The 56,394-nt window shown below is 64.2% G+C and carries 54 protein-coding genes and 1 other RNA gene (2 of these 55 cut by a window edge); 30 read left to right on the top strand and 25 right to left on the bottom strand.

The features are described from left to right. The 6 genes from M1D44_RS12250 to M1D44_RS12225 all read left to right on the top strand — a co-directional run. Positions 1-397, top strand: the 3' portion of a protein-coding gene (locus M1D44_RS12250; RefSeq protein ID WP_021196492.1) for a TetR/AcrR family transcriptional regulator. Its footprint begins 194 nt before the window's first position; only the last 397 of its 591 coding nucleotides appear in the window; the start codon falls outside the window, past its left edge; the stop codon is at positions 395-397. A gap of 51 nt (positions 398-448) precedes the next feature. Further along, a complete protein-coding gene (locus tag M1D44_RS12245; RefSeq protein WP_024976653.1) occupies positions 449-2,236 on the top strand; it encodes an acyl-CoA dehydrogenase C-terminal domain-containing protein in 1,788 nt (595 codons plus the stop codon). Positions 2,237-2,310: 74 nt separating this feature from the next. After that, positions 2,311-4,791, top strand: a complete 2,481-nt coding sequence (locus tag M1D44_RS12240; protein ID WP_316852757.1) for a 3-hydroxyacyl-CoA dehydrogenase/enoyl-CoA hydratase family protein — start codon at positions 2,311-2,313, stop codon at positions 4,789-4,791. 32 nt (positions 4,792-4,823) lie between these two features. Then, the gene (locus M1D44_RS12235) at positions 4,824-6,023 is read left to right on the top strand and encodes an acetyl-CoA C-acyltransferase (RefSeq protein ID WP_012761166.1); all 1,200 of its coding nucleotides are present in this window, start codon (positions 4,824-4,826) and stop codon (positions 6,021-6,023) included. Positions 6,024-6,249: 226 nt separating this feature from the next. Continuing rightward, positions 6,250-7,215: a DegV family protein gene (locus M1D44_RS12230; RefSeq protein ID WP_024976651.1), complete on the top strand. Its 966-nt coding sequence runs from the start codon at positions 6,250-6,252 to the stop codon at positions 7,213-7,215. A gap of 26 nt (positions 7,216-7,241) precedes the next feature. Then, on the top strand, positions 7,242-8,006 hold the full coding sequence (locus M1D44_RS12225; RefSeq protein WP_112185869.1) for an enoyl-CoA hydratase: 765 nt from the start codon (positions 7,242-7,244) through the stop codon (positions 8,004-8,006). Between the two features lie 65 nt (positions 8,007-8,071). Here the strand turns inward: M1D44_RS12225 and M1D44_RS12220 are convergent, their stop codons facing one another. Next, positions 8,072-8,509 carry an acyl-CoA thioesterase gene (locus M1D44_RS12220; protein ID WP_024976649.1) on the bottom strand — a complete coding sequence of 146 codons (438 nt, stop codon included), beginning with the start codon at positions 8,507-8,509 and terminating at the stop codon, positions 8,072-8,074. 90 nt (positions 8,510-8,599) lie between these two features. Between M1D44_RS12220 and M1D44_RS12215 the strand changes: the two genes are divergently transcribed. From M1D44_RS12215 to M1D44_RS12185, 7 genes are all read left to right on the top strand, one after another. After that, on the top strand, positions 8,600-10,438 hold the full coding sequence (locus M1D44_RS12215) for an ABCB family ABC transporter ATP-binding protein/permease (protein ID WP_024976648.1): 1,839 nt from the start codon (positions 8,600-8,602) through the stop codon (positions 10,436-10,438). 15 nt (positions 10,439-10,453) lie between these two features. Further along, positions 10,454-11,398 (top strand): LysR substrate-binding domain-containing protein, encoded by a 945-nt coding sequence (locus tag M1D44_RS12210; protein ID WP_004633215.1) that lies wholly within the window; start codon positions 10,454-10,456, stop codon positions 11,396-11,398. Between the two features lie 151 nt (positions 11,399-11,549). Continuing rightward, a complete protein-coding gene (locus M1D44_RS12205; RefSeq protein WP_024976647.1) occupies positions 11,550-12,851 on the top strand; it encodes a Glu/Leu/Phe/Val family dehydrogenase in 1,302 nt (433 codons plus the stop codon). A 521-nt stretch (positions 12,852-13,372) separates the two neighbouring features. Beyond that, positions 13,373-14,281 carry a glutamate/aspartate ABC transporter substrate-binding protein gene (locus M1D44_RS12200; RefSeq protein WP_024976646.1) on the top strand — a complete coding sequence of 303 codons (909 nt, stop codon included), beginning with the start codon at positions 13,373-13,375 and terminating at the stop codon, positions 14,279-14,281. A 99-nt stretch (positions 14,282-14,380) separates the two neighbouring features. Next, complete coding sequence (locus M1D44_RS12195; RefSeq protein ID WP_024976645.1) at positions 14,381-15,109, top strand: amino acid ABC transporter permease; 729 nt, start codon at positions 14,381-14,383, stop codon at positions 15,107-15,109. Positions 15,110-15,126: 17 nt separating this feature from the next. Beyond that, the gene (gene gltK / locus M1D44_RS12190) at positions 15,127-15,810 is read left to right on the top strand and encodes a glutamate/aspartate ABC transporter permease GltK (RefSeq protein WP_024976644.1); all 684 of its coding nucleotides are present in this window, start codon (positions 15,127-15,129) and stop codon (positions 15,808-15,810) included. After that, complete coding sequence (locus tag M1D44_RS12185; protein ID WP_004633206.1) at positions 15,807-16,541, top strand: amino acid ABC transporter ATP-binding protein; 735 nt, start codon at positions 15,807-15,809, stop codon at positions 16,539-16,541. The genes gltK and M1D44_RS12185 overlap by 4 nt, the downstream gene beginning before the upstream one ends. A gap of 65 nt (positions 16,542-16,606) precedes the next feature. Here M1D44_RS12185 and M1D44_RS12180 read toward each other — a convergent pair whose 3' ends face one another. Next, positions 16,607-17,437, bottom strand: coding sequence for a class II glutamine amidotransferase (locus tag M1D44_RS12180; protein ID WP_024976643.1), 831 nt, complete (start codon positions 17,435-17,437; stop codon positions 16,607-16,609). Between the two features lie 160 nt (positions 17,438-17,597). Between M1D44_RS12180 and M1D44_RS12175 the strand changes: the two genes are divergently transcribed. The 4 genes from M1D44_RS12175 (at position 17,598) to rnpB (ending at position 21,124) form a co-directional block, all read left to right on the top strand. Continuing rightward, on the top strand, positions 17,598-18,896 hold the full coding sequence (locus M1D44_RS12175; protein WP_316852756.1) for a glycerate kinase type-2 family protein: 1,299 nt from the start codon (positions 17,598-17,600) through the stop codon (positions 18,894-18,896). 33 nt (positions 18,897-18,929) lie between these two features. After that, the gene (gene pyrC, locus M1D44_RS12170; RefSeq protein ID WP_024976641.1) at positions 18,930-19,964 is read left to right on the top strand and encodes a dihydroorotase; all 1,035 of its coding nucleotides are present in this window, start codon (positions 18,930-18,932) and stop codon (positions 19,962-19,964) included. Between the two features lie 7 nt (positions 19,965-19,971). Further along, on the top strand, positions 19,972-20,769 hold the full coding sequence (locus M1D44_RS12165; RefSeq protein ID WP_428984644.1) for a DUF3025 domain-containing protein: 798 nt from the start codon (positions 19,972-19,974) through the stop codon (positions 20,767-20,769). Between the two features lie 13 nt (positions 20,770-20,782). Beyond that, positions 20,783-21,124, top strand: an RNA gene (rnpB, locus tag M1D44_RS12160) — RNase P RNA component class A. Position 21,125: 1 nt separating this feature from the next. On the opposite strand, the gene M1D44_RS12155 is transcribed toward rnpB, so the two are convergent. After that, positions 21,126-21,572: an OsmC family protein gene (locus M1D44_RS12155; RefSeq protein WP_024976639.1), complete on the bottom strand. Its 447-nt coding sequence runs from the start codon at positions 21,570-21,572 to the stop codon at positions 21,126-21,128. A 702-nt stretch (positions 21,573-22,274) separates the two neighbouring features. Here M1D44_RS12155 and rplM point away from each other — a divergent pair. The 5 genes from rplM to erpA all read left to right on the top strand — a co-directional run bounded on the left by rplM (position 22,275) and on the right by erpA (position 25,044). Continuing rightward, complete coding sequence (gene rplM / locus M1D44_RS12150) at positions 22,275-22,703, top strand: 50S ribosomal protein L13 (protein WP_009239122.1); 429 nt, start codon at positions 22,275-22,277, stop codon at positions 22,701-22,703. Positions 22,704-22,715: 12 nt separating this feature from the next. Continuing rightward, on the top strand, positions 22,716-23,108 hold the full coding sequence (rpsI, locus tag M1D44_RS12145; RefSeq protein ID WP_004633190.1) for a 30S ribosomal protein S9: 393 nt from the start codon (positions 22,716-22,718) through the stop codon (positions 23,106-23,108). 231 nt (positions 23,109-23,339) lie between these two features. Next, entirely contained in the window at positions 23,340-24,095 is a 756-nt protein-coding gene (locus tag M1D44_RS12140) for a DUF6776 family protein (RefSeq protein WP_316852754.1), read from the top strand. A gap of 43 nt (positions 24,096-24,138) precedes the next feature. Then, entirely contained in the window at positions 24,139-24,543 is a 405-nt protein-coding gene (locus tag M1D44_RS12135; RefSeq protein ID WP_024976637.1) for a bactofilin family protein, read from the top strand. 126 nt (positions 24,544-24,669) lie between these two features. Then, on the top strand, positions 24,670-25,044 hold the full coding sequence (gene erpA, locus M1D44_RS12130) for an iron-sulfur cluster insertion protein ErpA (RefSeq protein ID WP_004633183.1): 375 nt from the start codon (positions 24,670-24,672) through the stop codon (positions 25,042-25,044). Positions 25,045-25,110: 66 nt separating this feature from the next. Here erpA and M1D44_RS12125 read toward each other — a convergent pair whose 3' ends face one another. Beyond that, entirely contained in the window at positions 25,111-26,265 is a 1,155-nt protein-coding gene (locus M1D44_RS12125; protein ID WP_316852753.1) for an anhydro-N-acetylmuramic acid kinase, read from the bottom strand. Positions 26,266-26,440: 175 nt separating this feature from the next. Here M1D44_RS12125 and tyrS point away from each other — a divergent pair, with 175 nt between their 5' ends. Genes tyrS through M1D44_RS12110 form a run of 3 tightly spaced genes read left to right on the top strand, consistent with a single transcriptional unit; the run spans position 26,441 to position 28,915 of the window. Then, positions 26,441-27,706, top strand: a complete 1,266-nt coding sequence (tyrS, locus tag M1D44_RS12120; RefSeq protein WP_316852752.1) for a tyrosine--tRNA ligase — start codon at positions 26,441-26,443, stop codon at positions 27,704-27,706. Continuing rightward, a complete protein-coding gene (gene dtd, locus M1D44_RS12115; protein WP_024976634.1) occupies positions 27,703-28,215 on the top strand; it encodes a D-aminoacyl-tRNA deacylase in 513 nt (170 codons plus the stop codon). Before tyrS ends, dtd begins: the two co-directional genes overlap by 4 nt. A gap of 19 nt (positions 28,216-28,234) precedes the next feature. Beyond that, positions 28,235-28,915: a histidine phosphatase family protein gene (locus tag M1D44_RS12110; RefSeq protein WP_024976633.1), complete on the top strand. Its 681-nt coding sequence runs from the start codon at positions 28,235-28,237 to the stop codon at positions 28,913-28,915. Here M1D44_RS12110 and M1D44_RS12105 read toward each other — a convergent pair. The 11 genes from M1D44_RS12105 to M1D44_RS12055 form a co-directional block, all read right to left on the bottom strand. Beyond that, on the bottom strand, positions 28,912-29,628 hold the full coding sequence (locus M1D44_RS12105; RefSeq protein ID WP_024976632.1) for a queuosine precursor transporter: 717 nt from the start codon (positions 29,626-29,628) through the stop codon (positions 28,912-28,914). The two genes, M1D44_RS12110 and M1D44_RS12105, sit on opposite strands and share 4 nt — an antisense overlap. A 23-nt stretch (positions 29,629-29,651) precedes the next feature. Beyond that, positions 29,652-30,725: a Holliday junction branch migration DNA helicase RuvB gene (gene ruvB, locus M1D44_RS12100; protein ID WP_112185858.1), complete on the bottom strand. Its 1,074-nt coding sequence runs from the start codon at positions 30,723-30,725 to the stop codon at positions 29,652-29,654. 63 nt (positions 30,726-30,788) lie between these two features. Beyond that, a complete protein-coding gene (gene ruvA / locus M1D44_RS12095; protein WP_012761185.1) occupies positions 30,789-31,370 on the bottom strand; it encodes a Holliday junction branch migration protein RuvA in 582 nt (193 codons plus the stop codon). A gap of 100 nt (positions 31,371-31,470) precedes the next feature. After that, a complete protein-coding gene (locus M1D44_RS12090) occupies positions 31,471-32,613 on the bottom strand; it encodes a glycerophosphodiester phosphodiesterase (RefSeq protein ID WP_439004505.1) in 1,143 nt (380 codons plus the stop codon). 79 nt (positions 32,614-32,692) lie between these two features. Beyond that, complete coding sequence (ruvC, locus tag M1D44_RS12085; RefSeq protein ID WP_024976629.1) at positions 32,693-33,238, bottom strand: crossover junction endodeoxyribonuclease RuvC; 546 nt, start codon at positions 33,236-33,238, stop codon at positions 32,693-32,695. A gap of 93 nt (positions 33,239-33,331) precedes the next feature. Continuing rightward, positions 33,332-34,906 (bottom strand): bifunctional phosphoribosylaminoimidazolecarboxamide formyltransferase/IMP cyclohydrolase, encoded by a 1,575-nt coding sequence (gene purH / locus M1D44_RS12080; protein WP_024976628.1) that lies wholly within the window; start codon positions 34,904-34,906, stop codon positions 33,332-33,334. 96 nt (positions 34,907-35,002) lie between these two features. Beyond that, positions 35,003-35,236, bottom strand: coding sequence for a Fis family transcriptional regulator (locus M1D44_RS12075; protein ID WP_024976627.1), 234 nt, complete (start codon positions 35,234-35,236; stop codon positions 35,003-35,005). Further along, on the bottom strand, positions 35,233-36,300 hold the full coding sequence (dusB, locus tag M1D44_RS12070; protein WP_024976626.1) for a tRNA dihydrouridine synthase DusB: 1,068 nt from the start codon (positions 36,298-36,300) through the stop codon (positions 35,233-35,235). Before dusB ends, M1D44_RS12075 begins: the two co-directional genes overlap by 4 nt. A gap of 194 nt (positions 36,301-36,494) precedes the next feature. Then, positions 36,495-37,778 (bottom strand): NAD(P)/FAD-dependent oxidoreductase, encoded by a 1,284-nt coding sequence (locus M1D44_RS12065; protein ID WP_316852750.1) that lies wholly within the window; start codon positions 37,776-37,778, stop codon positions 36,495-36,497. 3 nt (positions 37,779-37,781) lie between these two features. Then, positions 37,782-39,017: a UbiH/UbiF/VisC/COQ6 family ubiquinone biosynthesis hydroxylase gene (locus M1D44_RS12060; protein WP_112185852.1), complete on the bottom strand. Its 1,236-nt coding sequence runs from the start codon at positions 39,015-39,017 to the stop codon at positions 37,782-37,784. Then, entirely contained in the window at positions 39,014-40,393 is a 1,380-nt protein-coding gene (locus M1D44_RS12055) for an aminopeptidase P N-terminal domain-containing protein (protein ID WP_024976623.1), read from the bottom strand. The genes M1D44_RS12060 and M1D44_RS12055 overlap by 4 nt, the downstream gene beginning before the upstream one ends. A gap of 227 nt (positions 40,394-40,620) precedes the next feature. On the opposite strand from M1D44_RS12055, the gene M1D44_RS12050 reads away from it, so the two are divergent. Next, entirely contained in the window at positions 40,621-42,678 is a 2,058-nt protein-coding gene (locus M1D44_RS12050; RefSeq protein ID WP_316852749.1) for a putative bifunctional diguanylate cyclase/phosphodiesterase, read from the top strand. A gap of 4 nt (positions 42,679-42,682) precedes the next feature. On the opposite strand, the gene murU is transcribed toward M1D44_RS12050, so the two are convergent. The 4 genes from murU to M1D44_RS12030 are packed head-to-tail and all read right to left on the bottom strand — an operon-like array spanning position 42,683 to position 45,505. Next, positions 42,683-43,375, bottom strand: coding sequence for an N-acetylmuramate alpha-1-phosphate uridylyltransferase MurU (gene murU, locus M1D44_RS12045; protein ID WP_316853023.1), 693 nt, complete (start codon positions 43,373-43,375; stop codon positions 42,683-42,685). 17 nt (positions 43,376-43,392) lie between these two features. Next, positions 43,393-43,719: an AzlD domain-containing protein gene (locus tag M1D44_RS12040; RefSeq protein ID WP_232041970.1), complete on the bottom strand. Its 327-nt coding sequence runs from the start codon at positions 43,717-43,719 to the stop codon at positions 43,393-43,395. Beyond that, positions 43,716-44,444, bottom strand: a complete 729-nt coding sequence (locus M1D44_RS12035) for an AzlC family ABC transporter permease (protein ID WP_316852748.1) — start codon at positions 44,442-44,444, stop codon at positions 43,716-43,718. The genes M1D44_RS12040 and M1D44_RS12035 overlap by 4 nt, the downstream gene beginning before the upstream one ends. Then, positions 44,444-45,505: an aminoglycoside phosphotransferase family protein gene (locus tag M1D44_RS12030; protein WP_024976618.1), complete on the bottom strand. Its 1,062-nt coding sequence runs from the start codon at positions 45,503-45,505 to the stop codon at positions 44,444-44,446. The genes M1D44_RS12035 and M1D44_RS12030 overlap by 1 nt, the downstream gene beginning before the upstream one ends. 176 nt (positions 45,506-45,681) lie before the next feature. Here M1D44_RS12030 and lptD point away from each other — a divergent pair, with 176 nt between their 5' ends. The 4 genes from lptD to rsmA all read left to right on the top strand — a co-directional run bounded on the left by lptD (position 45,682) and on the right by rsmA (position 51,587). Further along, a complete protein-coding gene (gene lptD, locus M1D44_RS12025) occupies positions 45,682-48,111 on the top strand; it encodes an LPS-assembly protein LptD (protein ID WP_024976617.1) in 2,430 nt (809 codons plus the stop codon). Between the two features lie 7 nt (positions 48,112-48,118). Next, positions 48,119-49,606 (top strand): peptidylprolyl isomerase, encoded by a 1,488-nt coding sequence (locus tag M1D44_RS12020; protein WP_316852747.1) that lies wholly within the window; start codon positions 48,119-48,121, stop codon positions 49,604-49,606. A gap of 87 nt (positions 49,607-49,693) precedes the next feature. Next, positions 49,694-50,710 carry a 4-hydroxythreonine-4-phosphate dehydrogenase PdxA gene (gene pdxA, locus M1D44_RS12015; RefSeq protein ID WP_112185839.1) on the top strand — a complete coding sequence of 339 codons (1,017 nt, stop codon included), beginning with the start codon at positions 49,694-49,696 and terminating at the stop codon, positions 50,708-50,710. Positions 50,711-50,741: 31 nt separating this feature from the next. Further along, complete coding sequence (rsmA, locus tag M1D44_RS12010; protein WP_024976614.1) at positions 50,742-51,587, top strand: 16S rRNA (adenine(1518)-N(6)/adenine(1519)-N(6))-dimethyltransferase RsmA; 846 nt, start codon at positions 50,742-50,744, stop codon at positions 51,585-51,587. Here rsmA and M1D44_RS12005 read toward each other — a convergent pair. The 6 genes from M1D44_RS12005 to glyS form a co-directional block, all read right to left on the bottom strand. Continuing rightward, positions 51,574-52,479: a DMT family transporter gene (locus tag M1D44_RS12005; protein ID WP_024976613.1), complete on the bottom strand. Its 906-nt coding sequence runs from the start codon at positions 52,477-52,479 to the stop codon at positions 51,574-51,576. The two genes, rsmA and M1D44_RS12005, sit on opposite strands and share 14 nt — an antisense overlap. Then, a complete protein-coding gene (gloA, locus tag M1D44_RS12000; protein WP_024976612.1) occupies positions 52,463-52,870 on the bottom strand; it encodes a lactoylglutathione lyase in 408 nt (135 codons plus the stop codon). Before gloA ends, M1D44_RS12005 begins: the two co-directional genes overlap by 17 nt. A 123-nt stretch (positions 52,871-52,993) precedes the next feature. Next, positions 52,994-53,872 (bottom strand): M48 family metallopeptidase, encoded by an 879-nt coding sequence (locus M1D44_RS11995; RefSeq protein WP_024976611.1) that lies wholly within the window; start codon positions 53,870-53,872, stop codon positions 52,994-52,996. After that, positions 53,869-54,621: a lysophospholipid acyltransferase family protein gene (locus tag M1D44_RS11990; protein WP_316852746.1), complete on the bottom strand. Its 753-nt coding sequence runs from the start codon at positions 54,619-54,621 to the stop codon at positions 53,869-53,871. The genes M1D44_RS11995 and M1D44_RS11990 overlap by 4 nt, the downstream gene beginning before the upstream one ends. A gap of 11 nt (positions 54,622-54,632) precedes the next feature. Next, positions 54,633-55,211: a D-glycero-beta-D-manno-heptose 1,7-bisphosphate 7-phosphatase gene (gene gmhB, locus M1D44_RS11985; protein WP_024976609.1), complete on the bottom strand. Its 579-nt coding sequence runs from the start codon at positions 55,209-55,211 to the stop codon at positions 54,633-54,635. A 31-nt stretch (positions 55,212-55,242) separates the two neighbouring features. Continuing rightward, positions 55,243-56,394, bottom strand: the 3' portion of a protein-coding gene (gene glyS, locus M1D44_RS11980; protein WP_316852745.1) for a glycine--tRNA ligase subunit beta. 942 nt of this gene lie beyond the right edge of the window; the window shows 1,152 of its 2,094 coding nt (coding positions 943-2,094); its start codon lies off the right edge, out of view; its stop codon occupies positions 55,243-55,245.

The raw sequence follows: 56,394 nt of genomic DNA, 5'->3' as shown, positions 1-56,394 counted from the left end.
CGAGCAGGAAGTCTTCTACCCGAGCTTGACGGAACCGCGCGGTCTGCCGCGCCTGTGGAGCATGGTGCGACGCTGGATGGAGCGTCGCATTCAGGAAGTGACCACAGGCTGCATCTACATCAGCGGCGCGGTGGAGTACGACGATCGTGCCGAAAGCCCGGTGCGCGACGAACTCGTCAAGAGCGTGACGATCTGGCGTGCAGCATTGGCTCGCGCCATTGCACAGGCAAAGGAAGAAGGCCACCTGCGTGCGGAAGCGGACCCGCAATTGATGCTCTTCGAGATGTACAGCCTGGAGCTGGGTCTGCATCACGATGCGCGTTTCCTGCGGTTGCCGAACAGTGCCGAGCTGGCCATGGTGGCGCTTAACAAACTCATTCAGTCTTACCGAACCTGACGCGGCATCGCACACCTAGCGGTCGCGCAGTACACACCAAGGAGTTGCAAGATGGGTCAATACACCGCACCGCTGCGTGACATGCAGTTTGTTCTCCACGAGCTTCTCGGCGTGGAGGACCACCTGAAGCAAATGCCGCAGCACGCGGAGATCGATGCAGACACCATCAATCAGGTGATCGAGGAAGCGGGCAAGTTCTGCTCCGAAGTCATCTTCCCGCTCAACCAGTCCGGCGATCGCGAAGGCTGCACCTACCACGGCGACGGCGTGGTGACGGCTCCCAAGGGTTTCAAGGAAGCGTATCAACAATACGTTGAGGCTGGCTGGCCCTCGCTGGGCTGCGATCCCGAGTACGGTGGCCAGGGTCTGCCCATCCTGATCAACAACGCGCTGTACGAGATGCTGAACTCGGCTAACCAGGCGTGGACAATGTATCCGGGGCTGTCGCACGGCGCGTACGAAGCCCTGCACGCGCACGGTACCGACGAACTCAAACAGCGCTACCTGCCCAAGCTGGTGTCGGGCGTGTGGACCGGCACGATGTGCCTGACTGAGCCGCATTGCGGCACCGACCTCGGCATTCTGCGCACCAAGGCCGAGCCGCTGGCCGATGGCTCGTATGCCATCACCGGCACGAAGATCTTCATCTCGGCGGGCGAGCACGACCTGGCCGAAAACATCATCCACCTGGTGCTGGCACGCCTGCCGGATGCGCCGGGCGGCACGAAGGGCATCTCGCTGTTCGTGGTGCCGAAGTTCATTCCCGATGCCAACGGCAACCCGGGCGAGCGCAACGGCGTGAAATGCGGCTCCATCGAACACAAGATGGGCATCCACGGCAACGCCACCTGTGTGATCAATCTGGACGGCGCACGCGGTTGGATGGTCGGCGAGCCGAACAAGGGCCTGAACGCCATGTTCGTGATGATGAACGCCGCCCGTCTGGGCGTCGGCATGCAGAGCCTGGGCCTGACCGAAGTTGCATATCAGAACTCGGCCGCTTACGCCAAGGAACGCCTGCAGATGCGCAGCCTGTCGGGCCCGAAGGCACCGGACAAGCCGGCCGACCCGATCATCGTGCACCCGGACGTGCGCCGCATGTTGCTGACGCAGCGTGCCTTCGCCGAAGGCGGCCGCGCATTCAGCTACTGGATCGCCCTGCAGATCGACCGCGAGTTGTCGCACGAAGACGAGTCCGTACGCAAGGATGCGGCTGATCTGGTCGCGCTGCTGACGCCGATCGCCAAGGCTTTCCTGAGCGACAACGCATTCATCTCCACCAACGAAGGCATGCAGGTCTTCGGCGGTCACGGTTACATCGCCGAGTGGGGCATGGAGCAGTACGTGCGCGATGCCCGCATCAACATGATCTACGAAGGCACGAACACCGTGCAGTCGCTGGACCTGCTTGGCCGCAAGATCCTGGGTGACATGGGCGCCAAGATGAAGAAGTTCGGCAAGCTGGTCCAGGACTTTGTGGAAGCCGAAGGCACCAACGAAGCCATGCAGGAGTTCATCAACCCGCTGGCCGACATTGGTGACAAGGTCCAGAAGCTGACCATGGAAATCGGCATGAAGGCCATGGCCAATCCGGACGAAGTCGGTGCTGCCGCTGTGCCGTACCTGCGTGTGGTCGGCCACTTGGTGTTCTCGTACTTCTGGGCCCGCATGGCCAAGATCGCTCTGGAAAAGCAAGACAGCGGCGACACCTTCTACAAGGTCAAGCTGGCAACGGCGCGCTTCTACTTCGCCAAGCTGCTGCCCGAAACGGCTTCGCAGATCCGCATGGCACGTGCCGGCGGCGCGACGCTGATGGCACTCGAAGCGGATCTGTTCTAAACAGCCGCATTCTCTTGGGGCGACGTGTGTAAGCGTCGCCCCCTCGTCTCTTCCTCTCTCCCCGCGAGGACATCATGACCCGCACTGAACTCTCCACCAGCGCGCAGCCGCAGGCCGGCCAGCGCTCCAACTTCCTCGTCCGCCGTGTTGCTGTGCTGGGCGCCGGCGTGATGGGCGCGCAGATTGCTGCGCACCTGGTCAACGCCAAGGTTCCTGTCACGCTGTTCGATCTTCCGGCCAAGGAAGGCCCGAAGAACGGCATCGTGCTCAAAGCCATTGAAAACCTGAAGAAGCTGTCGCCGGCGCCGCTGGGCATCAAGGACGACGCCAACCTGATTCAGGCTGCCAACTACGAAGACGATATCGAGAAGCTGCGCGACTGCGACCTCGTCATCGAGGCAATCGCCGAGCGCATGGACTGGAAGCACGATCTGTACAAGAAGGTCGCGCCGCACATTGCTCCGCATGCGATCTTTGCGTCGAACACCTCGGGACTGTCGATTACCGAACTGTCGGACGGCTTTGATGCCGAGCTGAAGTCGCGCTTCTGCGGCGTGCACTTCTTCAACCCGCCGCGCTACATGCATCTGGTCGAGTTGATCCCGACCGCACACACGCGCGGCGACATCCTCGATAAGCTGGAAACGTTCCTGACCTCCGCGCTCGGCAAGGGCGTGGTGCGTGCGAAGGACACGCCCAACTTCATCGCCAACCGCGTCGGCATCTTCTCGATCCTGGCGGTGTTTGCAGAATCGGCCAAGTACGGCATTCCGTTTGATGTGGTGGATGACCTGACGGGCTCGAAGCTGGGCCGCGCCAAGTCGGCAACGTTCCGCACGGCCGACGTGGTGGGTCTGGACACCATGGCGCACGTCATCAAGACGATGCAGGACAACCTGAAGGACGATCCGTTCGCTCCGGTCTACGCCACGCCGCCCGTGCTGGCCAAGCTGGTGGAAGCGGGTGCCCTCGGCCAGAAGGCAGGCGCCGGTTTCTACAAGAAGGAAGGCAAGGAAATCAAGGTGCTGGACCCGCAGAGCGGCCAGTACGGCCCGAGCGGCAAGAAGGCCGACGACATCGTCGTGCGCATCCTGAAGAAGGAGCCCGCCGAGCGTCTGAAGCTGCTGCGCGAATCGACCAACCCGCAGGCGCAGTTTCTGTGGGCGGTCTTCCGCGACGTGTTCCACTACATCGCCGTCTATCTGGAGCAAATTGCGGATTCGGCAGCGGAAGTCGATCTCGCCATCCGCTGGGGCTTCGGCTGGAACAGCGGCCCGTTTGAAGACTGGCAAGAGGCCGGCTGGAAGCAAGTCGCCGAGTGGGTGAAGGAAGACATCGAAGCCGGCAAGGCGCTGTCGAATGCAGCGCTGCCGCAATGGGTGTTCTCCGGCCCGGTGGCGGACAACGGCGGTGTGCATTCGGCAGAGGGCTCGTGGTCGGCCAACCAGAGCACGTTCCTGTCACGTAGCACGCTGCCGGTGTACGGCCGCCAGATGTTCCGTGCGCCGATCAAGGGTGCGACGACGGTCAACCCGCTCACGTATGGCAAGACCATCGAAGAGACCGACGCCGTACGCATCTGGGTGGACGACGCGGCAGGCCAGGACGACGTGCTGATCGTCTCGTTCAAGAGCAAGATGAACACGATCGGACCGAGCGTCATCGATGGTCTGACGCGTGCGGTTGATCTGGCCGAAGCTGGCTACAAGGGTCTGGTGGTGTGGCAACCGACGTCGCTCAAGCTGGGCGCGCCGGGTGGTCCGTTCTCCGCAGGTGCCAACCTGGAAGAAGCCATGCCGGCCTTCATGATGGGCGGCGCCAAGGGTATCGAGCCGTTCGTCAAGAAATTCCAGGACGGCATGATGCGCGTGAAGTACGCCGGCGTGCCGGTCGTGTCGGCTGCGTCGGGCATTGCGCTGGGCGGCGGCTGCGAGCTGCTGCTGCACTCGGCCAAGCGTGTGGCTGCGCTGGAAACGTATATCGGTCTGGTGGAAGTTGGTGTGGGCTTGGTTCCGGCGGGCGGTGGCCTGAAGGAAGCGGCGCTGGCCGCTGCCAAGGCTGCGCAAGCTGCGGGCAGCACCAACATCCTGCAGTTCCTGACGAACCGCTTCCAGGCGGCGGCGATGGCCAAGGTGTCGTCCTCCGCGCTGGACGCGCAGAAGATCGGCTACCTGCAGCCGACCGACACCATCGTCTTCAACGTGCACGAGTTGCTGCACGTGGCGCGCAACGAAGTGCGTGCGCTGTCCGACTCGGGCTACCGCGCACCGCTGCGTCCGGTGGGCATTCCGGTGGCGGGCCGTTCGGGTATCGCCACGATCAAGGCGTCGCTGGTGAACATGCGTGACGGTAGCTTCATCTCGCAGCACGATTTCACGATCGCCTCGCGCATCGCCGAAGCCGTGTGCGGCGGTGACGTCGAAGCCGGCGCGCTGGTGGACGAAGACTGGCTGCTGGCGCTGGAGCGCAAGGCCTTCGTGGATCTGCTCGGCAGCTCCAAGACCCAGGAACGCATCATGGGCATGTTGCAGACCGGCAAGCCCGTTCGTAACTGACCCGCGCGACGACAGAGAACAGGAGTTTCATCATGACCAAGCAACTGCAAGACGCCTACATCGTCGCCGCGACGCGTTCCCCGATCGGCAAGGCGCCCAAAGGCACGCTCAAGAACCTGCGCCCCGACGATCTGCTGGCGACCATCCTCAAGAGCGCCGTCGCCCAGGTGCCGAACCTGGACCCGGCGCTGATCGAAGACGCCATCGTTGGCTGCGCGATTCCCGAAGCGCAGCAGGGCCTGAACGTAGCGCGTATCGGCGCACTGCTGGCCGGCCTGCCGAACACGGTGGGCGGCGTGACCGTCAACCGTTTCTGCGCCTCGGGCCTGACCGCCGTGGCGATGGCGGCCGACCGCATCCGCGTGGGCGAATCCGACGTGATGATCGCCGCTGGCGTGGAATCGATGAGCATGGTGCCGATGATGGGCAACTCGCCGTCGATGTCGCCGGACATCTTCACGCGCGACGAGAATGTCGGTATCGCCTATGGCATGGGCCTGACCGCCGAAAAGGTCGCCCAACAATGGAAGATTTCGCGCGAGGCGCAGGATGCTTTCTCGCTGGCTTCGCACCAGAAGGCACTTGCCGCGCAGCAAGCCGGCGAGTTCAAGGACGAGATCACGCCGATCGAGATCATCGAGAAGTTCCCGAACCTGGGCACTGGCGCCATCGACATCAAGACGCGCACGATGTCGCTGGATGAGGGCCCGCGTGCCGATACGTCGGTTGAAGGCCTTGGCAAGCTGCGCGCCGTGTTCGCCAACAAGGGCAGCGTGACCGCCGGCAACAGCTCGCAGACCTCGGATGGTTCGGGCGCGCTGATCCTGGTGTCGGAGAAGATCCTGAAGCAGTTCAACCTGGTGCCGCTGGCGCGCTTCGTATCGTTTGCGGTGCGCGGCGTGCCGCCGGAAATCATGGGTATCGGCCCGAAGGAAGCCATTCCTGCCGCGCTGAAGGCTGGCGGTCTGACGCAGGATCAGATCGACTGGATCGAGCTGAACGAAGCGTTTGCCGCGCAGTCGCTGGCCGTGATTCAGGACCTGGGTCTGGACACCAGCAAAATCAACCCGCTGGGCGGCGCGATCGCGTTGGGCCACCCGTTGGGCGCGACCGGTGCCATCCGTGCGGCCACGGTTGTGCACGGCCTGCGTCGTCGCAACCAGAAGTACGGCATGGTGACGATGTGCGTCGGCACCGGCATGGGCGCTGCAGGCATTTTCGAACGCATGTGACCCCACGCAAGGGGGAAGGCTCAGGTAGCTTTTTAGGGCCTTCCCCTGCTTGCTAATCGCCCGTCTCACCACGCATAGTTGCGCAGGCGCGCAGTCGTTCCGAACAAGCGCGCCGAAGAATGCGGCCGGCACCCAGCCGGTATCGCACTAGAAGCGGAGCCACGATTCCGCAACAGAGGAGACACACCACCGGGTCACCGGCGGTGCACCAAGAGGAGGGCGCGCGATGGGCAACACTGTCGGCGACACAATCGTATTGACCGATGCGGCATGCGATATGCCGCGCTCGATGATCGATCAACTGGGGTTGGGCGTGGTGCCGTTCCGCATTCGTGCGGGCGAATTGTTTGTAGAAGACCGCCGCGACGAGGCGGCGCTGCCGCAGCTCTATCGCAAGTACCTCGTCGACAAGCAAGATCACTACGCCGAATCGATTCCGCTGCTTGAACGCGAGATCGAAGACTACCTGCTCAAGCACGTGGTCACGCAGCACGACCGGGCCTTGCTGCTGACGATTGCCAGCTCGCGCAGCCATTTCTACAGCCACGCAACCGGCGCGGTGGTGGGCACAACTGCCAAGAGCTTCAAGCCACGCAAGGACGCCGGCCGCTCGGGGCTGTTCGAGTTGACAGTGGTGGATACCGGCGCCATCGGCCCCGGTCAGGCGCTGATGGTGCACGAAGCCGCACGCATGCTGCGCGAAGGCGCGGAGGTGCGTGACGTCGTGCACGTGATCGAGAACCGCCTGCGTGACGCCTCGCACGTCTACCTTGTGCCCGATGAGCTGCTGTACATGTACACGCGCGCCAAGCAGAAGGGCGAGAAGAGCATCACCTGGAGCCGCTACATGATGGGCACGGCGTTCAACGTGCGTCCGCTCATCCATATGCACCGGGGCGAGACAGAAGCCATCGCCAAGGTGCGCGGTTCCGATGAAGGCATCCGCCGTCTGATGGCGCATACCGAAACCATGATCGCCGAGGAGCGTCTGGCCACGCCCGTGGTGGCGATCACGTATTCCGGTTCGCTCGACACCGTGCGCCGCATGGAGCCGGTGCAAGCGTTGATGCGAACCGCACAGGACCACGGCGTAGAAGTGCTGCTCGCGCCGATGAGCCTGACCGTGGCGTTGAACGTGGGGGCCAACGCGTTCTCCGTCGGTTATCTATCTGACTCTCCTGTGCCGATCTAGCGGCGCAGGTTTCACCTGGAGTTTTCATGTCGATTCGTACCGAGACCGTAGACGGCGTCCTGACGCTCACCTTTGACCGCCCGGACCGCAAGAACGCCATCACGGCTGCGATGTATCAAACGCTGGCCGACGCGCTGGTGGCCGCCGAAACCGATCCTGCCATCCGCGTGATCGTGCTGGCCGGCCACGAGAGCGTGTTCACGGCGGGCAACGATCTCGAAGACTTCATGAAGAATCCGCCCAAGGACGAGAGCGCCCCCGTGCACCAGTTCCTGAAGGCGATCAGCACGGCGACCAAGCCGCTGATCGCTTCGGTGAGTGGCGCGGCCGTCGGCGTGGGCACGACCATGCTGCTGCATTGCGACTTGGTCTACGCATCCGAGACGGCCAAGTTGTCGATGCCGTTCGCGCAACTGGGGCTCTGTCCGGAAGCCGCATCCAGCCTGCTGCTGCCGCAACTGGCCGGTTATCACCGCGCAGCGGACAAGCTGCTCTTCGGCGAGCCTTTTGACGCGAACGAAGCGCGTGAACTCGGCCTGGTCAACCGCGTGCTGCCGGCCGGGGAGCTGGATGCCTTCGTGCGCACGCAGGCGCGTAAGCTGACGCTGCTGCCGCCCGCATCGCTGCGCGCCACCAAGCGGCTGATGAAGGAAGGCGCCACGCCGCAGATCGCGGAGCGCATGTCGGTGGAAGGCAAGCAGTTTGGCGAGATGCTGCGCGCGCCGGAAGCGCGCGAGGCGTTCACGGCATTCTTCGAGAAACGCCGCCCAGATTTTTCCAAGTTCAACTGAGCGAGGCGTTCATACGCAAAAGAAAACCCGGCGCGACGCCGGGTTTTTTGTTGAGCGTTGCCGGTTCAGAGCGGCGGCAGCACGCGCGGCTTGCGAGTCTCGTCGGTGGCCACGTAGGTGAGGGTGGCTTCCGTGACCTTGACGGTGGCGTGGCGGCCGCTGGCGTGCATGCGCTGCGCATAGACCTCCACATCCACGGTGATCGACGTGCGCCCCGTTTTGACCACGTTGGCGTAGAAGCTCACCAGATCGCCCACGTACACGGGCTGCTTGAAGACGAACGAGTTGACCGCGATCGTGGCGACACGACCGTTGGCGCGCACCACTGCTGGGATCGACCCGGCGATGTCCACCTGCGACATGATCCAGCCCCCAAAAACATCGCCGTGGACGTTGGCGTCGGAGGGCATCGGCATCACGCGCACGGCGGGCTGCTTGTCGGCGGGCAGCGTGACGGTTTCAGTGGTGGCTTGGGTATCGGACATGATGATGCAGGGCAGCATTGAAGCGGAGGGAGGGCCCACCAGCGAGCCCAGGGCGCGCGCAGGTGATCGGTGGGAGAATACACAATCCGCCATTTTATTGCACCGCACATGCGCCGCTTTCCCGCTTCTTCCGAACCGCCTCCGCCGGGGGCTGCCCGCGGTGACTGGCGCACCATCAAGAGCCTGCTGCCTTATCTGCTGGCCTATAAATGGCGTGTGGCGCTGGCGCTGTCGTTCCTGATCGCGGCCAAGGTGGCAAACCTTGGTGTGCCGATGGTCATGAAGCGGCTGATTGATTCGATGAACGTGTCGCCGTCCGACCCCCGCGCGCTGCTGGTTGTGCCGGTGGGCGTCATCATCGGCTACGGGCTGCTGCGGTTGTCGACGTCGCTGTTCTCGGAGCTGCGCGAAATCCTGTTCGCGAAGGTGACGGAGAGTTCGGTGCGCACGCTCGCCCTGCAGGTGTTCCGGCATCTGCATGCGCTGTCACTGCGCTTTCACCTTGAGCGCCAAACTGGCGGCATGAGCCGCGACATCGAGCGCGGCACGCGCGGCATCCAGTCGCTCATTTCGTATTCGCTGTACAGCATCCTGCCGACGCTGGTGGAAGTCGGCCTCGTCATCACGTATTTCTTCGTGAAGTACGACGTGTGGTTCGCGCTCATCACGTTCTGCGCGCTGGTCAGCTACATCGTCTTTACGGTGACGGTGACGAACTGGCGCACGCACTTCCGCCGCAGGATGAACGAGCTGGATTCGCGCGCCAACCAGAAGGCAATCGATTCGCTGCTCAACTTCGAGACGGTCAAGTATTTTGGCAACGAAGACTACGAAGCACGTCGTTACGACGAGAACCTGAAGCACTACCGCGCGGCTGCGATCCGCTCGCAGAACTCGTTGTCGGTGCTGAACTTCGGCCAGCAGGTCATTGTCGCCACCGCGCTCATCCTGATTCTGTATCGCGCCACGCAGGGGGTGGCGGCGGGGCACATGACGCTGGGGGACCTCGTGCTCGTCAACACGCTGATGCTGCAGATCTACATTCCGCTCAACTTCCTGGGCGTGATCTATCGTGAGCTGAAGCAAGCCGTGACCGACATGGACCGCATGTTCCACCTGCTGCAGACCAATCGCGAGGTAGCCGACAAGCCCGACGCCAAACCGCTGGCGGTGCACGCGGGCGAAGTCCGCTTCGCGCATGTCGACTTCAGCTACGAGGCCAAGCGCCAGATCCTGTTCGATGTGGATTTCACCATTCCTGCCGGCACGACCACGGCGGTCGTGGGGCAAAGCGGCTCTGGAAAATCGACGCTGGCGCGCTTGCTGTTCCGCTTCTATGACGTGAAGTCCGGCGCCATCCAGATCGACGGCCAGGACCTGCGTGACGTCACGCAATCCAGCGTGCGTGCCGCCATCGGCATCGTTCCGCAAGACACGGTGCTCTTCAATGACAGCATCTACTACAACATCGCCTACGGCCGCCCCGATGCCAGTCGCGAAGAGGTGATCGAAGCCGCCCGCGCGGCGCAGATCCACCACTTTGTCGAATCGCTGCCCGATGGCTACGAGACGCAAGTCGGCGAGCGCGGCCTGAAGCTCTCCGGCGGCGAGAAGCAGCGTGTGGCGATTGCACGTACTTTGCTCAAGCGCCCGCCGATTCTCGTGTTTGATGAAGCAACGTCCGCACTCGACTCGCGTACCGAGCACGCCATTCAAGAAGAGCTGATGCGGCTGGCGCAGAACCACACCACGCTGGTCGTTGCACATCGGTTGTCGACCATCGTGCGTGCGCACCAGATTCTGGTGATGGAACACGGCCACATCATCGAGCGCGGAACACATGAATCGTTGTTGCGTGCGGAAGGCCGTTACGCGCAGATGTGGCGCATGCAGGCACGCGAGCCCGAACGCGTGGCCGAAGAAACAGAAGACACCCGAGCAGGTTGAGGGAGAGACAACGCGATGGAACTCAAATGGCTGGAAGACTTCATCAGCCTGGCGGAGACGCGCAGCTTTTCGCGCTCGGCCGAATTGCGACACGTGACGCAGCCGGCGTTTTCGCGGCGCATTCAATCCCTCGAGGCGTGGCTCGGCAATGAGCTGATCGACCGATCAAGCTACCCAACACGCCTGACTCCCGCCGGAGAGGTCTTCTACGAACAGGCTTTGGCGATGCTCGCCCAGGTGAGCGAGACGCGCGCCCTGATGCGCGGCCAGCGCCCGGCCAGTGCGTCGACGATCGACTTTGCCGTGCCGCATACGCTATCGCTGACGTTCTTCCCCGGCTGGCTCGCGCAGGTGGAAGAGAAGATCGGCAAGCTGCAATGCAGGCTGCGCGCGCTCAACGTGCACGATGCGGTGATGACGCTGGTGGAGGGCGGCTGCGATCTCGTGATGGTCTATCACCACGCGCGGCAGATGATCCAGCTCGACCCCACGCGCTACGACATGCTGGTGCTGGGCACCGAGCGGCTTTCGCCGTTCTCCAAGCCCGATGCAAGCGGGCGGCCGATTTATCGGCTTGTTCCCACCGCACGCAAGCCGATCGCCTACCTCAGCTACACGCCCAATGCCTTTCTGGGCCGCATGGTGGATGTGCTGCTGGAAAACTCGCCCGTGGCACCGCTGCTCGACAAGTGCTACGAAACCGACATGGCCGAAGCGCTCAAGGTGATGGCATTGGCGGGCCACGGCGTAGCCTTCCTGCCCGAGAGTGCGGTGCGGGAGGATGTGGCAGCCGGACGCCTCGTGCGCGCGGAAGGCAAGGGCGGCGGTACCTTGTCGATCGAGATGGAAATCCGGCTCTATCGTGAGCACCCGCAAAGCGGCGCGCACGACCGTCGGCACCCGCAGTCCAAGCGCAAGCGCGAGCTGATCGACACGTTATGGAGCGCGCTGGCGGGCTGAACGGGCGATCGGGTTCGACTATGAGGTTATGCGTCCAATGCATAACCCGATGTAAAAACGGCATTGGATTTCGTTCTGGGCGGTCCCTAAGCTGGCGGGCATTTTGTGGGACTTGAAGGGCCTTACCGAGGCCCAAAAAAGGAAGACAGCCATGTCCAATGTCGCATCTCCGTCGACACTCCAGCACGCCATCCCGTCCTATCTGCCGGCCGACAACCTCGGCCCGTGGGGCATCTATCTGCAGCAGGTCGATCGGGTCACCCCCTATCTCGGCTCGCTGGCACGTTGGGTTGAAACGCTCAAGCGCCCCAAGCGCGCGCTGATCGTTGACGTGCCCATCCAGATGGACGACGGCCGCATCGCCCACTTCGAGGGCTACCGCGTGCAGCACAACACGTCGCGCGGCCCGGGCAAGGGCGGCGTGCGTTTCCACCAGGACGTGACGCTGTCGGAAGTGATGGCGCTGTCTGCGTGGATGTCGGTGAAGAACGCGGCCGTGAACGTGCCGTACGGTGGTGCCAAGGGGGGTATCCGCGTCGACCCGCGCAAGCTGTCTTCCGGTGAACTCGAACGCCTGACCCGCCGCTACACCAGCGAGATCGGCATCATCATCGGCCCGAACAAGGACATTCCGGCCCCGGACGTGAACACCAACGCGCAGATCATGGCGTGGATGATGGACACGTACTCCATGAACGAAGGCTCCACCGCCACCGGCGTGGTGACCGGCAAGCCGATCGCACTGGGCGGCAGTCTGGGCCGTCGCGAAGCCACTGGCCGTGGCGTGTTCGTGGTCGGCAGCGAAGCCGCGCGCAACCTTGGCATCGACGTCAAGGGCGCGCGTGTGGTGGTGCAAGGCTTCGGCAATGTGGGCAGCGTGGCCGCCAAGCTGTTCCACGACGCTGGTGCCAAGGTCATTGCCGTGCAAGACCACAAGGGCATCGTGTTCAATGGCAGCGGCCTGGATGTCGACGCGCTCATCAAGCACGTTGACCACAATGGCAGCGTGGCCGGCTTTGTTGCAGAGACCGTCTCGCAAGACGACTTCTGGGGGCTGGAGTGCGAATTCCTGATCCCGGCCGCGCTGGAAGGCCAGATCACTGCGAAGAACGCGCCCCACATCAAGGCAAAGATTGTCGTGGAAGGTGCAAACGGCCCCACAACGCCCGAAGCGGACGACATCCTGCGCGACCGCGGCATCCTGGTCTGCCCGGACGTGATTGCCAACGCCGGCGGCGTGACGGTCAGCTATTTCGAGTGGGTGCAGGATTTCTCGAGCTTCTTCTGGACCGAAGACGAGATCAACCAGCGCCTGGTACGGATCATGCAAGACGCCTTCCGTGGCGTCTGGCAAGTGGCGCAGGACAACAAGGTTACTCTGCGTACGGCGGCATTCATCATCGCCTGTACGCGGATTCTGCAGGCCCGCCAAGAGCGCGGTCTGTACCCCTGATCGGCAACGCGCTGATCAATACCGGCGCGGTGCCCCAACAGGGCACTGCACTGGTCTATCGCGTTGCTGCCGATCAGGCGGCCATGCGCGACGGTTGAAGAAAGCCGGTGCTCATGGGACGAACCATAACGTTCCGGAGCACCGCACCATGAGAAGGGCGATGGCATCATCGTCGTCCTTCCCATCCTCAAGTCGGGTTCGTTAAGCGACAGAGAGCGCACATCGGGCGGGCTTTATTTCCCCTTGTTTTCCTTAGCAATTGGCGGTTATCCGCTCAAGCAATCGGGCCCGCGTGCCGATGTTGCAGAGCGTTGCCGTGTCGGGCGCTGCGCGTCTTTTCCGGATTTTCGGAAAAGCACAACGTAAGGTATCCGGTTGCATGGAAAACGCGGTTGCGGCAGGGTCCGCGCCAGAGGAAAAACTCCGTTGGATTCAACGATTTAGTGGCAACACCAATACTGTCGCCAAACGTTTTTTGGTACAGTCCCGTCTTTCTCTTTCATGGTCAAAAGGAGACTTTCATGAACCTCGCCAAGCTGGCAACCGTGGTTGCAGCCGTTGGTGTCGCCGTTGGTACATTCGGCAGCGCTGCCCACGCAGAAGAGCTGACTGGTACGCTCAAGAAGATCAAAGACACCGGCACCATCACGCTGGGCGTGCGCGATTCGTCGATTCCGTTCAGCTACAACGTCGGCGGTGTCCGCACGATCGGTTATTCGTACGACGTCGCCACCAAGATTGCCGAGGACGTGAAGAAGCAGCTCGGCCTGAAGGATCTGAAGATCAACGAGATCCCGGTCACTTCGCAAAACCGCATCACGCTGCTGCAGAACGGCACCATCGATCTGGAGTGCGGTTCGACCACGAACAACCTTGAGCGCCAGAAGCAAGCATCGTTCACGAACACGATCTTCATCATCGGCACGCGCATCATGGTGAAGAAGGATTCGGGCATCACCGACTGGGCGCAGCTCAAGGGCAAGAACGTCGTGACCACCGCCGGCACGACGTCGGAACGCCTGCTGCGCAAGATGAACGATGACAAGCAGATGGGCATGAACATCATCAGCACGAAGGACCACGGCCAGTCGTTCCTGACGCTGGAATCGGGCCGCGCTGTTGCGTTCATGATGGACGACGCCCTGCTGTACGGCGAGCGCGCCAAGGCCAAGAGCCCGACTGACTGGGTGGTCGTGGCCAAGCCGCAATCGCGCGAAGCCTACGGCTGTATGGTTCGCAAGGACGACAAGCCGTTCAAGGCACTGGCCGACAAGACCATCGCCGGCATGATGAAGGACGGCTCGATTGCAGCCGAATACAAGAAATGGTTCGAACAGCCGGTTCCGCCCAAGGGTGTGAACATGGAGTTCCCGCTGTCGGACGACATGAAGGCGCTGATCAAGAACCCGAACGACAAGGCTCTTGACTGATCGGCTCCCTCAACGGGCCTGATACAAGCGTCACCGAAACGGAAGGCAAAGGCCGGTTAACAGGTCTTCTCCCTTCCGTTTCTTTTTGAGGGAACCATCATGAATTACCACTGGAACTGGGGCGTCTTCTTTACGGAAGCCGCCCAGAATCAGACCTATCTGGACTGGCTGCTGGCGGGGTTGAAGACCACCGTCGTACTCGGCCTGTCTTCCTGGATCATCGCGCTCGTCATCGGCTCCTTGCTGGGCGTGCTGCGTACGGTGCCGAACAAGTGGCTGTCGGGCCTGGCCGCAGCGTACGTGGAGCTGTTCCGCAACATTCCGCTGATCGTGCAGCTCTTCATCTGGTACTTCGTCATGCCCGAGCTCGTGCCGGGTGGCGACTACATCAAGCAGATGAACCCCAACACGGCGATGTTCCTGTCTGCGATGCTGTGTCTTGGCACGTTTACCGCCGCGCGTGTCTGCGAGCAGGTGCGCTCAGGTATCAATTCGCTGCCGCGCGGGCAGCGCAACGCCGGACTGGCCATGGGCTTCACGCTGGCGCAGACGTATCGCTACGTGATGCTGCCGATGTCGTTCCGCATCATCGTGCCGCCGCTCACGTCGGAGTTTCTGAACATCTTCAAGAACTCGGCTGTGGCATCGACCATCGGTTTGCTGGAGCTTGCCGCACAGGGCCGCCAGCTGGTTGACTACACTGCGCAGCCGTACGAATCGTTCATCGCCGTGACGCTGATGTACATGCTGATCAACCTGACCGTAATGGGCCTGATGCGCTGGGTGGAAGCACGTTCCCGGCTGCCTGGCTTCATCGGTGGCAAGTAATCGGGCGAGGACTCTTCATGGCTTATCAATTCGATTTCTCGTCCATCAACGTCGACAACATGCGTGTGCTCGGCGAGGGGATGGTCCTCTCGCTCCAGATCACGGGCACGGCCATCCTGGTCGGCATCGTGTGGGGCACGCTGCTCGCGATGATGCGCCTCTCCGGCATCAAGCTGCTGCAGTGGTTCGGGCAGGCGTACGTGAACCTCTTCCGGTCCATCCCGCTGGTGATGGTGCTGCTGTGGTTCTTCCTGATCGTGCCGCAGGTGTTGCAGAGGATCTTCGATCTGTCGCCGGCGACCGACATGCGCATGATGTCTGCGCTGGTCGCCTTCGCGCTGTTTGAAGCGGCGTATTACTCGGAGATCATCCGCGCCGGTATCCAGAGCGTGTCGCGCGGGCAGATGTTCGCGGCCTATGCGATGGGCATGACGTACGGCCAGGCCATGCGCCTGGTGATCCTGCCGCAGGCATTCCGTAACATGATTCCGCTGCTGCTCACCCAGGCCATCGTCCTGTTCCAGGATACGTCGCTGGTGTATGTGAGCGCGCTGTCGGACTTCTTTACTCAGGCATACAACATCGGTGAGCGCGACGGCCGTATCGTCGAACTGCTGCTGTTTGCCGGCTTGTGCTATTTCGTGATCTGCTTCGGCGCCTCCGTGCTGGTGAAGCGACTTCAGAAGAAGGTGACCCAATGATCGAGATCAAGAACGTTTCCAAGTGGTACGGCAGCTTCCAGGTGCTGACCGACTGCACCACCAGCGTGAAGAAGAGCGAAGTGGTGGTGGTGTGCGGCCCGTCGGGTTCGGGTAAGTCCACGCTCATCAAGACCGTCAATGCGCTGGAACCGTTCCAGAAGGGCGAGATCTTCGTTGACGGCACTTCGGTGGGCGCGAAGGGTACCAACTTGCCGAAGCTGCGTTCGCGCGTGGGCATGGTGTTCCAGAACTTCGAGCTGTTCCCGCACTTGTCGATTACCGAGAATCTGACGATCGCACAGCAAAAGGTGCTGGGCCGCTCGAAAGAAGAAGCCATGGCCAAGGGCCTGAAGTATCTGGACCGCGTGGGCCTGAAGGCGCACGCTGCCAAGTACCCGGGCCAACTGTCGGGCGGTCAGCAGCAGCGCGTGGCAATCGCGCGCGCGCTGTCGATGGACCCGATCTGCATGCTGTTCGACGAGCCGACCTCCGCGCTGGACCCTGAAATGGTCAACGAAGTGCTCGACGTGATGGTGGAACTGGCCAAGGAAGGCATGACCATGATGTGCGTGACCCACGAAATGGGCTTCGCGCGGAAGGTTGCCAACCGCGTGATCTTCATGGACCAGGGCCGCATCGTTGAAGACTGCGAGAAGGAAGAGTTTTTCGGCAACATCGACGCTCGTTCCGATCGTGCCAAGCAGTTCCTGTCGAAGATCCTGTCGCATTGATCGACGGTTCCCGGCAACAAAAGCCGCTCTTTCGAGAGCGGCTTTTTTTTGTGGGCGACGCGGCGTCAGGTGCAGGCGGTGTTGGCAGCGTTGGCGATCTGCACGGCTTCCGGAATCGGCACCTTGGTGGCCATCGTGGCCTGGCCCGATTCGAACATCAGCAGCTCGCCTGGCACGAATTGCGTCCAGACTTCGTTGTCGGTGAGCGGCGCGGTGGCGATGACAGCCACGCGATCGGCAGGCGTCGTGTATTTGGCGAAGTCGATCGTCATGTCGGCGTCGATCAAATGCGCCGTCGAGAACGGCCACTGCCGCACGATGTAATACAGCCGCGTCGAGCAATGCGCGAACTGCGCCTGCCCATTGCACAGCAGGAAATTGAACACGCCGTAGCGGGTGATTTCCTTGGTGATGTCAGACAGCGCGTAGAACAGCTCGTTGAGCGGCGGCTGCGAACCCGGAAAGCGCTTGCGCAGCGCCTGCATGATGAAACAGAAGGCGAGTTCGCTGTCGGTATCGCCCACAGGCTGGTAGACGCCCGAGAGGAACGGCGAGAAGTTCTTCAGGTCGCCGTTGTGGGCAAAGATCCAGTGCCTGCCCCACAGCTCGCGCATGAAGGGGTGGCAGTTTTCCAGCCGCACCGTGCCCTGCGTCGCCTTGCGGATGTGCGAGATGACGTTCTTGGACTTGATCGGGTAGCGCTTGACCAACTCCGCTACCGGCGAGGTACCGGCAGACTGGTTGTCGATGAACAGGCGGCATGCCTTGTCTTCGAAGAAGGCGACGCCGAAGCCGTCGGCATGGTGGTCGGTCACGCCACCGCGCGCGGCGAACCCCGTGAACGAGAACGTCACATCGGTCGGTTCAGCGCAGTTCATGCCCAGCAGCTGGCACATGGTGGGGGAAAAGTCGGATGCAATAAAATGATCATTATCCTGCCGGCCGCCGGGGGTGCCAAGCGCCTTCGTCTTCACGGCGCCGCGCCTGGGGGCCGGGCGTTGCGCACATGCCGCACGCCACCGCCTCCAGATTGCCTTAACCGGAGAAGCCATTCCCATGAAGCTCGACCGCACCGCCGCCCGCGCCCTCCTGCTGGAGAGCTACGCCGCCGCCGTGGGCGCGGCCGATCCGCTAAAAATCGTCGCAAACTTCCTTCCGCCGCCGTATGCCGGCGGCAAAACACTGGTGGTCGGCGCCGGCAAGGCGGCTGCGTCGATGGCGCTGGCTGTCGAGCAGGCCTATGCCGGCCGCGCGCAGGTCGAAGGACTGGTCGTCACGCGCTATGCGCATGGGTTGCCGACCGAGCACATCCGCGTCATTGAAGCAGGGCACCCGGTGCCGGACGAGGCGGGCGAACAGGCCGCGCAGGAAATCCTGGATCGCGTCTGCGCGCTCACCGAGAACGACCGCCTGATCGTGCTGGTCTCGGGCGGCGGTTCCAGCCTGCTGTCGCTGCCCGCCGAGGGCATCCCGATGGCCGATCTGAAAGCCGTGACGCGCGAGCTGCTGCGCTGCGGTGCGCCGATCACCGACATGAATATCGTGCGCAAGCATCTGTCGCGTATTCATGGTGGGCGGCTTGCCGCCGCATCACGCGCGCCGGTCACGACGCTGATTGTTTCCGACGTGGCCGGCGACGACCCGAGCGCCATTGCCAGCGGCCCGACCGTGCCGGATGCGAGCACCTACGGCGATGCGCTTGCCATTCTGAAACGCTGGGGCGCTCACATGCCCGATACCGTGTGCGCGCACCTGGAATGTGGAGCACGCGGCGAGATTGCCGAAACGCCCAAGCCGGGCGACGCCTGCTTTGCACGCGTGACCAATCACGTCATCGCCACCGCGCAACAGAGTCTCCATGCCGGCGCCGAGGTGTTTGCGGCGCGCGGTATCCACACGGCCATCCTCGGCGACACGGTGACCGGCGAAGCGCGAGAGGTCGCCCAGGTATATGGGGCGCTGGCGAGGCAGGTGCGCCAGCATGGCGCCCCGTTTGTGGCGCCGGTCGCACTCATCTCCGGCGGCGAGTGCACGGTGACGATTCCGCCCGGCCTGACCGGCGGCCGCGGCGGGCGCTGCGCGGAGTTCCTGCTCTCGCTCGGCGTCACGCTGGAAGACATGGCTGATGTCTATGCGCTCGCCGCCGATACAGACGGCATTGACGGATCGGAGGACAATGCGGGTGCGCTGCTTGACCCCGACTCCATCGCCCGCGCCGCCGCCAAGGGCATCGCCGCCCGCGCCGCGCTCGACGCACACGACGCCTACGGTTTCTTTGCTGCCGCCGATGACCTGATCGTCACCGGCCCGACGCGCACCAACGTCAACGACTACCGCGTCATCCTCATTCTCTGATTCACGTTTTTGCTGACCGCTTTCGCACGCACCATGACCGACACTCTCACGATCGTTCGCCCCGATGACTGGCACCTGCACCTGCGCGACGGCGATGCCCTCGCCGATGTGGTGGGCGACACCGCACGCCAGTTCGGCCGGGCGATCATCATGCCCAACCTCAAGCCGCCGGTGACCACCACTGCGCAGGCGCGTGCCTACCGCGAGCGCATTCTCGCCGCGTTGCCAGCCGGCACGCAGTTCGAGCCGCTGATGACGCTGTACCTGACCGATAACACCTCGCCCGACGTCATTCGCGAGGCCCGCGCCAGCGGTTTCATCCACGGCGTGAAGCTGTACCCGGCTGGCGCCACCACCAACAGCGATGCTGGCGTGACCGACCTGCGCCGGTGCGCCAAGACGCTTGAAGCCATGCAGGAAGTCGGCATGCCGCTGCTTGTGCACGGCGAGGTGACCGATCCGACCGTCGACATCTTTGACCGCGAGGCCGTCTTCATCGACACGGTGATGTTGCCGCTACGTCGAGACTTCCCGGCGCTGAAGGTCGTGTTCGAGCACATCACGACCAAGCACGCTGCCGAATACGTGCGCGATGCCGAGGGCCCGGTTGGCGCGACCATCACCGCGCACCACCTGCTGTACAACCGTAACGCTCTGTTTGTCGGCGGCATCCGCCCGCATTACTACTGCCTGCCGGTGCTCAAGCGTGAAACGCACCGCCTGGCGCTGGTGGCCGCCGCCACCTCGGGCCACCCGCGGTTCTTCCTTGGTACCGACAGTGCGCCGCACGCCAAGGGTGTGAAGGAACACGCCTGCGGTTGCGCCGGCTGCTACACCGCGCTGCACGCCATGGAGCTGTACGCCGAGGCCTTTGAAGACGCCAACGCGCTCGACAAGCTCGAAGGCTTTGCGAGCCTGCACGGGCCTGACTTCTATGGCCTGCCGCGCAACGCCGGCACGCTCACGCTCACGCGCTCGCAATGGCAGCTTCCCGCCGAAGTCCCGTTCGGTGAGCAGACGCTGGTGCCACTGCGCGGCGGCGAGATGCTGCGCTGGAAATCCGTCTGACTTGGCGATTGAATGTTTGCGTGCGATCGACTGGAGCCATCCGGCGTTCGCACCGCTGGCAGCGGTCGGCGCCCCGATTGCACGCGCGATTGAGGGCGGCGCCGATCTTCGCGACGCACTGAACGCGCATCCGGCCGCGCAGGCAATTCGCACCTCCGGCGGCCATACGCTGCGCTTCATCCCGCAAGATACGCTGCCGGCCGGCACGGCCTATGAAGCACACGTTGCCGCCACCGGCCGGGTGCCGACGCGGGACAATCTCCACGATTTCTTCAACGCACTGATCTGGCTGCATTGGCCGCTTGCCAAGGCGGCGCTGAACGCGCGCCAGGCGCGGGCGATTACGCGGGACGGGATTGGCGCGGCACGCGGCACCGTACGCGATGCCGCCACGCTGTTCGACGAAAACGCCCTGATCTTCCTGCACACTGAAGACGCGCCTGAGCGAAGCCTGACCGGGTTCGATTGGCGCGGCTTGTTCGTCGAGGGCAGGGCAGCGTGGGGCGCAACCTGCGCAGTTCTGCCGTTCGGCCATGCGCTGCTGGAAAAGTTGGTTGCGCCGTACAAGTCGATCACTGCACATGCCTGGCCGCTGCACGTGGCAGCATTATCAGCGGATCGTCCCTCGCTCGATGCCGCGCTGGCAGAGATGCTTTTGCATGTCGATCTGGCGCCCAGCAATTTCCGTCCGTTGCCCGTCATGGGCATCCCCGGTTGGTGCGATGCGAATGACGACGACGGCTTCTATCTGGATACGACCGTCTTTCGCCCGGGCCGGCGGCGATTGGTACCCGAACAGTGCTAGACTCGCGCCTCGCGAAGCGGATCAGACAACCGCTGCTTCCGCCGCCTCGCGCGAGCGGAAGGGGAGGAAAGTCCGGACTCCATAGAGCAGGGTGATGGCTAATGACCATCCACGGTGACGTGCGGAATAGGGCCACAGAGACGAGTCTTCGCCCCGGCTTCGGCCAGGGCGAAGGGTGAAACGCGGTAACCTCCACCCGGAGCAATCCCAAGTAAGCAGGCGATGAAGCGGCTCGCTGAGTCTGCGGGTAGGGAGCTTGAGCCGGCTGGCAACAGCCGGTCTAGAGGAATGGTTGTCACGCCGCTGGTTTCGGCCACGCGGCGCACAGAATCCGGCTTATCGGTCCGCTTCGCTTCTTATTCCGATGCCGTCGGCTGCGTGGCCAGATCCACCAGTTCCAACGAGTGCGTGATCTCGGCCGTCTTGGCCAGCATGATCGACGCCGAGCAGTACTTCTCGTGCGAAAGCTGCACAGCCCGTTCCACCGTTTCCCGCTTCAGGTTGCGCCCAGTCACCGTGAAGGTGAAGTGGATGCGCGTGAAGACCTTCGGGTCGGTCTCGGCACGGTCGGCCTGCAGCTTGACGCTGCAACCTTGCACGTCCTGGCGGCCTCGCTTGAGGATCAGCACCACGTCATAGGCGGTGCAGCCACCGGTGCCCAGCAAGACCATTTCCATCGGGCGCGGTGCAAGGTTGCGGCCGCCGCCGTCGGGCGCGCCATCCATCGTGACGAGATGGCCGCTGCCGGTTTCCGCCAAAAAGGCCATGCCATCCGGGCCAGTCCAGCTCACTGTGCAATCCATGTCCAATCCTTGTGCAGAGGGTCGACCATCGCCGACGAAAAGCCACATTGTAGCCACCAGCCCTCGCGCGCGTTGGCACCCTAGGGTGAACGCGGCTTGACAGTGATACCCGCTCGAAAAGGTGCAACCCGTTCTTTTTGCACCGAAATTGCGCCGAAATTGGAGGAATAGCTCTAGTGCGCAGCAGCTTGTCTCACACGAAATGAATGCAAGTGTTTGATTTGTTGGGAAATTAAACTGCCTTCTGTCTTCTTATTGGCTTTCCGCATTACGAAATGCGATTTCGTAGTGCAAATTTCCTTGCGCGTGCCCCAGAAATGGGTATAATTTGCACCATTGGATCGGCTGATGCGGTGCAACCCACCCAGTCAACGATCAGCAGGTGTCTCCTCCACCCTCCTCCTTTGGTGGATTCAAACCCAAGCTTGATGGCTTGGGTTTTTTTTCGCCTGCAGAACCCGCGCGCGCCTTTTTCCTTGTGTCAAGAAGTCTGTGCGAGGTACAATCGAAATCTTTTCCGGATTGCCCGCGGAAAAGAGAAATTTAGAGAGCCCGCACCAACAAGCGGGAAGGCGGGCCGGCGATGACCTCGCATGGGGTTGCGCAGGCGTCCGCAAGACGATCCGTTCGTGAGCAGTCTGAACGCAAGTTCTCAGCGCGATACGGGTCCACTCGGGCACTGACTCAATATTTGGAAAAATCATGAAGACCTTTTCCGCAAAGCCCCATGAGGTGAAGCGCGATTGGTACGTGATTGACGCGACGGACAAGGTCCTCGGGCGTGTCGCCAGCGAAGTGGCACACCGACTGCGCGGCAAGCACAAGCCCGAATTCACTCCGCACGTCGATACCGGCGATTTCATCATCGTCATCAACGCAGCCAAGCTGCGTGTGACGGGCGCCAAGACGACCGACAAGAAGTACTATCGCCACTCGGGTTACCCGGGCGGTATCTACGAAACGACGTTTGGCAAGATGCAGCAGCGTTTCCCGGGCCGCGCCCTGGAGAAGGCTGTGAAGGGCATGCTGCCGAAGGGTCCGCTGGGCTACGCGATGATCAAGAAGCTGAAGGTTTACGCCGAAGGCTCGCATCCGCACGAAGCTCAGCAGCCGAAAGCGCTGGAAATCTAAGGGGCCTAATCCATGATCGGAAACTGGAACTATGGCACCGGCCGCCGCAAGAGCGCTGTGGCACGTGTCTTCATCAAGTCCGGCAAGGGCGACATCATCGTCAACGGCAAGGCCATCAACGAGTACTTCGCTCGTGAAACCTCGCTGATGATCGTGCGTCAGCCGCTGGAACTGACCAACCATGCAGCTACGTTCGACATCAAGGTGAACGTGGTCGGCGGTGGTGAAACCGGCCAAGCCGGCGCTGTGCGTCACGGCATCACCCGCGCCCTGATCGATTACGATGCAACGCTCAAGCCCGCCCTGTCGAAGGCTGGTCTGGTGACGCGCGATGCACGTGAAGTCGAGCGTAAGAAGGTCGGTCTGCGCAAGGCCCGCCGCGCCAAGCAGTTCTCGAAGCGTTAATCCGCTTCCTGCTGCTTCAGCAAAAAACCACACCCTCGGGTGTGGTTTTTTGTTTTTGAGCGTTCGAACTAAACAGGGTGATCTTTCCGTCGCCTCGCTTACCCTTTGCAACAGCTCCGACATGTCCGCGGGACTACAATTCACATTTCGTTAGCGTTCGGCCCGTATGATGCAATCCGCTGTTTCTCCTAATCCGATTCTGATCCGCAAGGCGGGTCGGGAGGCGCGCGCATGAAGGCGCGTCGCTTGTTGCGTCGCGCTTCCGTGCTCGCCCCGAACGTCACGGTGCGTTCGCGTCTGCCTTGGCCGGTAACGGTTTTGTTGATTGCCGTGGTATTTGGGCTTGCGGCGGCTGCGGCGCTGTGGGCCTTCGAAGAAGGGCGTCGGCTGACGGGGCCGCACGACGCCGATTTGCGCGCTATGAACCGCGAGCTGACCACCAAGTTGGCCGCCGTGCAAGCCGAGCGAGACAAGCTTTCCGCGTCCGCTGGCACCGTGGATGCCAGGCTGGGTATTGCCGAAGGCGCGCAAGCGCAGATGGCTGAGCAACTCAAGGCGCTGGAAACCGAAAACGCGCAGTTGAAAGAGGACCTAGCCTTCTTTGACAGCCTGTTGCCCGCACCTACCAATTCCGCTGGTATTTACGTGCGCAGCTTCCGCATCGCGCCGGATGAGGCGCAGCCGACACGCATGCGGTTCCGCGTTCTGCTGATGCAAGGCGGCGGAAAGGCGTTCGCGCCGGTCTCCGAATTCGAGGGGCAACTGGCGCTCACGCTGAACGTGGTACAGGGTGGCAAAGCTGCTACGATCGATTTCCCGGGAACGGTGGCCAGCGGATCACCCGTTGCCAGCGCCCGCGTCAAGCTCACGCACTACCAGCGCCTTGAGGGCTGGGTAGACGTGCCCCCCGGCACCACGGTGCAATCGGTGATGGTGAAAGTGCTGCAGAACGGCAAGATCAAAGCGAGCCAGAGTTTTTCCATCTGACGGGCGTTGTCCTGTCGAGGATCCGTACACAGAGGAGTCGACGATGCTGTTTGGCAAAAAGAAAGGGCTGGCGATTGAAACGCTGCTGGGGGCTCATACCAAACTGGAAGGGAATCTGCGCTTCTCGGGCGGTCTGCGGATCGACGGCGAGATCAGCGGCAACATCTACGGCGATCCGGACAAGCCCAGCATGCTGGTGATTACCGATAGCGCACGCGTCGAGGGCGAGGTGCACGTCGGGCACCTGATCCTGAATGGCACCGTGGTTGGCCCCGTGCATGTGGCGGAGCTGCTTGAGTTGCAGCCGAAGGCGCGCATTGAGGGCAACGTGCAATATGCGGCGTTGGAAATGCACCAAGGCGCCGTCGTCATGGGCACGTTGATGCACGCGGCGCCTGGCGACGTGAAGTTGCTGCCCAATCTGAAGCTGGCGTCCAATCAGGATTGATCACATCGCGCGTCAGCCGTTGCTGGCGCACCGCACAATGCCCACTTGAAACGCGGGGCTTCGGCACGATTTGCAGCTTGCGCTTAAAATACAGGCAAGTTTCAGACGTTCCCACAGGAGATTTTCATGAACGCAGTCGCGCAGGCAGCCACGCCCGATGTGAACGAGGTTCCGGCTCCGCTGGTCTTTACCGACAGCGCTGCGGACAAGGTCAAGCAACTGATTGAAGAAGAAGGCAACCCGGAGTTGAAGTTGCGTGTATTCGTGCAAGGCGGCGGGTGCTCGGGCTTCCAGTACGGTTTCACCTTTGACGAAGAGACCAACGAAGACGATACGACCATGACCAAGAATGGCGTCTCGCTCTTGATCGACTCGATGAGCTACCAGTACCTGGTGGGCGCCGAGATCGACTACAAGGAAGACATCAACGGCGCGCAGTTCGTCATCAAGAACCCGAATGCTTCGACCACGTGTGGTTGCGGCTCGTCGTTCTCGGTCTGACGCCGCATCGCTGTAAAAGAAAAAGCGCACTTCGGTGCGCTTTTTTGTTGCCGGCAAATTGTGCGCTCAAGCGGGGTAGATTGCGCCGAGGATGCGACCGCCCGATGCGCCGGTCGCGGTATGCAGATTGCCGTGGGCGCGGAGCACGCACTGGCGCGCGAGCCATGCGAAAGCGAGGGCCTCCACCTGATGCGCGGGCACGCCGAAGTCATCTGTCGGAGCGACTCGCACGCCCGGCAATTGCTGCGCGATACGTGCCATGAGCGCGCCATTGCGGGCGCCGCCACCGCAGACCAGCAGTGACGCGGCCTGCGGCGCATGGGCACGTACGGCATCGGTGATGGTGTCGGCGGTGAGGGCGAGCAGCGTCGCTTGAACATCTTCAGGGCGCGCGGCGTTCAGCGCATCGCCGAGGGTTTGTTGCAGCCACGCCGGGTTGAACAGGTCGCGGCCGGTGCTCTTGGGCGGTGGCGCTGCAAAGAACGGCTCGGCCTTCAGACGCGCGAGGAGCGTTTCGTCGATACGCCCAGTGCGGGCCCAGGCGCCGTCGGCGTCGTAGCGGGTATCGCGGTGCCTGTGAACCCAGTAGTCCATCAGCGCGTTGCCGGGGCCGCAGTCGAAGCCGAGTACGGCGTTGCGCGCGTCGGGGGCTTGCGGCGGCACGACGGTGAGGTTGGCGATGCCCCCGATGTTGCAGACCACACGCCACGCATCAGGCAGGCCGAACAGCGCGCGATGCAGCGCTGGTACGAGCGGTGCGCCCTGGCCGCCGGCGGCGATGTCGCGACTACGAAAATCGGCAATGACGTCGATGCCGGTGCGTTCAGCCAACACCGCCGGGTGCTGGGTTTGGCGCGTGTAGCCGATGCCATCATGTGTGCCGGGCTGATGACGAATCGTCTGCCCATGGGCGCCGATGGCCCGCACGTCGTGCACACCCAGACCGGTGGCAGCGAGCAGTTGGGCAACGCAGTCGGCGTAGACCATGGCCAGCGCGTTCGCGGCAAGGGCTTCGCGATGGATCTCGTCGTGGCCGGCGTGTTGCAGGTCCAGAAAGCGCTGGCGCAGTTCGGGCGAGAAGGGCACGTAGGCATCGGCGAGGACGGTCGGGTGTTCGCCGGAAAAGTCCGCCAGAACGCCGTCGACACCGTCCAGGCTGGTGCCCGACATCAAGCCGATGTAGCGATCGGTGGAGAGTGCGGTGTGGTCAGGATGGCTCATGCGCGACAGCTTACCAGCGCAATGGCGGGCCAAACGGACACATCACGGTAAAATCCCGGGATTGCGCGGCCGGCACGTTTCAATCGATGTCGGCCATCGTGCACGCACCGTTTCCCCGATTGTTGATTCGTTCGCGCCGTTTTCCATGTGCGGCGCGGTGACCTTTCTTTTTGCCATGACTGCACCTGACACTTCCGCCGCCTCCGATAACGCCACGCCGGCCAAACCCAAGTACCCGGTGACCCCGGAGGTGGCGCACGCAATGGAAGTGTCGCTGCGCGGCTGCGACGAACTGTTGATTGCTGCCGAATGGGAGCAGAAGCTAGCCAAGAGCGCCGCGACCGGCGTGCCGCTGCGCATCAAGCTGGGCCTGGATCCGACGGCGCCCGATATCCACATCGGCCACACCGTGGTGCTCAACAAGATGCGTCAGTTGCAAGACCTGGGGCATCAAGTGATCTTCCTGATCGGCGATTTCACCTCGACAATCGGTGACCCGTCCGGCCGCAATGCCACGCGCCCGCCGCTCACGCGCGAGCAGATCGAGACCAACGCGCAGACTTATTACCGTCAGGCCAGCATGGTGCTGGACCCGAGCAAGACCGAAATTCGCTACAACAGCGAATGGTGCGACCCGCTGGGCGCGCGCGGCATCATCCAGCTTGCCGCCAAGTACACCGTCGCCCGCATGATGGAGCGTGACGACTTTACCAAGCGCTACAAGGCTGGCGTGCCGATCTCGGTGCACGAATTCCTCTATCCGCTGATGCAGGGTTACGACTCGGTCGCGCTCAAGTCCGACCTGGAACTCGGCGGCACCGATCAGAAGTTCAACCTGCTGGTCGGTCGCGAACTGCAGAAGGAATACGGCCAGGAGCCGCAGTGCATCTTGACCATGCCGTTGCTGGTTGGCCTGGACGGTGTAGAGAAGATGTCCAAGTCCAAGGGCAACTACGTCGGTATCAGTGAGGCGCCGAACGAGATGTTCGGCAAGCTGATGAGCATCTCCGACGACCTGATGTGGACGTACTACACGCTGCTGTCGTTCCGCCCGCTGGCCGAGATCGATTTGATGAAGGCGGAGATCGCGCTGGGCCGCAACCCGCGCGACTGCAAGGTGCTGCTGGCGCAGGAGATCGTCGCGCGCTTCCACAGCCAGGCCGATGCCGAACGCGCGCTGGATGACTTCAATCACCGCGCACGCGGCGGTGTGCCGGACGATATCCCGCAGATTGAGCTGGCAGGCGCGCCACTGGGCATTGCGCAACTGCTCAAGCAGGCTGGGCTCTGCCCGTCCACGTCGGATGCCAACCGCAACATCGAACAGGGCGGCGTGAAGATCGACGGTACCGTCGTCAGCGACAAGGGCCTGAAGGTGGAGGCGGGCACCTTCGTGATGCAGGTCGGCAAGCGTCGCTTTGCACGCGTGGTGCTGAAGTGATTGGACTGATCCAGCGTGTGTCTGAAGCGGCTGTCCGGGTGGACGGCCGCGTCGTCGGCGAGATCGGCCCGGGCCTGCTTGCGCTTGTTTGTGCCGAACGTGGCGACACCGCCGCCGAGGCAGATCGTCTGCTGGAGAAGCTGCTCAACTACCGCGTGTTCTCCGACGCGCAGGGCAAGATGAACCTGCCCGTGCGCAACATCGACGGCAACGGGCAGGCCGGTGGCTTGCTGGTGGTATCGCAGTTCACGCTGGCGGCCGATACCAAGTCTGGCACGCGGCCGAGCTTCACACCCGCGGCTGCGCCGGAAGATGGCCGCCGCCTGTACGACCACTTCGTGGCGCGCGCCCGTGCGCAGCACCCCATCGTGGCGACCGGCGAGTTTGGCGCCGACATGAAGGTGTCGCTGGTCAACGATGGTCCGGTCACATTCTGGCTGCAGATCGCGCCGCAAGCCGCGCCGTCTGTCGCAAAAGCGGCCACGCCGGAAGCGGCCAAATCTGTCTGATTCGCTCGGGAACCCTGTGATGTCACGCGCCGCCACCATCCCTCTGCCGATGCCGCAGATCACCCACATCGTGCTCATCCGCCACGGCGAGACCGACTGGAACCGTGAGCGCCGCCTGCAAGGCCAGCTCGACGTGCCGCTGAACATGCAAGGGCTGGAGCAAGCGGCGCAGCTTGGCAAGGCACTGGCGCGCGAGCGGTTCGATGCGGTCTATGCGAGCGATCTGTCGCGCGCCAGGCAGACGGCGCAGGCGCTTGCAGATGAAGTGGGTGTGACGGTGCGTGACGACGCCGGTTTGCGCGAGCGCTGCTATGGCGAGTTTGAAGGCCTCACCTACGCTGAAGTCGCCGCACAGCATCCAGCCGACTTTGATGCCTGGCAAAACCGCGTGCCCGAGTTCGCCCCGCCTGGCGGCGAGACGCTGACTGAATTCCACGAACGTGCGGTCGAGACTGCGCTTCGCCTGATCCGTCGCCACCCCGGCGAGCGCATCGCGCTGGTTAGCCACGGCGGCGTGCTCGATTGCCTGTATCGCCGGGCCAACGCCATGACGCTCACCGAGCCGCGCCAGCATGAACTGCGCAACGCGAGCATCAACCGGCTTTCATCCGATGGCCATCAACTGACTGTACTGCAATGGGGGGATGTCGCGCACCTGGATTTGCTGGTGCTCGACGAGGTGGACCGCCGCGTTCCCTAAACCTTCAGCCGGAACGGCGTGAAGTTGGTGTCGCGGTCGTAGTAGTCTTCGTGCTCGACGCGTTTGAGGAAGGCGACGACCCGGTAGGTAAGGGGCGTCGCCACGACCTCCCAGCCGGTCTTGAGGATGTATTGCGCGATGGCCACGCGGAGCACCTGCTGGTGGGGCCAGATCCCGTAGAAGGCGATCACGTAGAACAGCGAAGAATCCACTGCCTCGCCCACCACCGTGGACCCAATAAGGCGCGTCCACAGCCATTTTCCTTCCGTAGCGATCTTCATCTTCGCCAGCGTGTAGCTGTTGGCAAAGCTGCCGCACCAGAACGCAATGAGCGACCCGGCGACGATGCGGGGCGTGTTGCCGAACACGTCGTTCAGGCTCTTCTGGTAGTCCGCCATGAATGGCGCTACTGGCAGCGCCAGCACGACCAGCGACATGAACGACGCGAAGATCAGTGCGGCAAAACCCGCCCACACCACACGCCGGTCGCGCCCGTAGCCGTACACCTCGGTGAGGATGTCGCCGAAGATGTATGAGATCGGGAAGAAAAGCACACCAGCGCCAAACGTGACCGGCCCGATGATTGGCAGCGTGACCTGCGCCGCCTTGGCCGCGCCGATCAGGTTGGAACACAGCAGTACCGTCACGAAGGCCGCCATGACGAAGTCGTAGTAGCGGAACGTGCGGTTCGGGTGGCGCGGGGCGGCGGACATGTCGGGGCGGTCCGGGTGGGCGTTTATTGGTTGTCGTCCCAGAGATCGCGTACGGGGCCGCTCTTGGGGGCGCCCAGCCCGAAGTGCTGGTACGCCGAAGCCGTGGCGATACGACCACGGGGAGTGCGCTGCAGGTAGCCTTGCTGGATGAGGTAGGGCTCGAGTACGTCCTCGATCGTGTCGCGCTCCTCGCCGATGGCGGCCGCCAGGTTGTCGATGCCGACCGGGCCGCCGTTGAACTTGTGCAGGATCGCTTCGAGCAGCCTGCGATCCATCAGGTCGAAGCCGACCGCATCCACATCGAGCATGGCCAGGGCGGCATCGGCCACTTCGCGGGTGATGATGCCATCGGCCTTGACCTCGGCATAGTCACGCACGCGGCGGAGCAGGCGGTTGGCGATACGCGGCGTGCCGCGCGAGCGCTTGGCAATTTCCAGCGCGCCTTCATCCACGATATGAGCGTTCAGCAGGCCCGACGAGCGCGTGACGATCTTTGCCAGCTCGGCAGGCGTATAGAACTCCAACCGCGCAACGATGCCGAAGCGGTCGCGCAGCGGGTTGGTCAGCATACCGGCGCGCGTCGTGGCGCCCACCAGCGTGAACGGCTGCAGATCGAGCTTGACCGAGCGCGCCGCCGGGCCCTCGCCGATCATGATGTCGATCTGGTAGTCCTCCAGCGCCGGGTACAGGATTTCCTCCACCACGGGCGAGAGCCGATGAATCTCGTCGATGAAGAGGACGTCGTTGGCTTCGAGGTTCGTGAGCAACGCGGCCAGGTCGCCCGGGCGTTCCAGCACGGGGCCGGAGGTCTGGCGCAGGTTGACGCCCATCTCGCGCGCGATGATGTGCGCCAGCGTCGTCTTGCCCAGGCCCGGCGGGCCGAACAGCAGCACGTGGTCCAGTGCTTCGCTGCGGTTCTTGGCCGCGGTCATGAAGATGTCGAGCTGGCCGCGCACCTTTTCCTGGCCGACGTATTCGTCAAGCAGCTTGGGGCGCAGCGCGCGCTCGAACGCCTCCTCGTTGGGGGAGGCGGGGGAGGCTGAGATGATGCGCTCAGCAGAGGCAGCCTTGGCGGCGAGCTTGTCGGTTTCGATCATGACGGGCAGACGGCGCCGGGAAGGCGCGAGCAGGCCATTCTACCGTTTCGCCGCGCCCGGGCGTCAGCCTTTGGACAGCGCCTTGAGCGCCAGCTTGATCCCCTCGGACACACCCGTACCGGCCGGCACCTGCTTGATGGCGAGGGCCGCTTCCTTGTCGGAGTACCCAAGCGCCAGCAGGGCGTTGAGCACGTCGACCGCGTCGTCCGAGACGGCAGGGCCGCCGGGCACCGCACCCAGGTCGGCGCCGAGCTTGCCCTTGAGTTCGAGCAGCAGACGCTCCGCCGTCTTCTTGCCGATCCCCGGAATGCGCGTCAGCCGCCCGGCTTCCTGCAGCGTGACGGCCTGCGCGAGTTCGGCCACCGACATGCCCGACAGCACCGCCAGCGCAATGCGGGCGCCGATGCCCGAGATCTTGATGAGCTGGCGGAAGGTTTCGCGCTCGGCGGCGGTGCCGAAACCGTAGAGCAGGTGCGCATCCTCGCGCACGATCTGCTGCGTGAGCAGGACGACCTTCTCGCCAGTCGCGGGCAGGTTGTAGAACGTGCTCATCGGCACGTCGATCTCGTAGCCGACGCCGTGGCAATCGACCAGCAGGTGCGGCGGGTTCTTTTCGATCAGCGTCCCGGCAATGCGTCCGATCATGGGTGGGGTTCCTCCTCCAAAACGGGACGCAGTGTAGCCCAAACCTACTGTGCGGCCCGATCCTGGCTCGGCCGCTCGCTACGGTTCCGATGCGCGAAGACTAGCGCGTGAAGGTCGACACGGCTTGCCGCCCGACGGCAGGATCGTCGGTGAAGAAGCCGTCGACGCCCGCACGCAGGAATGCCTGGATCTCGGTGATCGAGCCGTTGACGTTGCGCGTGTTGTCGGCACCGCTGCGCAGCGACGGCGGCAGGAAGGTGTTCTCGGGGCGGAACGTGTACGGGTGGACGATCAGCCCGGCGTTGTGCGCGTTGCGGATCAGGTCGGTCGGATCGGTGAGTCGGCCGTTCGCATCCAGGCCCATGATGCTGCTCTTGTCAGGGCCGACACCGTTGGCATACGCGGCGATGTCGCGCATGCCCTGGCTGGTCATCATGTCGCCGAACGTGCGGCTGTCTTTGGCGACCACAAAGTCGTAGGGCTGCCGGCTGGATGTGCCCATCAATTGCACGAGCTTCCAGTTGGGCTGGCTGCTGCCGATCTTGTTGCGAATGGCCTTGAGATTGGCGACTTCGAACGACTGGATGTAGACCGTCGTGCGGCTGGCCGTGAAGGCATCGCGGCGCAGGCCGTCGATCAGCCTGTCTTCCAGCGGCAGGCCGATCGACTGAAAGTACGTCGGATGTTTCGTCTCGGGATAGATGCCGATGTTGCGGCCGAGCTTGGCGGATTGGTCACGCGCCAGCGCGATGATCTCGTCGAGCGTGGGAATGTCGAATTGATCGTTGTACGCGACGTTGTCGGGACGGATGCTCGGGATGCGTTCGCGTGCGCGCAGCGTTTTCAATTCACCCAGCGTGAAGTCTTCGGTGAACCAGCCCGTGACGCTCTGCCCATCGATCGTCTTGGTGGTCTTGCGGCCGGCAAACGCCGCCACGTCGGCCACGTTGGTTGTGCCGGAGATTTCGTTCTCGTGGCGTGCAACCAGCACACCGTCTTTGGTGGATACGAGATCCGGCTCGATGATGTCCGCGCCGTCGTCGATGGCCTTCTGGTAGGAGGCCAGCGTGTGCTCGGGCCGCAATGCAGGCGCACCGCGGTGGCCGATCACCTGGACGGTGGCGATGGGCGTGGTGTTGCCCCCGCCGCTGCCACCACCGTGGTTATATTCCAGTCGGCAGGCCGACAAGGCCAGGGAGGCACTCAAAAAGAACGGGCTCAGCAGGATGAGACGGCGCGGCATCGGGCTCTCCTGAAGACGGATACCCCCCATGGTAGTCGCCGTGTGTGCGTGCAGCTACCCGCCGTCTTTAAGAATCCTGTCAGCCGACGAGGCGCCCGCGCCGCACGCGCAAGCCCTTTTGCGCAAGCTGCGGCGCCAGCCCGGCCATGGCAGCCAGCGTCTCGCCGCCGTGCGCATGACAGATTGCCACGCCCAGCGCGTCAGACGCATCCGCCCCGGGTTTGCCTTCGAGGTTGAGTAGGCGCACGACCATTTCCTGCACCTGGTCCTTGTTGGCGCGGCCGTAGCCGACCACGGCCTGCTTCAGTTGCAGCGCGGTGTATTCGAACACCGGCAGGTTGCCGCTCATCAGGCCGCAGATCACCGCACCGCGGGCCTGGCCCAGCAGCAGCGTCGATTGCGGGTTGACGTTGACGAACACCTTTTCGATGGAAGCGCAGTCCGGCTGGTATGTGCTCACCAGTTCAGAGACGCCGTCGTACAGCGTCTTCAGGCGGCTGGGCAGGTCGGCATTGCCGTTGCTCTTGATCGTGCCCGAGGCCACGTAGACGAGCTTGTGGCCGTGCCGTTCGAGCACGCCAAAACCCGTGGTGCGAAGGCCGGGGTCGATGCCGAGGATGCGCATGAAGGAGGTAGGCAGAAATGGAAACGGGGCAAGGCGCCAGTTTACGCCTTGCCCCGTTTGTTCGTCGCGTGGACGGTGCTGTTTGGTGAGCGATTAGTGGCGGAAGTGGCGGGTGCCCGTGAAGATCATCGCCACGTTGCGCTCGTCGGCGGCGGCGATCACTTCATCGTCGCGCACCGAGCCGCCCGGCTGGATTACGCACGAGGCGCCGGCATCGACCACCACGTCCAGACCGTCGCGGAACGGGAAGAACGCATCGGACGCCACGGCCGAACCGGCCAGCGTCAGGCCTGCGTTCTGCGCCTTGATGCTGGCGATGCGTGCGGAGTCCACGCGGCTCATCTGGCCGGCGCCCACGCCCAGCGTCATGCCGCCGCCGCAGAAAACGATGGCGTTCGACTTGACGAACTTGGCGACGCGCCAGGCGAACATCAGGTCGTCCATTTCCTTCGGGGTCGGGTGGCGCTTGGTGACGACGCGCAACTCGCTCGGCTGCACGTTCTTGGCGTCCGGGCTCTGCACCAGCAGGCCGCCGCCAACGCGCTTGAAGTCGTACGCGTTCACGCCCTTGCCGAGCGGAATTTCCAGCACGCGGACGTTTTGCTTGGCGGCAAATACGGCACGCGCACCTTCCGAGAAGCCCGGGGCGATCAGCACTTCCACGAACTGCTTGGCGACGATCTGCGCCGCGGCTTCATCCAGCGGCACGTTGAAGGCGATGATGCCGCCGAAAGCCGAGGTCGAATCGGTCTTGAAGGCCTTCTCATACGCTTCTTGCGCGGTACCGCCGATGGCCACGCCGCACGGGTTGGCGTGCTTGATGATGACGCACGCGGCGCCCTTGGCCGGGTCGAACGACTTCACACATTCCCACGCGGCATCGGCGTCGGCGATGTTGTTGTACGACAGTTCCTTGCCCTGCAGTTGCTTGTAGTTGGCGAGCGCGCCATCCACTGCCTTGAGGTCACGGTAGAAGGCGGCGGACTGGTGCGGGTTCTCGCCGTAGCGCATTTCCTGCACCTTGTCGAAGGCCAGGTTCAGCGTTTGCGGATAAGCGCTGCGCGTGCTGTGCGACTTGTCGGCGCCCAGGCTCGTCAGGTAATTCGTGATGGCGCCGTCGTACTGCGCGGTGTGCGCGAACACCTTCTTGGCCAGCATGAAGTTGGTCTCGTAGCCAACCGTGTTGTTGTTGGCCTGCATTTCGGCCAGCACGGTGGCGTAGTCGGCCGGATCAACGATGACGGTCACGTCGCGGTGGTTCTTGGCCGCCGAGCGCAGCATGGTCGGGCCGCCAATGTCGATGTTTTCGATGGCGTCGGCCAGCGAGCATTCGTCCTTGGCCACGGTTTGCTGGAACGGGTACAGGTTCACCACCAGCAGGTCGATGGTCGGGATGCTGTGTTCGGCCAGTGCGGCCATGTGCTCGGGCAAGTCGCGGCGGGCGAGGATGCCGCCGTGCACCTTCGGGTGCAGCGTCTTGACGCGGCCGTCGAGCATTTCCGGAAAGCCCGTGTAATCCGCCACTTCCGTCACGGGCAGGCCGGACTCGGCGAGCAGCTTGGCGGTACCGCCGGTGGAGAGGAGCTTGACGCCGCGCTCGTGCAGGGCACGGGCAAAGTCGACGATGCCGGTCTTGTCGGAAACGGAAAGCAGGGCTTGCTGGATCATGGTGGAAACGCCGGTGGGCGGGTGTGGCGCTGGGTTTGCCGAACTGGCAGGAGGCGCCGTCAGAAAGGAAATCGGTTCAAAGGCCGGCCTGCGACCTCAGATGAGGCCGTGCTGCTGCAACTTCTTGCGCAGCGTGTTTCGGTTGATGCCGAGGTAGTCGGCCGCCTGCGACTGGTTGTTGGAAGCCCATCCCATCACGGTTTCCAGGAGCGGCCGTTCAATGGCCTGCAGCACCATGTCGTAGACATTGGACGGGTTCTCGCCGTCCAGGTCACGGTAATACGCATCCAGGCTGTCGCGGATGCAACGTTCGATCGGATTGCGGCTCATGCGGCAAGCAGTTCCTTGTTATTGTCGTTGTTGCCCGTCGTGGGGTGGTCGCCACCGCTGGCTTGGTCTTCGTAGACCAGACGGTCGGACAGCGCACGCTGCTCGTCGAAGAACGCATTGACGGCGGCCAACTGGGCCGCGGTGTCCTCGATGGTGTTCATGCGGTGGCGGAACAGGTTGGCCCCCGCCAACCCGCGCGTGTACCAGGCGATGTGCTTGCGTGCGGTGCGCACGCCGGTGTATTCGCCATAGAACGCGTAGTGCTCTTCCAGATGTGCATTCATGATGCCGCGAATCTCTTCCACTTCCGGCGCGGGCAGCAACGTGCCGGTTTGCAGGAAGTGGGAAATCTCGCGGAACAGCCACGGGCGCCCCTGCGCCGCGCGGCCGATCATGATGGCGTCCGCTCCGGTCACGGCCAGCACGTGCTTGGCCTTGGCCGGCGTGGTGATGTCGCCGTTGGCCACCACTGGAATGCGCACCGACGCCTTGACCGCGGCGATGGTGTCGTATTCAGCATCACCGTGGTACAGATCTGCCCGTGTGCGACCGTGCACGGTCAGCATGCTGATACCGGCATCCTGCGCAATGCGCGCCACGCTTAATGCGTTGCGGTGTTCGCGGTCCCACCCGGTGCGGATCTTCAGCGTTACGGGCACGCGATCGCCCACTGCGCCCACCACGGCCTCGACAATGCGCTGGACCAGCGGCTCGTTCTGCAGCAGCGCAGAACCGGCGGCCACGTTGCACACTTTCTTGGCCGGGCAGCCCATGTTGATGTCGATGATTTGCGCGCCGCGATCGACGTTGTAGCGCGCGGCCTCGGCCATCATCATCGGCTCAGCGCCGGCAATCTGCACGGCGATCGGCTCGACCTCGCCCGTGTGGTTGGCGCGCCGCATCGTCTTCTCGCTTTTCCACAATTGCGCGTTGGAAGCGACCATCTCGGACACCGCATAGCCCGCGCCCAGCCGTTTGCACAGCTGACGGAACGGGCGGTCCGTCACACCCGCCATGGGGGCGACGAACAGGTTGTTGCGGAGGGTATGCGGTCCGATCTGCAAGGCTGCGAGGAAGAAGCGGCTGAAAGAAACGAAAAATCACCCCTTCCGCCCAGAGTCGAATGACGACCGGGCGGAGCGACGGGAGTGAAAAATGCGAGGACGGGATTTTACCGCCAAACCGCCGGATTGCCTAAATGTTGTGCACAAACTATGCGGCAGTGCGGTCGGCGGCGCGCTTCTTGCCGTGGCTGGCGTTACCGGAACCGTTGCAGGCCGTAGGCGCGGGCGTCGATGAAGGGCCTGCGCTCGCTGACCAGATCGGCGATGAGTCGGGCGGTGCCCGGCGCGCCCGTCATGCCCAGGTGGCCGTGCCCGAACGCGAAGAACACGTTGCGGTAGCGCTCCGAGCGGTCGATTACGGGCAGGCTGTCGGGTAGAGAGGGACGATGGCCCATCCACTGGCTGTCGTCCGTGAAGCTGAGGCCGGGGAAGAGCTGCTGGCCCTGCTGCATGAGGATGCGCGCGCGGCGGTAATCGGGCGACGCGTCCAACCCGCCGATTTCCACGGTGCCGGCAATGCGCAAGCCGCCTTCCATGGGTGTGGCGATGAACTTGCGCTCGCAATCCATGATCGGCCGCGAGGGCTGCACGCTGGGCGCGCGCAGCGTGGCGTGATAGCCGCGCTCGGTGTCGAGCGGAATGCGGATGCCAGTAAGCTTGGCCCCCAGCCGCATCGACCACGCGCCCGCGCAGAGCACGAGCTTCGACACGGGCAGCGTGCCGCAATCGGTATGCAGCCGCGTCGGGCCGCCGTAGTCGCTTCGGCCGAATTCCACGTCCAACACCTTGCGGCGCAGGAAGGTGCCGCCCGCTGCGGCAAAGTTGGTCGCCAGGGTCTTGACCAGCCGTTCCGGATTGACGGTGAAGCCGTTGTCAGGCAGCAGCAGACCGGATTGGATGTCGGCGGCCAATGCGGGCTCCAGCTCGCGGGCTTCACCGGCGCTCAGGGCTTGCGAGCGCACGCCGGTGGCGTCGCGAATGGCTTGCGCCAGCACATCGCCCGAGGAGCGCGCCAGTGTGCGCCACACATACAAATGGCCACTCTGGCGGATCAGGCTGTCGTATTGCGCGGCGTCGAGCAGGTCGCGATAACCGGGGAAGGTCGCGCTGAAAAGACTCGCCAGCGGCTGCGCAGTCGCACGGGCCTGCGCCTCATTGCCTGCGAGTACCCATTGCAGCAGCCAGGGCAGCGCGCGCGGCAGATAGGGCCAACGCACCGTCAGCGGACCCATCGGATCGGCTAGCCACTTGGGCACCTGCTTGAGCATGCCGGGCAGCGCCATCGGCACGACCGATGCGACGCTCAGGCAGCCGGCATTGCCAAACGAGCAACCTTCGCCAATGCCGGCCTGATCGAGCAGCGTGACCTGATGGCCTTCACGTTGCAGTTGCAGCGCGCATGCTGTGCCGACAATGCCGGCGCCCACCACGGTGATCTGTTGGCGATCGCCCGCAGTGCTGGCCCCGGAAGTCGCCACGCGCTAGCCTCGCTGACCGAACATCATCTGCCGGGCCAGCCCGTGCTTGAGCGGTGGCAGGCATTCCAGCAGCGTAAGCGCCGCGCCGCGCAGATGCCCAAACGGCCGGCCCGGCACGGCAAACGCACGCGGCAGCAAATCGGTCAGGCCGATGGTGACGGCGCGGTCAAACGCGCGTTCGCGGGCGAAACGGGCGAGGGTGGCTGCCGTTGCCCCATCCCGAAGCGCGCGCGCCATCTCGAATGCATCGCGCAGGCCGAGGTTGAAGCCCTGGCCCGCCACGGGGTGGATCGTCTGCGCGGCATTGCCGATCGCGGCGACACGGCGGTCGACCGGAATGCGCTGGGCATGCAGCCCGAGCGCGAATGTGTGGCGCGGGCTGGCGTGCGTGAAGCGGCCCATGCGCTCGCCAAAGGCCGCGCCCAGTTCAGCGAGGAAGGCGTCGTCGGGCAACGCTGCGCGTCGGCGTGCTTCATCGGGTGCGCAGCACCAGACGAGCGCGTAGCCGGGACCATGCGCGTCATCCTGCGGTAGCAAAGCGAGTGGGCCGTCGGGTGTGAAGCGCTCCCACGCCCAGCCTTCCAGCGGCGCGCTGCAGCGCACGTGCGCGACGATGGCGGTTTGGCCGTAATCGCGGCGCCGCGCATGGGCGATGCCGCCTTCCTGCTTACGTGCGTCGTCGAACAAGCCGCCTTCGGCCTGGATGACGACTTCGGTTTCGATGGCCAGCGGATGACGTCCTTCGCGTAGCGCCCGCACGCGGGCCGGGGCGACGGTGCCGTCGGCGCGCGGCAGTTGCTCGACGCGCTCCACGGGTGTGTGGTCGTAGCGGGTGAGGCGCTTCGGGTGACGCTCCATCTGCGTGGCGAGTGCGGCGTTGAGCGCGGCGCTCAGGTCGCCGTATTGCACGACGTGGCCGAGCGCGGGGACGTCGTAGTCTTCACGGCGGATATGCGCCTGCCCGAAATGACCGCGCTGCGAGACATGAATGTGCGTGATGGGCGTGGCGCGCGTGGGCCAGCCGCCAATCTCCTGCAGCAGCACGCGCGAGCCATGCGAGAGCGCCAGCGAGCGCGGGTCTCGCGCGGCGGCTTCGGCATCGCGCGCATCGAACAGGGCGACGCGCCAGTCGGTGTCGCGCAGCAACCAGTTGGCCAGCGCCAGCCCGACAGGCCCCGCGCCGACGATGGCGACGTCGAAGTCCGGAGCGGCACTGCTTGCTGTGATGCTGTCGGTCATGCCTGGCTCCGCATCACCAGTTCAATTTCGTCTGGGGCTACGGGCACGTCGCGCGTGATGATTTCGCAGCCTTCGGGCGTGACGATGGCGTCGTCTTCAATGCGGATACCGATGTGCCAATATTTTTCCGGCACGCCGGGTGCGGGGCGCACGTAGATGCCGGGTTCGACGGTCAGCACCATGCCGGCCTCCAGCGGGCGCCATGGGCGTTCGCCTTCCGCAGGAGCAGCGGTGCCGGGCGTGCGGTATTCGCCCACGTCGTGCACGTCCATGCCGAGCCAGTGGCCGGTGCGGTGCATGTAGAACTGGCGGTACTGGCCTCCGGCGATCACGTCGTCGAGCGTGCCGACCGTGTTGCGGTCAAGCAGGCCGGTGTCGAGCATGCCTTGCGCCAGCACGCGCGTGGCAGCATCGTGCGGTACGTTGTACGGCACGCCGGGGCGCGTTTCGGCAAGGGCGGCTTCCTGCGCGGCAACCACAAGCGCATACAGCTCGCGTTGCGGGCCGGTGAAGCGGCCGTTCACGGGGAACGTGCGGGTGATGTCCGACGCGTAGCCGTCCAGCTCGCAGCCGGCGTCGATCAGGCACAGATCGCCGTCGCGCAGTTCGGCGTTGCCGGCGCGGTAGTGCAACACGCATGCGTTGGGGCCGGTGGCAACGATGGAGTTGTAGGCGACGCTTTGCGCACCGTGGCGGCGGAATTCGTACAGCAGCTCGGCTTCGAGATGGTATTCACGCAGGCCGGCCCGCGAGGCCTGCATGGCGCGCACATGGGCCCCCGCGGAGATGCGCCCGGCGCGGCGCATGATGTCGAGTTCGTTCGGGTCTTTGAACAGGCGCAGCTCATCGAGGATGGCGCGCACGTCCAGCGCCTGGTGCGGCGAAGACACCCCCGCGCGGCCTTGCATGCGCACCGCGTCGAGCCAGCGGCGCATGCGGCGGTCGAACATGCCGCTTTCTGCCAGCGGATATGCCACGGCGGCGGCGTTGGCGAGCAGCTTGGGCAGCGTCGCGTCGATCTCTTCCACCGAGTGCGCCTCATCCAGGCCGAAGGCTTCCTTCGCGGCTTCGGGGCCGAAGCGGAAGCCGTCCCAGATCTCGCGCTCTTCATGCTTCGGGCGGCAGAACAGCACGCTGCGCGCGGGTGCGCTGCCCGCGGGTACCACGATGGCGAGCACCGCTTCGGGCTCGGTAAAGCCGGTCAGGTAATAGAAGTAGCTGTCGTGCCGATAGGGGTAGTCGCTGTCGCGGTTGCGCATCGCTTCCGGTGCGGTCGGCACGATGGCGACCCCGCCACCCGCCGCGCGCAGCCACTGCACGACGCGCTCGCGGCGCTGGCGATAGGTCTGGAGGAAAGCGAGTTCGGTGGCGGACATGGCGTGTTTTCCAGCGGCAGAAAGGATGCGTGGATTGTAACGCCGCGCTTGGTGGGCATTCGGGGGAGGGGCATTGCCACACCCAAAAGGAGACTTGTGCGGTGCGGGCGGCCTCTCCTAAAGTCTCGGGCGGCTACCGCCGTTAATACTGATCTGTTTTGCATCCCGGTTGCGACCTCCGCCTGCAGTGGATTGGCCGCATTGGATCGGCCTGCCCAGGAGAACCGATGCTCGCCAGCAGTTACAACCCTCTTCTCGTCCTGCTTTCCCTCTTCGTGGCCATCCTGGCGTCGTATACGGCGCTGGATATGGCAGGACGTGTCGTCACCGCACAAGGTCGCGCGGCGTTGTGGTGGCTCATCGGCGGCGCATCGGCCATGGGGCTGGGCATCTGGTCGATGCACTTTGTCGGCATGCTGGCGCTGAACCTGCCGATCCCGGTTGGATATGACGTCGGGATCACGCTTACGTCGCTCGCCATCGGTATTGGGGCGTCGATGTTTGCGTTGTGGCTGGTCAGCCGACGTGATTTGCCGTGGCCGCGCCTGGCGGGCGGCGCACTGCTCATGGGTACGGGCGTCGCGGGCATGCACTACACCGGCATGGCCGCGCTGCGCATGAACCCCGGCATCCAATACGACCCCGCGAGGTTTGCACTGTCGATCGTGATTGCGGTGCTGGCCTCGGGCGTGGCGCTGTGGATCGCGTTCCGCCTGCGGCTGCAGTCGCGGCGCGTTCGCGCACTGCGTGCAGGTTCGGCGGTGGTGATGGGCGTGGCCATCGTCGGCATGCACTACATGGGCATGTCGGCGGCAGCGTTTCCATTCGGCAGTGTGTGCGGGGCTGCGCACACCGGGGCGAGTGCCGAGTGGCTGGCGCTGGTCATCATCATCGTGACGCTGGCGGTGCTGGCCATCGCGCTGATCATCTCGGTGCTCGACTTGCGCATGGAAGCGCGCACCGCCTTGCTGGCGAACTCACTGGCCGCGGCCAACAAGGAGCTGGCCTACCTTGCGCTGCACGACAACCTGACCAAGCTTTCCAACCGCGTGCTGCTGGAAGACCGTCTGACCCAGGCGATCCGCACGGCTGAACGCGAGAAGCGCCGCTTCGCGCTCATGTTCATGGACCTGGATGGCTTCAAGGCAGTCAACGATGTCTATGGGCACCATGTGGGCGATCTGTTGCTGATCGACGTGGCACAGCGCATCGGCGCGCGGGTGCGCCAGCAGGACACCGTGGCGCGTGTGGGCGGCGATGAATTTGTTGTGCTCGCCTGCGTGGACGATCCGGAAGACGCTGGCACCCTGGCCGACGCGCTGCTGGAAGTGGTGCGCGAGCCCTTCATGGCCGGCGGTCACGAACTGCGGGTGTCGACCAGCATCGGCATCGCGATCTACCCCGGCAACGGTGACAACCAACACGATCTGCTCACCAATGCCGATGCGGCGATGTATCACGCGAAGGGTTTGGGCCGGAACGCCTACAGTTTCTTCGAGCCCTCGATGAACGCCGACGTGCATCACCAGTTGCAGCTCGTGCAGGACTTGCGCCGCGCGGTCGAGCGGCATGAACTCGTGCTGCACTACCAGCCCAAGTTCAACGCGCCCAATGGGCCGATCATGGGCGTGGAGGCGCTGGTGCGCTGGCAGCATCCGCAGCGCGGTTTGGTGCCCGCCGATGAATTCATCCCGCTGGCCGAGAAGACCGGCCTCATCGTGCCGCTCGGCGCTTGGGTGCTGGACGAAGCCTGTCGCCAGATGGCGCAATGGCATCGCGAGGGGCGCACCGCGTGGACCGTCGCTGTGAATCTCTCCGCGCTGCAGTTTGGCCATGCCGCACTCATCGACACCGTGCGCGACACGCTCGCGCGCCATGCGCTGGACCCGCGCAGCCTGACGCTGGAGATTACGGAGTCGACCGCCATGCGCGATGTCGATGCGAGCCTGCAGATCCTGCAGCAGCTCGACGCGATGGGCGTGCGGATTTCGATCGACGATTTCGGCACAGGCTATTCGAGCCTGCTGTACCTCAAGCGTTTGCCTGCCAGCGAGTTGAAGATCGACCGCGGTTTTGTGCGCGATCTCGCGCACGACACGGAAGACGCGGCCATCGTCTCGGCCATCGTGGCGCTTGGCCAGACGCTGAACCTGCGCATCGTCGCGGAAGGTGTGGAGACGGCCGAGCAGCAGGCGTTCCTGACGCGACTCGGCTGTCACTCGCTGCAGGGCTATCTGCTGGGCCGCCCGATGACGGCGGAATCATTGAGCGCCGCGATGGCGTAAGCGCTCAGCGCGCCGCAACTTCGGCGTCGAGTGCGGCCAGCTGGGCCGGCGTGCCGACGTTTTCCCAGCGGCCGTCGAAGCGCTCACCGGTGGCGCGGCCTTCTGCGATCGCCTGGTGGTACAGCGGCGTCATCGCCAGCCGCGTGCCGGGCGCGATGCCGGCAAACAGGCGCGTGTCGTACAAGCCGATGTTGCCGAACGTGAGGCGCTCGGGGCCGTCGGCGTGGAGCGTGCCTTCGTCATCCAGCGCGAAATCGCCGCGCACGTGGTAAGGCGGATTGGGCACCATCACCAGGTGCATGCTGGGCGCCGCTTGCGCGGCCATTGCCGGCGCCCGGTCCCGCAGTACGGCGTAGTCGTAATCGCAGAACACGTCGCCGCTGACGGCAATGAATACGCTGTGCCCATCGCCGGCATGCAGCAGCGGCATGGCCTGGGCGACACCGCCTGCGGTTTCTAACGCTTGCCCTTCCGGTGAATACGCGAGGCGCACGCCCCACGTGCTGCCATTCCCGAGCGTGGCTTCGATCTGCGCGCCGAGCCACGCGTGGTTGATGACAATGTCGCGCACGCCTGCCGCAGCCAGGCGCTCGATCTGCCAGACGATCAGCGGTTTGCCGCCCACGTTGAGCAGGGGCTTGGGCGTGTGGTCGGTCAGCGGGCGCATGCGGTCGCCGCGGCCCGCCGCAAAAATCATGGCACGCGTCGTGGAATTCAAGCCATCACCTTCATGAGAATCAGCAGCACAGCCATGCCACCGACGATGGTCCACATCGCACTCTTCGTCACCCGTGCGATGACGATGGCGACGATGCCGGCAAGCAGGCGCGGGTTGTCGACCGACACCGCGAGCGCGCCGTCGCGCATCAGGAGGTCGGGCGCGATCAGCGCGGTCAGCATCGCGGCCGGCACGTAGGGCAGGGCGCTGCGGAACCACATCGGCAGGGTCATGCGCCCTTCCAGTGCGATGAACGATAGGCGGATCAGGTAGGTGGCCGCGCCGGAAATCAGCAACACGCCGAAGAGGATGAGGGCTTTCATGCGGTAGCCCCCTTGTCGGCCGGCCGTGCGAGCAAGCGCTCAACCAGCGCGCCGACGGCAATGCCGACACACGCCGCGCTCATCAGCCCGAGCTTGTGCGGCCAGCCCGTCCACGCCACGGCCAGCGCGGCGCCGGTCAGGGCGGCGGCCAGTTGCGCACGCGTACGCAGCGCCGGCACCACGATGGCGATGAACGTGAGCGGGAGGAAGAAGTCGAGCGGCCAAGTCGTAGGCACTTGCGCGCCCAGCACCACGCCGACGATCGTCGACGCCTGCCAGCTCGACCACAGCGCCACGCCTGCGCCTAGAAAATACCAGTGGCGGTAGGCGGCTTCCTCGCTGCCGGGCTGCGCGGTGACAACCCGACGGTTCATGGCGGCGAACGCTTCGTCGGTCAGCAGATAGGCGATCAGCCATTTCCAGCGGCGCGGCAGGTGCGCCAGCGTTGGTGCAATGCTGGCTGAGTAGAGCGCGTGCCGCAGATTCACCATCGATACCGTCGCTGCAATCACCAGCGCGGGCGCGCCACCGGCCCACAACTGCACGAGGATCATCTGCGAGGCGCCGCCGAAAACCATGGCGCTCATCGCCACGGCAAGCCACGCGGGCATGCCGGCGGACGTGGCCAGCACGCCGTAGATCATGCCGAACGGCACCACGCCCAGCAGCATGGGCGCGAGTGCCAGCATGCCGGCGCGAAACTCGACGGCGCGGGGGGAAGCCATCAGAACGTATAGCCGATCTGCTGCGCGCGATCTTCGAGTTGATCGAGCAGGCGGGCCAACGGCGCCAGCGCGTTGTAGCGGCTGCACACACGGCGCAGGTAGGCGATGAAGCGCGGGGTGTCTTCCACGTAGCCGGTCTTGCCGTCGCGGTAGCGCAGGCGCGCGAAGATGCCGGCCACCTTCAGATGGCGTTGCGCGCCCATCCATTCGAGCGCGCGGTAGAACTCGCCGAAGTCGTCATCCACCGGCAGCTTGGCGGCGCGGGCAGCTTCCCAGTAGCGCACGGCCCAATCCAGCTCCTGCTCTTCATCCCACGACAGGAATGCATCGCGCAGCAGCGAGGCGGCGTCGTAGGTGATCGGGCCGTAGACAGCATCCTGGAAGTCCAGCACGCCCGGCTGCGACGGGTCGGCCGCGTTGATCATCAGGTTGCGCGGCATGTAGTCGCGGTGGACGTACACGCGGGGCTGGGCCAGGGCGCTGTCGACCAGCAGCTTGAACACTTTGTCGAGCGATTCCCGCTGGGCGGCGTCCAATGGGCGTTGCAGGTGACGGTCGACATACCAGTCGGGAAACAGCGACAGCTCGCGGCGCAGCAGCGCTTCGTCGTACGGCGGCAGCTCCCCTTCGCGCGAGGCCAATTGCCACCGCACCAGGGTATGGATGGCGGGGCGGAACAGCGTGTCGGCGTAGGCGAGGTCGAAATCGCGTTCGCGCAGCGATTGCAAATACGTTTGCGGGCCCAGGTCGGTCAGCAGGAGGAAGCCCTGCGCGAGATCCTGCTCCAGCACCTGAGGTGCATGCACGCCGGCGCCATTCAGCAGGCCCGCCACATGAACGAACGGGCGGCAGTCTTCCTGCGGTGGCGGGGCGTCCATGACCACCAGCGTGCCGTTGGCGCTGTCCAGGCGGAAATAACGGCGGAAGCTGGCATCGGCCGAAGCGGGCTGCAGCGTGTCGATGCGCAGGCCGTGGGCGGCGGGCAATGTGCCGAGCCAGTCGCGCAGTTGACTGAGACGTGCGTCGGTTGCGCCTGCTGCGGCGCCAGGGGTCGAAGCCATGCTGAGAGAATGCTGGAATGTGGCTGGAAGGAAGCCCCGTATAATACCCGACCGAGTTTCGCCGCGAGCGAGCGCCGGCCCTGTCCAGGCCGCGTCCGGCGGCGGGATTGACCGCAGTACTGACTGATTTTGTGCCTGTGCGTGCCGTTGCGCGTGCGGCCCTGTTCCCGATCTGCATGACCGAACCGAACCGAGCCAGGAAAAACCGGCAGCGCGCTGCTGTTGCCGCGCCCGATCAGCGGCCCGCCATCCGGCGCGGCACGCTGGCATTGCGCCCGCTGGTGTTCGCGGTGGCCGGTGTCTGGACGGCGACGTCCGCGGCGCAGAGCGCGGACACCACGCAAGCGACGGCGCCTGCTGTCACCCCGGCCTCGTCGGTGACAGCGCTGGCCACGTCCGGCCCGACCACGCCCGGCGGCAGTCCGCTGGTGCCCAAGATGGCCGAGCCCGTCCAGCGACCGGACAACACTGTCCCCACCTTTACCGCGGCCGACAAGATGGACGGCCGCACCAACGAAGACATTCATCTGCGCGGCAATGGCGAATTGCGCCGCAACGGGTCGGTGCTCAAGGGCGACACCCTCGACTACGACCAGGACACCGACGTTGCGACCGCCACCGGCAACGTGCGGCTGTTCAAGGGCGGCACGCTTGTCACCGGCCCGGATGCCAAGCTCAAGGTCACCGCCAACGAAGGCACCATCAGCACGCCGACCTACGAGTTCCACACGACCGGCGGCCGCGGTACCGCAGACCGCATCGACTTCATCGACAAGGACAACAGCCGCATCACGCGCGGTACGTACACCACGTGCTCGCCCGACAATGTCGACTGGTACTTCAGCGCGAGTCGCATCGACATCGACAGCGATCGCCAGGTCGGTACTGGCCGCAACGGCGTGCTGCACTTCTTCGGCGTGCCGGTGTTTGCCGCGCCGATCATGGACTTCCCGCTCAATGACGACCGCCGCAGCGGTTTCCTGGCACCGGTCTTCGGCTACAACAGCCGCAGCGGGACGGACGTCACGCTGCCGTACTACTTCAACATCGCGCCGAATCGCGATCTGACGTTGTACCCGCGTCTGCTGAGTCAGCGTGGTCTGCAGCTTGGTGCCGAATACCGCTATCTCGATACGTCGTACAGCGGCGTCCTGCGCGGCGAATTCCTGCCCGATGACCGCGAAGCAGGCCGCAACCGCTGGTCGATTTCGGCAGTACACACGCAGCGCCTGGCGCCTGGCCTGACCGGCTACATCAACTACAACAAGGTCTCCGATAACACCTATCCGGATGACCTTGGCCGCAGCATCGTCACGGCGACGCAGCGCCAGTACACGCAGGAAGGCGGCGTCACCTATTCCATCGGCGACTGGGTGGCTCAGGCGCGCGTGCAGAAGTTCCAGACCTTGTCGACCGCCACCACGCCACTCTCTGCACCGTACGAGCGTGTGCCGGAACTGAGCCTGACATATACGCGATTCGATCTTGGCGGGTTTGACGTCAATTTCCTCACCGATTACACGCGGTTCTCGATCCCGACGGCTAACACCGTCCAGGGCGAGCGCCTATTCATGCAGCCGACGATCAGCTACCCGATCGTCCGCCCCGGCTGGTACGTCACGCCGAAGTTCATCCTGAACACCACCGCATACCGCCTGGACCGTCCTGCAGGTGATACGCAGGACACGCAGATCAATCGCACGCTGCCGACGTTCTCGCTCGATTCGGGCATGACCTTCGAGCGCGATGCGCCACTGGTCACCAAGTTGTTTGGCGTGAGCTACATCCAGACGTTGGAGCCGCGCGTGTTCTACGTGTACACGCCGTATCGCGACCAGTCGCAGATCCCGCTGTTCGATACTGCGCAGTCGGACTACAACCTCGGCCAGATCTTTACCGAGAACCCATACACGGGTTACGACCGCATTGCCGACAACAACAAACTGACGGCGGGCGTGACTACGCGCTTTATTGAAGCGGAATCGGGCATTGAGCGTTTGCGTGCCACGATCGCGCAACGTATCGATTTCGAAGGCCAGCGCGTGACGCTGGCCGGTGCGGCACCGACGTCGGTGCGCCGCTATTCGGACCTTCTGGGCGCGACTACGATCCAGATGTTCCGCGGCATCTTTTTCGATACGAACCTTCAGTACAATCAGGACATCGACCGCATCATGCGCTCGACCGTCGCATTCAGCTGGAAGCCGGAAGCCAACAAGGTGATCAACCTCGGCTACCGCTATTACCGGCAAGACGCCAATACCGGTCAGCTGCCGCTGGAACAGGCCGATATCTCAACGCAGTGGCCGATTACACGGCGCCTCTACGGTCTGGGCCGCATCGGCTACGACCTGGATGCGCGCAAGCCATCGGATATGCTGCTTGGCCTTGAATATGTGGCGGACTGCTGGGTCGGCCGACTGGCGGTACAGCGCTACAGCAATGCGGTTTCGGGCTATACGACGCATATCTTTGCCCAGATCGAATTCAAGGGTTTGTCGAAGGTGGGGAACAATCCGATCGACGTGATTCGTCTGAACGTGCCCGGCTACCAGCCGGTGACCGCACAGCCGATCACGCCGTCCGTGCTGGATCAATATGAATAACGACATCATGGCTTTCCAATCAACCGCTTTCGCCACGCGTGTGGCTCCTCTGGGCCGCTTGCGTGTTGCCACCGGCGTGCTGGTCGCGCTGATGGCGGGGACCACGCTGTCGCCAGCCGTCCACGCGCAGCAGGCGCAATCGGCAAAGAAGAGCGCACCGGTGCGCGGCATCTTCGCCAACCCGGGTTCGTCCCCGAGCCAGCCGCTGCTACAGGGCACACTGCCCGAGCCGACGGCTCCGGGTGCGCCGCGCAGCCAGTTGGTCGACGAGGTGGTGGCCGTGGTCAACACCGACGTCATCACCCGCCGCGAACTGCTCAACCGCGCGGATCTGGTTGAGCGCACGTTCCGCGCGCAGAATCGTCCGCTGCCGCCGCGCGCAGATATGCTCGGTGAAGTGCTTGAGCAACTGATCCTGGAGCGTGTGCAGGCGCAGACCGCCAAGGAAAGCGGCATCCGCGTGTCCGACGCCGATGTGGATCGTGCCGTGGAAAGCGTGGCCCAGCGCAACAACCTGTCCGTGCCGCAGCTCAAGAGCAAGCTGAAGGACGCCGGCATGACGTACGACAAGTACCGCGACGACCTGCGTCAGGAAATCCTGCTGGCTCGGCTGCGTGAGCGTGAGGTCGACTCCAAGGTGCAGGTCTACGACGGCGAGATCGACAACTATCTGGCGCAGCAGGGCGGCGGAACGGCCCCGGCTGGCGAGCAGCAATACAACGTCGCGCAGATTCTCGTGCCGGTCGCCGAAGGCGCCACGGATGCCGAGAAGGCCGCAGCGCGCAGCAAGGCCGAAGCTCTGCTCAAACAGGCACAGGGCGGTGCGGATTTCGCCAAGCTGGCCCGTGACAATTCTGGCGCGCCGGATGCCTCGCAAGGCGGCGAACTTGGGCTGCGTCCGATCGGTCGCTTGCCGGCTGTGTTTGCCAACGCCGTGGTCGACATGAAGGCCGGCCAAGTAGCGAGCCAAGTGGTAGAAAGCCCGGCCGGCTATCACGTGATCAAGCTGTTGGAGAAGCGCGCACCGAGCACGGCGATTGCCGCCAAGGTACAGCAGACGCAAGTGCGCCACATCCTGATCAAGACCGGTCCGACGATGTCCGCGGACGACGCGCGCCGCCAGTTGGTGGGCCTGCGTGATCGGATCGTCCACGGCTATGACTTTGGCGATGCGGCACGCCGGTATTCGCAGGACGGTTCGGCCGGTGCGGGTGGCGAGCTGGGCTGGGTGTCCCCGGGTCAGCTCGTGCCGGAATTCGAGCAGGCGATGAACCAGCTCAAGCCGGGCGATGTATCGCAGCCGGTGCAGAGCCAGTTCGGAGTGCATCTGATCCAAGTGGAAGGCCGCCGCGAGGCCGAGGTGTCGGGAGATCGCCAGCGCGACTACGCACGCTCTGTGATTCGCGAGCAGAAGGTGCAGGCCGCCTATGAAGATTGGCTGCGTGAGCTGCGCGACTCGGCACACGTGGAATATCGTGTGAACCGTCAGCAGTAAGCTACGGAGATCCGCATCGCTCACGGCCGCCTGCGGGCGGCCGTGGCGTTTCTAGACCGATCGGAAATCATTGCAGGAAAGCGCTGCATGCTGAACATTGCCATCACCACCGGAGAACCTGCCGGTATCGGCCCCGACATCACCGTGGCCGCGTTGCTGCATTTGGCGCGGCAGGCGTCGCCGCGCTACGCCGATGTGCAGTGGCACGTGATTGGCGACGCGGCATTGCTGCAGGCGCGCGCTGATGCGATCGGGCAGGGCGATTTCTGGCGCGTTGCCTCCACGGCGCTGACTATTGTGGAGCGCCCGCTGGGTGCGCCGGTGCGCGCTGGCGTGCTTGATGCCGCCAACGGTCCCTATGTGCTGGACCTGCTCGATGCAGCCATCGACGGCTGCCAGGTTGGCACGGCGGACGGCGTCCGTTACGACGCGATGGTCACGGCGCCGGTGCAGAAGAGCACGATCAACGACGCAGGCGTGCCGTTTACCGGCCACACCGAATACCTGGCGGAGCGCAGCCGCACGCCGCGCGTGGTGATGATGCTCGCTGGCCCGCAGCCGGCGCACGACAACGCCATGCTGCGCGTCGCGCTGGCGACGACGCATTTGCCGCTGCGCGAGGTGCCGGACGCCATCACGCCAGCAGTGCTCGACGAAACGCTCGACATCGTGCAGCGCGATTTGCGCACACGCTTCGGCTTGACCGCACCGCGCATCCTCGTGACGGGGTTGAATCCGCATGCGGGTGAATCAGGTCACCTCGGCCGCGAAGAGCTCGAGGTGATCGAGCCGGCCATCGCGCGTGCGCGTGCGCGTGGAATCGATGCGCGCGGTCCGTATCCAGCCGATACGCTGTTCCAGCCGCGCCTTCTGGCAGACGCCGATTGCGTGCTGGCGATGTACCACGACCAAGGCTTGGCGCCGCTCAAGTACGGCACCTTTGGGCATGGCGTGAACATCACGCTGGGCCTGCCGTTCGTGCGCACGTCGGTGGACCACGGTACGGCGCTGGACCTGGCGGGCACGGGTCGCGCCGAGTTCGGCAGCATGATCGAGGCGATCGATACCGCCATCGCCATGGCGCGGCACACGGTACGTTCCTGAGTTTCTTCACCTTTTCGATTTCGAGTTCGCAATGGCACGATCCACGACCGGCGTTCACCAGGGGCACCAGGCCCGCAAGCGCTTCGGCCAGAACTTCCTGGTCGATGACGGCGTGATCCACGCCATTGTTGCCGCCATTGATCCGAAGCCCGACGATGTGCTCGTCGAGATCGGCCCGGGGCTGGGCGCGCTCACCGTGCCGCTCATGGAGCGCGTGCGCACGCTGCAGGTCGTCGAGCTGGACCGTGACCTCGTCGCGCGCTTGCAGAAGCGTTTCGGCGATCGGCTGATCGTGCATGCAGGTGATGCACTCGCGTTTGATTTCGGATCGCTGGTGGAGGCAGACCGGCCGCTGCGCATCGTCGGCAACCTGCCGTACAACATCTCGAGCCCGCTGCTGTTCCATCTGGCTACGTTCGCCGATCGTGTGCGCGATCAGCATTTCATGCTGCAGAAAGAGGTGGTTGAGCGCATGGTGGCCGCGCCGGGTAGCAAGGCGTTCAGCCGGTTGTCGGTGATGCTGCAGGTGCGCTACTACATGGAGCTGGTGCTGGATGTGCCGCCGGGCTCGTTCAACCCACCGCCCAAGGTGGATTCAGCGGTGGTGCGGATGATTCCCTGGCCGGCCGATAAATCGCCGTATGCGCCGGTCGACATGCGCGCGCTGGGCACGGTGGTGACGATGGCGTTTTCGCAGCGGCGCAAGGTGCTGCGCAACACGCTGGGGGCGCTGCGCGACGTGATCGATTTCGAAGCGCTTGGCTTTGATCTGGGCCGCCGCGCAGAAGAAGTGCCGGTAGAAGAATTCGTGGCGGTGGCGAATGCGCTGCCGGCCAACCGCATCGCCGGCAGCGTTTCCGCTCTTAGCGAAGATTGACCAGCAGGATGCCCGACAGCACGAGCACCGCCGCCAGCGCAAACCGCAGGCCCACCGGCTCGTGCAACAGCAGCACGCCAAACGCCACGCCAAACAGCGGCGTCAGGAACGAGAACACCGACAACCGGGACGCCAGGTAGCGGCGCAGCAGCCAGAACCACGTCAGGTAACTGGCGAATGCAATCAGCACGGATTGGTAAGCAAGGCTGGCCAGCGCCGTGGGCGTGAGGTTCGCGGTAAAGACCTGGCCGGTGCCGGCGGCCATCAACAGCAGCAGCACGGCCGAGACGGCCAATTGGTACAGCAGCGTCTTCGCCGCCGGTGCTTCGGAGAGCTTGCTTGCCCGCACGACGAGGGTCGTCGCGCCCCACAGCGCGCCTGCCACCACGCCCAGCGCGTCGCCCAACGAGGTCGACGGCCCGGCCGCCGGGTGCAGGACACCGTCGGCAAACGCCAGCACGATCCCCGCAAACGCAATGCCGATGCCCGCCCACTGGCGCGGGCGCAGGTGCTCCCCCGGCACAAAGAAATGCAGGCCGAGCGCGGTGAAGATAGGGGCGGTGTAGAGGAACACAGCCATGCGCGAAGCGGTCGTGTAGCCAAGGCCGATGAAGATGCACAGGAACTCGACGCCGAACAGCACGCCGGCTATCAGGCCGCCGGCCAGCGTGCCGTCGCGCAACGAGAGGCACGTGCCGCGCCAGAGCGCAAATGCGAACACCAGGACTGACGCAATTGCCGAACGCACGCCAGCCTGCATGACGGGGCCCACGTCGTGCGCGGCCACCTTGATGGCGACCTGCTGAAAGCCCCAGCACATGCATAGCACCACCATCAGGCCGATGGCGGTGCCGTCCAGCGGCCGGCGGAGGGCGTCAGTGGCGGTTGCCATCGGGCATCGAGCGCGCCTGGATCAGCTCGATCTTGTAGCCGTCCGGATCTTCCACAAACGCAATGATGGTGCTGCCGCCCTTGACCGGGCCGGCTTCGCGCGTGACCTTGCCGCCCGCGTTGCGAATCTGGTCGCAGGCTTGCGCGGCATTGTCGACCTCGATGGCAAGGTGGCCGAACGCTGAGCCGAGGTCGTATTCGCTCACGCCGTAGTTGTAGGTCAGCTCAATGACGGTGTTGCCGGCCTCCGGGCCGTAGCCGACGAACGCGAGGGAGTATTTGTATTCCGGGTTATCACTGGTGCGCAGCAGCTGCATGCCGAGCACCTTGGTGTAGAAGTCGATCGATCGCTGCATGTCGCCGACGCGCAGCATGGTGTGGAGCATTCGCATGGGATTTCCTTCCTGGGGGACTGCGGAAGGCCATATTGTAGGAGGGTGTGGCGGAGCGTGCAGGCGAGGGGTTTTTGCTGCAGCCGCATCCCTCTTACGCCGTTGCGGCGGGGGCGAGGCGAATCAGAATGCCGGCAAGTATTCCGGCGGATGCGAGCGCAGTTGTTCGCGCGCCTCACGAAACTCAGGGAAGATCGACTCCACCGTGTCCCAGAAGCGCGGGCTGTGGTTCATTTCCTTGAGATGCGCGAGCTCATGCGCAACCACGTAGTCGATCAGACTCAGCGGGAAATGCACGAGGCGCCAGTTCAGACGGATTTTGCCGTCGGCGGTGCAGCTTCCCCACCGCGTGGCCGCTGAGGACAGCGCATACGCGCTGTGCCGCACGCCCAGGCGCTCGGCATACACCTCAAGCCGTTCGCCGAAGAGGCGTCGCGCCTGCGTCTGCAGCCAGCCTTGTACGCGGTCCTTGATCTGCTGCTCAGTGGTGCTGGGCGGCAGGCCCAGGTGCAGCATGCTGGCGTCGGCATCGAACATCAACGCGCCGATGGGCGATTCCAGCTTAAGCGTGATCGTTTTGCCGAGGAACGGCAGCGCGGCGCCGTCCTGCCACTCCATGGGCGGCAGCATGCGGCGTGCGGCGTTCGCGCGCCATTCGGCCAGCTTGGCGAAGATCCACTTCTGCTTTTCGGCGATGGCGTGCTCGATCTCGGCGAGTGTGACCCAGCGCGGTGCCGTGATCGACAAGCCGCGGTCATCGATGACAAAGCCGATGGTGCGCCGCGACGAACGCTTGAGGTTATAGATGAGCGCGCGCTCGCCCAGCGTCAGACGGCGCTGGTTGGGGCCGAGCGGTGCGGTGGAAAAGTCGAGTGCGGGCGGGGCGAGGAGGGACGCGTCAGGCGGCTGCGAAGGTGACGGGGCTTCGGGCGCGAGCAGCGGCAGCTCAAGCTGGACGCTGTCGGCGGTGGTGGGTGAAGTCGGTGGGCGCAGCAGTTTCATGCGTGCTCGCGGTAGCTATCGGCGTCGATTCTACGCATTTCTGCTTCGATCCACGCTTCGACTTCGCGGTTGAGTTCGTCGCTGGTCTTGCCGGCGCTCGAAATGGCTGGCCCGACCGACAGCGTGATCAAGCCCGGATGCTTCAGGAAAGAATTGCGCGGCCACACCCGGCCGGAGTTGTGCGCGATGGGAATGACCCATGCGCCGGTATCCACGGCAAAGCGCGCACCGCCGCTCTTGTAGCGCGGCTTCGGGTCGCCCGAGCGCGTGCGCGTGCCTTCCGGAAACATGATCACCCATGCGCCGTCTGCAAGGCGCTCTTTGCCCTGGCGCGCGACCGAGGTGAACGCATTGGCGCCGTCCCTGCGGTTGATGTGCACCATCTTGAGCATGCCGAGCGCCCATCCGAAGAACGGTACATACAGCAGCTCGCGCTTGAACACGTAGCACAGCGGGCGCGGCATGGTCGCAACATAGGCCATGGTTTCCCACGCCGACTGATGCTTGGAAAGCAGCACCACCTGCTTGTTGGTGGCGACGGCTTCCTCGATGTTCTCCCAGCCCTGGTATTGCCAGCGGATGCCGAGCAGCCAGCGCGCCATCCAGATGGCAGACTTCGTCCAGCCGGACACCATCCAGAAGCGGCGGTGCGGGTTCATGAACGGAAAGACGATGAAGCAGGCCACCGCATAAATCGGTGTCCAGACGATCAAGAAAACCAGGTACAGCAGCGAACGGATAAAAGTCATTGGGGGCGAATTCAAGGGGCGCGCGTGGGCGTGCCCTGGGGCGCAGGGGATAGCAGCGCACGCGCAAACGCACGCAGGTCCTCATGAATCTGGGTGCCTGGGGGCAGGTCGCCGGCATCGCGGGTCTTGGCGCCCTTGCCGGTCAGTACGAGGTGCGGTACGGCGCCGACTTCGACGCCGGCTTGCAGATCGCGCAGCGAGTCACCCACGACCGGCACGCCCGTCAGGTCCATGTCGAAGCGGCGTGCAATCTCGCGGAGCATGCCGGACTTGGGCTTGCGGCACTCGCACGCATCGGCGGCGGTGTGCGGGCAGAAGAAGACGGCATCGACGCGCCCGCCGTAGGTGGCCAGCGCCTTGTACATCTTCTCGTGCATGGCGTTGAGCGCGGCGGCCTCGAACAGGCCGCGTCCGATGCCCGACTGGTTGGTTGCCACCACCACCTGGTAGCCGGCCTGGTTCAGCTCGGCAATGGCTTCCAGGCTGCCGTCGAGGGCGATCCACTCGTCTGGCGACTTGATGAACTGGTCGCTGTCGCGGTTGATGACGCCATCGCGGTCGAGAATCACCAGTTTGGGAACATGGGGCATGGTGGGCTCCGAACGGTGCTTGGGGTGCCGATCAGGCGGCCAGCTTGGAGATGTCCGCGACGCGGTTCATCAAGCCGTGCAGTTCACCCAGCAGAGCGAGGCGGTTGTCGCGCAGCGCGGTGTCGTCGGCCATCACCATCACGCCGTCGAAGAAAGTGTCGACCGCTTCGCGCAGGCCAGCCAGCGTCTTGAGCGCGGTGGTGAAATCGCCGCGTGCGAAGGCATCGTGCACTTGTGGCTCCGACAAAGCCACGGCCTGGTGCAGCGCACGCTCGGCGTCTTCCTTGAGCAGTTGCGGCTGCACGGCGCCAATGGCCACGTCGGTCTTCTTCAGGATGTTGGTGATGCGCTTGTTGGCGGCGGCCAGCGCTTCTGCCTGTGGCAGGGCAGCAAAGGCGCGCACGGCTTCGAGGCGCGCGACGATGTCGTCCAGCCGCTGCGGCCGCTGGCTCACCACGGCTTCCACCTCGTTGGTGCTGTAGCCCTTGTCCTTCAGGTAGCCGCGCAGGCGGTCGTACAGGAAGTCGGAGATGGCGGCCAGGTCCGGTTTGACAGCGGCGATGCCGTCGAAGCTGGCAGCGGCAATCTGCAGGGCATCGTCGATCGTGAGCGCGAGCGGCTTTTCGATCAGCATGCGCAGGATGCCCAGGGCGTGGCGGCGCAGCGCGAACGGGTCTTTCTCCCCCGTGGGTTGCAGGCCGATGCCCCAGATACCGACCAGCGTTTCCAGCTTGTCGGCCAGTGCCACCACGGTACCGGTGGCGGTGCTGGGCAGCGCATCGCCGGCAAAGCGCGGCTGGTAATGCTCGGAGCAGGCCAGCGCCACGTCGTCGGGTTCGCCATCGTGGCGGGCGTAGTAAGTGCCCATCGTGCCCTGCAGCTCGGGGAACTCGCCCACCATGTCGGTCAGCAGATCGGCCTTGGCCAGCAACGCGCCGCGCGAGGCGTGTGCCACATCCGCGCCGAGCTTCTCGGCCAGTTGGCCGGCGATGGCCTGCAGGCGCGACACACGCTCAAGCTGCGTGCCGATCTTGTTGTGATAGACCACGCGCGAAAGCAACGGCACACGATCGGCCAGCGGCTTTTTCTTGTCCTGCTCGAAGAAGAAGCGGGCGTCGGCCAGGCGCGGGCGGACCACGCGTTCGTTGCCTTGAATGATGGCCTCGGGCGTGCCCGTGGCGAT

The sequence above is a fragment of the Ralstonia sp. SA306 genome, from assembly GCF_054792405.1.
The sequence above is the reverse complement of the archived record's forward strand: the minus strand, read 5'-3'. Positions and strand labels throughout refer to the sequence as shown.

Bases quoted from the DNA above. Each gene is read 5' to 3' on its own strand.
- M1D44_RS12215 (WP_024976648.1), top strand. From the start codon at position 8,600: ATGCGCCGCTTTCCCGCTTCTTCCGAACCGCCTCCGCCGGGGGCTGCC.
- M1D44_RS12205 (WP_024976647.1), top strand. From the start codon at position 11,550: ATGTCCAATGTCGCATCTCCGTCGACACTCCAGCACGCCATCCCGTCC.
- M1D44_RS12135 (WP_024976637.1), top strand. From the start codon at position 24,139: ATGCTGTTTGGCAAAAAGAAAGGGCTGGCGATTGAAACGCTGCTGGGG.
- rpsI (WP_004633190.1), top strand. From the start codon at position 22,716: ATGATCGGAAACTGGAACTATGGCACCGGCCGCCGCAAGAGCGCTGTG.
- gltK (WP_024976644.1), top strand. From the start codon at position 15,127: ATGGCTTATCAATTCGATTTCTCGTCCATCAACGTCGACAACATGCGT.
- M1D44_RS12175 (WP_316852756.1), top strand. From the start codon at position 17,598: ATGAAGCTCGACCGCACCGCCGCCCGCGCCCTCCTGCTGGAGAGCTAC.
- M1D44_RS12230 (WP_024976651.1), top strand. From the start codon at position 6,250: ATGGGCAACACTGTCGGCGACACAATCGTATTGACCGATGCGGCATGC.
- M1D44_RS12050 (WP_316852749.1), top strand. From the start codon at position 40,621: ATGCTCGCCAGCAGTTACAACCCTCTTCTCGTCCTGCTTTCCCTCTTC.
- lptD (WP_024976617.1), top strand. From the start codon at position 45,682: ATGACCGAACCGAACCGAGCCAGGAAAAACCGGCAGCGCGCTGCTGTT.
- M1D44_RS12155 (WP_024976639.1), bottom strand. From the start codon at position 21,572: ATGGATTGCACAGTGAGCTGGACTGGCCCGGATGGCATGGCCTTTTTG.
- pdxA (WP_112185839.1), top strand. From the start codon at position 49,694: ATGCTGAACATTGCCATCACCACCGGAGAACCTGCCGGTATCGGCCCC.
- M1D44_RS12125 (WP_316852753.1), bottom strand. From the start codon at position 26,265: ATGAGCCATCCTGACCACACCGCACTCTCCACCGATCGCTACATCGGC.
- M1D44_RS12020 (WP_316852747.1), top strand. From the start codon at position 48,119: ATGGCTTTCCAATCAACCGCTTTCGCCACGCGTGTGGCTCCTCTGGGC.
- M1D44_RS11990 (WP_316852746.1), bottom strand. From the start codon at position 54,621: ATGACTTTTATCCGTTCGCTGCTGTACCTGGTTTTCTTGATCGTCTGG.
- M1D44_RS12180 (WP_024976643.1), bottom strand. From the start codon at position 17,437: ATGTGCCAGCTGCTGGGCATGAACTGCGCTGAACCGACCGATGTGACG.
- M1D44_RS12060 (WP_112185852.1), bottom strand. From the start codon at position 39,017: ATGACCGACAGCATCACAGCAAGCAGTGCCGCTCCGGACTTCGACGTC.
- M1D44_RS12220 (WP_024976649.1), bottom strand. From the start codon at position 8,509: ATGCTGCCCTGCATCATCATGTCCGATACCCAAGCCACCACTGAAACC.
- rplM (WP_009239122.1), top strand. From the start codon at position 22,275: ATGAAGACCTTTTCCGCAAAGCCCCATGAGGTGAAGCGCGATTGGTAC.
- gmhB (WP_024976609.1), bottom strand. From the start codon at position 55,211: ATGCCCCATGTTCCCAAACTGGTGATTCTCGACCGCGATGGCGTCATC.
- purH (WP_024976628.1), bottom strand. From the start codon at position 34,906: ATGATCCAGCAAGCCCTGCTTTCCGTTTCCGACAAGACCGGCATCGTC.
- gloA (WP_024976612.1), bottom strand. From the start codon at position 52,870: ATGCGAATGCTCCACACCATGCTGCGCGTCGGCGACATGCAGCGATCG.
- ruvB (WP_112185858.1), bottom strand. From the start codon at position 30,725: ATGATCGAAACCGACAAGCTCGCCGCCAAGGCTGCCTCTGCTGAGCGC.
- ruvC (WP_024976629.1), bottom strand. From the start codon at position 33,238: ATGCGCATCCTCGGCATCGACCCCGGCCTTCGCACCACGGGTTTTGGC.
- M1D44_RS12040 (WP_232041970.1), bottom strand. From the start codon at position 43,719: ATGAAAGCCCTCATCCTCTTCGGCGTGTTGCTGATTTCCGGCGCGGCC.
- M1D44_RS12210 (WP_004633215.1), top strand. From the start codon at position 10,454: ATGGAACTCAAATGGCTGGAAGACTTCATCAGCCTGGCGGAGACGCGC.
- murU (WP_316853023.1), bottom strand. From the start codon at position 43,375: ATGATTTTTGCGGCGGGCCGCGGCGACCGCATGCGCCCGCTGACCGAC.
- M1D44_RS12105 (WP_024976632.1), bottom strand. From the start codon at position 29,628: ATGTCCGCCGCCCCGCGCCACCCGAACCGCACGTTCCGCTACTACGAC.
- M1D44_RS12225 (WP_112185869.1), top strand. From the start codon at position 7,242: ATGTCGATTCGTACCGAGACCGTAGACGGCGTCCTGACGCTCACCTTT.
- M1D44_RS12200 (WP_024976646.1), top strand. From the start codon at position 13,373: ATGAACCTCGCCAAGCTGGCAACCGTGGTTGCAGCCGTTGGTGTCGCC.
- M1D44_RS12110 (WP_024976633.1), top strand. From the start codon at position 28,235: ATGTCACGCGCCGCCACCATCCCTCTGCCGATGCCGCAGATCACCCAC.
- M1D44_RS12140 (WP_316852754.1), top strand. From the start codon at position 23,340: ATGAAGGCGCGTCGCTTGTTGCGTCGCGCTTCCGTGCTCGCCCCGAAC.
- M1D44_RS12185 (WP_004633206.1), top strand. From the start codon at position 15,807: ATGATCGAGATCAAGAACGTTTCCAAGTGGTACGGCAGCTTCCAGGTG.
- M1D44_RS12090 (WP_439004505.1), bottom strand. From the start codon at position 32,613: ATGCCGCGCCGTCTCATCCTGCTGAGCCCGTTCTTTTTGAGTGCCTCC.
- M1D44_RS12075 (WP_024976627.1), bottom strand. From the start codon at position 35,236: ATGAGCCGCAATCCGATCGAACGTTGCATCCGCGACAGCCTGGATGCG.
- erpA (WP_004633183.1), top strand. From the start codon at position 24,670: ATGAACGCAGTCGCGCAGGCAGCCACGCCCGATGTGAACGAGGTTCCG.
- M1D44_RS12005 (WP_024976613.1), bottom strand. From the start codon at position 52,479: ATGGCAACCGCCACTGACGCCCTCCGCCGGCCGCTGGACGGCACCGCC.
- tyrS (WP_316852752.1), top strand. From the start codon at position 26,441: ATGACTGCACCTGACACTTCCGCCGCCTCCGATAACGCCACGCCGGCC.
- M1D44_RS12055 (WP_024976623.1), bottom strand. From the start codon at position 40,393: ATGTCCGCCACCGAACTCGCTTTCCTCCAGACCTATCGCCAGCGCCGC.
- M1D44_RS11995 (WP_024976611.1), bottom strand. From the start codon at position 53,872: ATGAAACTGCTGCGCCCACCGACTTCACCCACCACCGCCGACAGCGTC.
- M1D44_RS12240 (WP_316852757.1), top strand. From the start codon at position 2,311: ATGACCCGCACTGAACTCTCCACCAGCGCGCAGCCGCAGGCCGGCCAG.
- rsmA (WP_024976614.1), top strand. From the start codon at position 50,742: ATGGCACGATCCACGACCGGCGTTCACCAGGGGCACCAGGCCCGCAAG.
- M1D44_RS12245 (WP_024976653.1), top strand. From the start codon at position 449: ATGGGTCAATACACCGCACCGCTGCGTGACATGCAGTTTGTTCTCCAC.
- M1D44_RS12235 (WP_012761166.1), top strand. From the start codon at position 4,824: ATGACCAAGCAACTGCAAGACGCCTACATCGTCGCCGCGACGCGTTCC.
- ruvA (WP_012761185.1), bottom strand. From the start codon at position 31,370: ATGATCGGACGCATTGCCGGGACGCTGATCGAAAAGAACCCGCCGCAC.
- pyrC (WP_024976641.1), top strand. From the start codon at position 18,930: ATGACCGACACTCTCACGATCGTTCGCCCCGATGACTGGCACCTGCAC.
- M1D44_RS12195 (WP_024976645.1), top strand. From the start codon at position 14,381: ATGAATTACCACTGGAACTGGGGCGTCTTCTTTACGGAAGCCGCCCAG.
- M1D44_RS12035 (WP_316852748.1), bottom strand. From the start codon at position 44,444: ATGGCTTCCCCCCGCGCCGTCGAGTTTCGCGCCGGCATGCTGGCACTC.
- M1D44_RS12030 (WP_024976618.1), bottom strand. From the start codon at position 45,505: ATGGCTTCGACCCCTGGCGCCGCAGCAGGCGCAACCGACGCACGTCTC.